Origin of the sequence: Thermus thalpophilus (assembly GCF_022760915.1) — a bacterium.
Lineage (GTDB): Bacteria > Deinococcota > Deinococci > Deinococcales > Thermaceae > Thermus > Thermus thalpophilus.
Map to the genome: position 1 here is coordinate 54,138 of NZ_JAKTNS010000002.1, position 52,634 is coordinate 106,771.

The 52,634-nt window shown below is 67.8% G+C and carries 62 protein-coding genes and 2 tRNA genes (2 of these 64 cut by a window edge); 41 read left to right on the top strand and 23 right to left on the bottom strand.

Annotation, left to right across the window (positions count from 1 at the left end; all coding sequences use genetic code 11):
• The 4 genes in view from L0D17_RS01265 to L0D17_RS01280 are tightly spaced (at most 43 nt apart) and all read right to left on the bottom strand, a layout consistent with a single transcriptional unit that may run on beyond the window.
• On the bottom strand, nt 1–856 hold the 5' portion of the coding sequence (locus L0D17_RS01265; protein WP_243093611.1) for an FAD-binding oxidoreductase. Its footprint begins 494 nt before the window's first position; only the first 856 of its 1,350 coding nucleotides appear in the window; its start codon is at nt 854–856; its stop codon lies beyond the left edge, outside the window.
• Nucleotides 857–865: 9 nt separating this feature from the next.
• Entirely contained in the window at nt 866–2,110 is a 1,245-nt protein-coding gene (locus L0D17_RS01270; protein ID WP_243093612.1) for an MFS transporter, read from the bottom strand.
• The gene (locus L0D17_RS01275) at nt 2,110–3,069 is read right to left on the bottom strand and encodes an aldo/keto reductase family protein (RefSeq protein WP_243093613.1); all 960 of its coding nucleotides are present in this window, start codon (nt 3,067–3,069) and stop codon (nt 2,110–2,112) included. Before L0D17_RS01275 ends, L0D17_RS01270 begins: the two co-directional genes overlap by 1 nt.
• A 43-nt stretch (nt 3,070–3,112) precedes the next feature.
• A complete protein-coding gene (locus tag L0D17_RS01280; RefSeq protein WP_039455160.1) occupies nt 3,113–3,322 on the bottom strand; it encodes a CDGSH iron-sulfur domain-containing protein in 210 nt (69 codons plus the stop codon).
• 53 nt (nt 3,323–3,375) lie between these two features.
• On the opposite strand from L0D17_RS01280, the gene hemQ reads away from it, so the two are divergent.
• Nucleotides 3,376–4,128: a hydrogen peroxide-dependent heme synthase gene (gene hemQ, locus L0D17_RS01285; protein ID WP_243093614.1), complete on the top strand. Its 753-nt coding sequence runs from the start codon at nt 3,376–3,378 to the stop codon at nt 4,126–4,128.
• Entirely contained in the window at nt 4,129–4,614 is a 486-nt protein-coding gene (locus L0D17_RS01290; RefSeq protein WP_243093615.1) for a chlorite dismutase family protein, read from the top strand.
• Here L0D17_RS01290 and L0D17_RS01295 read toward each other — a convergent pair.
• Genes L0D17_RS01295 through L0D17_RS01305 form a run of 3 tightly spaced genes read right to left on the bottom strand, consistent with a single transcriptional unit; the run spans nt 4,609 to nt 6,505 of the window.
• Nucleotides 4,609–5,223 (bottom strand): PepSY-associated TM helix domain-containing protein, encoded by a 615-nt coding sequence (locus tag L0D17_RS01295; RefSeq protein WP_243093616.1) that lies wholly within the window; start codon nt 5,221–5,223, stop codon nt 4,609–4,611. The two genes, L0D17_RS01290 and L0D17_RS01295, sit on opposite strands and share 6 nt — an antisense overlap.
• Nucleotides 5,201–5,740 carry a DUF2271 domain-containing protein gene (locus tag L0D17_RS01300; protein WP_243093617.1) on the bottom strand — a complete coding sequence of 180 codons (540 nt, stop codon included), beginning with the start codon at nt 5,738–5,740 and terminating at the stop codon, nt 5,201–5,203. The genes L0D17_RS01295 and L0D17_RS01300 overlap by 23 nt, the downstream gene beginning before the upstream one ends.
• Nucleotides 5,741–5,749: 9 nt before the next feature.
• Nucleotides 5,750–6,505, bottom strand: coding sequence for an FAD:protein FMN transferase (locus L0D17_RS01305; RefSeq protein WP_243093618.1), 756 nt, complete (start codon nt 6,503–6,505; stop codon nt 5,750–5,752).
• Between the two features lie 83 nt (nt 6,506–6,588).
• Between L0D17_RS01305 and L0D17_RS01310 the strand changes: the two genes are divergently transcribed.
• Both L0D17_RS01310 and L0D17_RS01315 read left to right on the top strand, forming a co-directional pair.
• On the top strand, nt 6,589–7,248 hold the full coding sequence (locus L0D17_RS01310) for a response regulator transcription factor (RefSeq protein WP_039459465.1): 660 nt from the start codon (nt 6,589–6,591) through the stop codon (nt 7,246–7,248).
• Nucleotides 7,238–8,440: an ATP-binding protein gene (locus L0D17_RS01315; protein ID WP_243093619.1), complete on the top strand. Its 1,203-nt coding sequence runs from the start codon at nt 7,238–7,240 to the stop codon at nt 8,438–8,440. Before L0D17_RS01310 ends, L0D17_RS01315 begins: the two co-directional genes overlap by 11 nt.
• Here the strand turns inward: L0D17_RS01315 and ruvA are convergent.
• Nucleotides 8,437–9,012 carry a Holliday junction branch migration protein RuvA gene (gene ruvA, locus L0D17_RS01320; protein ID WP_243093620.1) on the bottom strand — a complete coding sequence of 192 codons (576 nt, stop codon included), beginning with the start codon at nt 9,010–9,012 and terminating at the stop codon, nt 8,437–8,439. The genes L0D17_RS01315 and ruvA overlap by 4 nt on opposite strands.
• On the bottom strand, nt 9,009–9,773 hold the full coding sequence (locus L0D17_RS01325) for an enoyl-CoA hydratase (protein WP_243093621.1): 765 nt from the start codon (nt 9,771–9,773) through the stop codon (nt 9,009–9,011). Before L0D17_RS01325 ends, ruvA begins: the two co-directional genes overlap by 4 nt.
• Before the next feature lie 85 nt (nt 9,774–9,858).
• On the opposite strand from L0D17_RS01325, the gene L0D17_RS01330 reads away from it, so the two are divergent.
• The 3 genes from L0D17_RS01330 to lpdA are packed head-to-tail and all read left to right on the top strand — an operon-like array spanning nt 9,859 to nt 15,141.
• Nucleotides 9,859–12,543 carry a 2-oxoglutarate dehydrogenase E1 component gene (locus L0D17_RS01330; protein ID WP_243093622.1) on the top strand — a complete coding sequence of 895 codons (2,685 nt, stop codon included), beginning with the start codon at nt 9,859–9,861 and terminating at the stop codon, nt 12,541–12,543.
• Between the two features lie 11 nt (nt 12,544–12,554).
• The gene (gene odhB / locus L0D17_RS01335) at nt 12,555–13,766 is read left to right on the top strand and encodes a 2-oxoglutarate dehydrogenase complex dihydrolipoyllysine-residue succinyltransferase (protein WP_243093623.1); all 1,212 of its coding nucleotides are present in this window, start codon (nt 12,555–12,557) and stop codon (nt 13,764–13,766) included.
• Nucleotide 13,767: 1 nt separating this feature from the next.
• Nucleotides 13,768–15,141, top strand: coding sequence for a dihydrolipoyl dehydrogenase (gene lpdA / locus L0D17_RS01340; RefSeq protein WP_243093624.1), 1,374 nt, complete (start codon nt 13,768–13,770; stop codon nt 15,139–15,141).
• A 406-nt stretch (nt 15,142–15,547) separates the two neighbouring features.
• On the opposite strand, the gene L0D17_RS01345 is transcribed toward lpdA, so the two are convergent.
• Nucleotides 15,548–16,972 (bottom strand): S8 family peptidase, encoded by a 1,425-nt coding sequence (locus L0D17_RS01345; protein WP_279231457.1) that lies wholly within the window; start codon nt 16,970–16,972, stop codon nt 15,548–15,550.
• A gap of 11 nt (nt 16,973–16,983) precedes the next feature.
• Entirely contained in the window at nt 16,984–17,880 is an 897-nt protein-coding gene (locus tag L0D17_RS01350) for a hypothetical protein (RefSeq protein WP_243093626.1), read from the bottom strand.
• An 813-nt stretch (nt 17,881–18,693) separates the two neighbouring features.
• On the opposite strand from L0D17_RS01350, the gene L0D17_RS01355 reads away from it, so the two are divergent.
• The 4 genes from L0D17_RS01355 to carA are packed head-to-tail and all read left to right on the top strand — an operon-like array spanning nt 18,694 to nt 22,994.
• The gene (locus L0D17_RS01355) at nt 18,694–19,893 is read left to right on the top strand and encodes an argininosuccinate synthase (RefSeq protein ID WP_243093627.1); all 1,200 of its coding nucleotides are present in this window, start codon (nt 18,694–18,696) and stop codon (nt 19,891–19,893) included.
• Entirely contained in the window at nt 19,883–21,271 is a 1,389-nt protein-coding gene (gene argH / locus L0D17_RS01360) for an argininosuccinate lyase (RefSeq protein ID WP_243093628.1), read from the top strand. The genes L0D17_RS01355 and argH overlap by 11 nt, the downstream gene beginning before the upstream one ends.
• On the top strand, nt 21,264–21,797 hold the full coding sequence (locus L0D17_RS01365) for an N-acetyltransferase (protein ID WP_243093629.1): 534 nt from the start codon (nt 21,264–21,266) through the stop codon (nt 21,795–21,797). The genes argH and L0D17_RS01365 overlap by 8 nt, the downstream gene beginning before the upstream one ends.
• Nucleotides 21,798–21,818: 21 nt before the next feature.
• Nucleotides 21,819–22,994, top strand: coding sequence for a glutamine-hydrolyzing carbamoyl-phosphate synthase small subunit (gene carA / locus L0D17_RS01370; RefSeq protein WP_039459444.1), 1,176 nt, complete (start codon nt 21,819–21,821; stop codon nt 22,992–22,994).
• Here the strand turns inward: carA and L0D17_RS01375 are convergent.
• Nucleotides 22,991–24,622: a formate--tetrahydrofolate ligase gene (locus L0D17_RS01375; RefSeq protein WP_243093630.1), complete on the bottom strand. Its 1,632-nt coding sequence runs from the start codon at nt 24,620–24,622 to the stop codon at nt 22,991–22,993. The genes carA and L0D17_RS01375 overlap by 4 nt on opposite strands.
• A gap of 22 nt (nt 24,623–24,644) precedes the next feature.
• On the bottom strand, nt 24,645–25,577 hold the full coding sequence (locus L0D17_RS01380; protein ID WP_243093631.1) for a threonine/serine dehydratase family protein: 933 nt from the start codon (nt 25,575–25,577) through the stop codon (nt 24,645–24,647).
• Between the two features lie 56 nt (nt 25,578–25,633).
• Between L0D17_RS01380 and secG the strand changes: the two genes are divergently transcribed.
• The 9 genes from secG (at nt 25,634) to rsfS (ending at nt 30,421) form a co-directional block, all read left to right on the top strand.
• A complete protein-coding gene (gene secG / locus L0D17_RS01385) occupies nt 25,634–25,861 on the top strand; it encodes a preprotein translocase subunit SecG (protein ID WP_243093632.1) in 228 nt (75 codons plus the stop codon).
• Nucleotides 25,862–25,897: 36 nt separating this feature from the next.
• Nucleotides 25,898–25,973: transfer RNA gene (locus L0D17_RS01390), tRNA-Ala, on the top strand.
• A 100-nt stretch (nt 25,974–26,073) separates the two neighbouring features.
• Entirely contained in the window at nt 26,074–26,379 is a 306-nt protein-coding gene (gene rplU / locus L0D17_RS01395; RefSeq protein WP_243093633.1) for a 50S ribosomal protein L21, read from the top strand.
• 3 nt (nt 26,380–26,382) lie between these two features.
• Nucleotides 26,383–26,640: a 50S ribosomal protein L27 gene (gene rpmA / locus L0D17_RS01400; protein WP_039459437.1), complete on the top strand. Its 258-nt coding sequence runs from the start codon at nt 26,383–26,385 to the stop codon at nt 26,638–26,640.
• Between the two features lies 1 nt (nt 26,641).
• Nucleotides 26,642–27,892 carry a GTPase ObgE gene (obgE, locus tag L0D17_RS01405; protein WP_243093634.1) on the top strand — a complete coding sequence of 417 codons (1,251 nt, stop codon included), beginning with the start codon at nt 26,642–26,644 and terminating at the stop codon, nt 27,890–27,892.
• Between the two features lies 1 nt (nt 27,893).
• Nucleotides 27,894–28,454 (top strand): nicotinate-nucleotide adenylyltransferase, encoded by a 561-nt coding sequence (nadD, locus tag L0D17_RS01410; protein WP_039459435.1) that lies wholly within the window; start codon nt 27,894–27,896, stop codon nt 28,452–28,454.
• Entirely contained in the window at nt 28,429–28,986 is a 558-nt protein-coding gene (gene yqeK, locus L0D17_RS01415) for a bis(5'-nucleosyl)-tetraphosphatase (symmetrical) YqeK (protein WP_039459433.1), read from the top strand. The genes nadD and yqeK overlap by 26 nt, the downstream gene beginning before the upstream one ends.
• Nucleotides 28,976–30,073 (top strand): LCP family protein, encoded by a 1,098-nt coding sequence (locus tag L0D17_RS01420; protein WP_243093635.1) that lies wholly within the window; start codon nt 28,976–28,978, stop codon nt 30,071–30,073. Before yqeK ends, L0D17_RS01420 begins: the two co-directional genes overlap by 11 nt.
• A 6-nt stretch (nt 30,074–30,079) precedes the next feature.
• Complete coding sequence (rsfS, locus tag L0D17_RS01425; protein ID WP_039459428.1) at nt 30,080–30,421, top strand: ribosome silencing factor; 342 nt, start codon at nt 30,080–30,082, stop codon at nt 30,419–30,421.
• Here rsfS and L0D17_RS01430 read toward each other — a convergent pair whose 3' ends face one another.
• The gene (locus tag L0D17_RS01430) at nt 30,422–30,703 is read right to left on the bottom strand and encodes a hypothetical protein (protein WP_243093636.1); all 282 of its coding nucleotides are present in this window, start codon (nt 30,701–30,703) and stop codon (nt 30,422–30,424) included.
• Nucleotides 30,704–30,724: 21 nt separating this feature from the next.
• On the opposite strand from L0D17_RS01430, the gene panC reads away from it, so the two are divergent.
• The 9 genes from panC to L0D17_RS01475 all read left to right on the top strand — a co-directional run bounded on the left by panC (nt 30,725) and on the right by L0D17_RS01475 (nt 39,753).
• Nucleotides 30,725–31,555, top strand: coding sequence for a pantoate--beta-alanine ligase (gene panC / locus L0D17_RS01435; RefSeq protein WP_243093637.1), 831 nt, complete (start codon nt 30,725–30,727; stop codon nt 31,553–31,555).
• Nucleotides 31,552–32,658 carry a type IV pilus twitching motility protein PilT gene (locus tag L0D17_RS01440; RefSeq protein ID WP_243093638.1) on the top strand — a complete coding sequence of 369 codons (1,107 nt, stop codon included), beginning with the start codon at nt 31,552–31,554 and terminating at the stop codon, nt 32,656–32,658. Before panC ends, L0D17_RS01440 begins: the two co-directional genes overlap by 4 nt.
• Before the next feature lie 118 nt (nt 32,659–32,776).
• Entirely contained in the window at nt 32,777–33,694 is a 918-nt protein-coding gene (gene fba, locus L0D17_RS01445; protein ID WP_243093639.1) for a class II fructose-1,6-bisphosphate aldolase, read from the top strand.
• Nucleotides 33,695–33,724: 30 nt separating this feature from the next.
• Nucleotides 33,725–34,999, top strand: coding sequence for a thymidine phosphorylase (locus L0D17_RS01450; RefSeq protein ID WP_243093640.1), 1,275 nt, complete (start codon nt 33,725–33,727; stop codon nt 34,997–34,999).
• 15 nt (nt 35,000–35,014) lie between these two features.
• Nucleotides 35,015–35,905 (top strand): M23 family metallopeptidase, encoded by an 891-nt coding sequence (locus L0D17_RS01455; protein WP_243093641.1) that lies wholly within the window; start codon nt 35,015–35,017, stop codon nt 35,903–35,905.
• A gap of 10 nt (nt 35,906–35,915) precedes the next feature.
• Nucleotides 35,916–36,278 carry a bactofilin family protein gene (locus L0D17_RS01460; protein WP_243093642.1) on the top strand — a complete coding sequence of 121 codons (363 nt, stop codon included), beginning with the start codon at nt 35,916–35,918 and terminating at the stop codon, nt 36,276–36,278.
• A gap of 1 nt (nt 36,279) precedes the next feature.
• Nucleotides 36,280–37,137 (top strand): acetyl-CoA carboxylase, carboxyltransferase subunit beta, encoded by an 858-nt coding sequence (gene accD, locus L0D17_RS01465; protein ID WP_039457814.1) that lies wholly within the window; start codon nt 36,280–36,282, stop codon nt 37,135–37,137.
• Nucleotides 37,121–38,071: an acetyl-CoA carboxylase carboxyltransferase subunit alpha gene (locus tag L0D17_RS01470; protein WP_243093643.1), complete on the top strand. Its 951-nt coding sequence runs from the start codon at nt 37,121–37,123 to the stop codon at nt 38,069–38,071. Before accD ends, L0D17_RS01470 begins: the two co-directional genes overlap by 17 nt.
• Nucleotides 38,072–38,139: 68 nt before the next feature.
• The gene (locus tag L0D17_RS01475) at nt 38,140–39,753 is read left to right on the top strand and encodes a PEGA domain-containing protein (protein ID WP_243093644.1); all 1,614 of its coding nucleotides are present in this window, start codon (nt 38,140–38,142) and stop codon (nt 39,751–39,753) included.
• An 18-nt stretch (nt 39,754–39,771) separates the two neighbouring features.
• On the opposite strand, the gene L0D17_RS01480 is transcribed toward L0D17_RS01475, so the two are convergent.
• A complete protein-coding gene (locus tag L0D17_RS01480; protein WP_243093645.1) occupies nt 39,772–40,413 on the bottom strand; it encodes a DUF1648 domain-containing protein in 642 nt (213 codons plus the stop codon).
• A gap of 24 nt (nt 40,414–40,437) precedes the next feature.
• Here L0D17_RS01480 and L0D17_RS01485 point away from each other — a divergent pair, with 24 nt between their 5' ends.
• The 3 genes from L0D17_RS01485 to L0D17_RS01495 are packed head-to-tail and all read left to right on the top strand — an operon-like array spanning nt 40,438 to nt 41,973.
• Complete coding sequence (locus L0D17_RS01485; RefSeq protein WP_039457801.1) at nt 40,438–41,130, top strand: NTP transferase domain-containing protein; 693 nt, start codon at nt 40,438–40,440, stop codon at nt 41,128–41,130.
• Nucleotides 41,131–41,134: 4 nt separating this feature from the next.
• Entirely contained in the window at nt 41,135–41,674 is a 540-nt protein-coding gene (locus tag L0D17_RS01490) for a hypothetical protein (protein ID WP_243093646.1), read from the top strand.
• Nucleotides 41,675–41,733: 59 nt separating this feature from the next.
• Complete coding sequence (locus tag L0D17_RS01495) at nt 41,734–41,973, top strand: ferredoxin (protein WP_003043460.1); 240 nt, start codon at nt 41,734–41,736, stop codon at nt 41,971–41,973.
• Between the two features lie 7 nt (nt 41,974–41,980).
• On the opposite strand, the gene L0D17_RS01500 is transcribed toward L0D17_RS01495, so the two are convergent.
• The 3 genes from L0D17_RS01500 to L0D17_RS01510 all read right to left on the bottom strand — a co-directional run bounded on the left by L0D17_RS01500 (nt 41,981) and on the right by L0D17_RS01510 (nt 43,928).
• A complete protein-coding gene (locus L0D17_RS01500; RefSeq protein ID WP_243093647.1) occupies nt 41,981–42,466 on the bottom strand; it encodes a GNAT family N-acetyltransferase in 486 nt (161 codons plus the stop codon).
• A 73-nt stretch (nt 42,467–42,539) separates the two neighbouring features.
• Nucleotides 42,540–42,761, bottom strand: coding sequence for a cold-shock protein (locus tag L0D17_RS01505; protein WP_014516375.1), 222 nt, complete (start codon nt 42,759–42,761; stop codon nt 42,540–42,542).
• Nucleotides 42,762–42,878: 117 nt separating this feature from the next.
• Complete coding sequence (locus L0D17_RS01510; protein WP_243093648.1) at nt 42,879–43,928, bottom strand: DnaJ C-terminal domain-containing protein; 1,050 nt, start codon at nt 43,926–43,928, stop codon at nt 42,879–42,881.
• Nucleotides 43,929–44,075: 147 nt separating this feature from the next.
• Between L0D17_RS01510 and L0D17_RS01515 the strand changes: the two genes are divergently transcribed.
• The gene (locus L0D17_RS01515) at nt 44,076–45,137 is read left to right on the top strand and encodes an aminotransferase class V-fold PLP-dependent enzyme (protein ID WP_243093649.1); all 1,062 of its coding nucleotides are present in this window, start codon (nt 44,076–44,078) and stop codon (nt 45,135–45,137) included.
• Here L0D17_RS01515 and L0D17_RS01520 read toward each other — a convergent pair.
• Nucleotides 45,129–45,905 (bottom strand): undecaprenyl-diphosphate phosphatase, encoded by a 777-nt coding sequence (locus tag L0D17_RS01520; protein WP_479729394.1) that lies wholly within the window; start codon nt 45,903–45,905, stop codon nt 45,129–45,131. The two genes, L0D17_RS01515 and L0D17_RS01520, sit on opposite strands and share 9 nt — an antisense overlap.
• 23 nt (nt 45,906–45,928) lie before the next feature.
• On the opposite strand from L0D17_RS01520, the gene ispD reads away from it, so the two are divergent.
• From ispD to L0D17_RS01535, 3 genes are read left to right on the top strand one after another with little or no spacing between them, the layout of a single operon-like run.
• Nucleotides 45,929–46,570: a 2-C-methyl-D-erythritol 4-phosphate cytidylyltransferase gene (gene ispD / locus L0D17_RS01525; protein ID WP_039457774.1), complete on the top strand. Its 642-nt coding sequence runs from the start codon at nt 45,929–45,931 to the stop codon at nt 46,568–46,570.
• Nucleotides 46,558–47,376, top strand: a complete 819-nt coding sequence (gene ispE, locus L0D17_RS01530) for a 4-(cytidine 5'-diphospho)-2-C-methyl-D-erythritol kinase (protein ID WP_039457771.1) — start codon at nt 46,558–46,560, stop codon at nt 47,374–47,376. The genes ispD and ispE overlap by 13 nt, the downstream gene beginning before the upstream one ends.
• Nucleotides 47,363–47,932: a TenA family protein gene (locus tag L0D17_RS01535; RefSeq protein WP_039457768.1), complete on the top strand. Its 570-nt coding sequence runs from the start codon at nt 47,363–47,365 to the stop codon at nt 47,930–47,932. The genes ispE and L0D17_RS01535 overlap by 14 nt, the downstream gene beginning before the upstream one ends.
• Here the strand turns inward: L0D17_RS01535 and L0D17_RS01540 are convergent.
• Entirely contained in the window at nt 47,929–48,423 is a 495-nt protein-coding gene (locus L0D17_RS01540) for a CarD family transcriptional regulator (RefSeq protein ID WP_234508502.1), read from the bottom strand. The genes L0D17_RS01535 and L0D17_RS01540 overlap by 4 nt on opposite strands.
• Nucleotides 48,420–48,980 (bottom strand): TetR/AcrR family transcriptional regulator, encoded by a 561-nt coding sequence (locus tag L0D17_RS01545; RefSeq protein ID WP_039457764.1) that lies wholly within the window; start codon nt 48,978–48,980, stop codon nt 48,420–48,422. Before L0D17_RS01545 ends, L0D17_RS01540 begins: the two co-directional genes overlap by 4 nt.
• Nucleotides 48,981–49,062: 82 nt before the next feature.
• On the opposite strand from L0D17_RS01545, the gene L0D17_RS01550 reads away from it, so the two are divergent.
• Genes L0D17_RS01550 through L0D17_RS01560 form a run of 3 tightly spaced genes read left to right on the top strand, consistent with a single transcriptional unit; the run spans nt 49,063 to nt 50,821 of the window.
• Nucleotides 49,063–49,776 carry a type 1 glutamine amidotransferase family protein gene (locus L0D17_RS01550; RefSeq protein WP_039457761.1) on the top strand — a complete coding sequence of 238 codons (714 nt, stop codon included), beginning with the start codon at nt 49,063–49,065 and terminating at the stop codon, nt 49,774–49,776.
• A gap of 15 nt (nt 49,777–49,791) precedes the next feature.
• Nucleotides 49,792–50,292, top strand: coding sequence for a metal-binding protein (locus L0D17_RS01555; RefSeq protein ID WP_039457758.1), 501 nt, complete (start codon nt 49,792–49,794; stop codon nt 50,290–50,292).
• Between the two features lie 43 nt (nt 50,293–50,335).
• Complete coding sequence (locus tag L0D17_RS01560; protein ID WP_039457756.1) at nt 50,336–50,821, top strand: TlpA family protein disulfide reductase; 486 nt, start codon at nt 50,336–50,338, stop codon at nt 50,819–50,821.
• On the opposite strand, the gene tsaE is transcribed toward L0D17_RS01560, so the two are convergent.
• Both tsaE and L0D17_RS01570 read right to left on the bottom strand, forming a co-directional pair.
• Entirely contained in the window at nt 50,783–51,223 is a 441-nt protein-coding gene (gene tsaE, locus L0D17_RS01565; RefSeq protein WP_243093651.1) for a tRNA (adenosine(37)-N6)-threonylcarbamoyltransferase complex ATPase subunit type 1 TsaE, read from the bottom strand. The two genes, L0D17_RS01560 and tsaE, sit on opposite strands and share 39 nt — an antisense overlap.
• 28 nt (nt 51,224–51,251) lie before the next feature.
• Nucleotides 51,252–51,338, bottom strand: a tRNA-Leu gene (locus tag L0D17_RS01570).
• A gap of 227 nt (nt 51,339–51,565) precedes the next feature.
• On the opposite strand from L0D17_RS01570, the gene L0D17_RS01575 reads away from it, so the two are divergent.
• Both L0D17_RS01575 and L0D17_RS01580 read left to right on the top strand, forming a co-directional pair.
• Nucleotides 51,566–52,201 (top strand): cytochrome c3 family protein, encoded by a 636-nt coding sequence (locus L0D17_RS01575; protein ID WP_039457742.1) that lies wholly within the window; start codon nt 51,566–51,568, stop codon nt 52,199–52,201.
• Between the two features lie 7 nt (nt 52,202–52,208).
• Nucleotides 52,209–52,634, top strand: the beginning of a protein-coding gene (locus L0D17_RS01580) for a 4Fe-4S dicluster domain-containing protein (protein ID WP_243093652.1). It continues 2,208 nt past the right edge of the window; only the first 426 of its 2,634 coding nucleotides appear in the window; the start codon lies at nt 52,209–52,211; the stop codon falls past the right edge of the window.

Here is a 52,634-nt window from a genome sequence, read left to right on the forward strand (position 1 = left end):
CGCTTTCCGCTTCCAGGGCCTCCCGGGTGGAGGAGTGGAACTCCAGGAAGAGGGCGGGGCGCTCGGGGAAGCCCGACCCCAGGTGGCGGTTGAGGGCCTTCAGGGCGAGTTCGTCCAGAAGTTCCAGGCGGGCCACGGGAAGCCCCGCGGCCATCACCCGGTAGCTCGCCTCCGCCGCCTCCTCCACCCCGGGGAAGAAGACCCTTAAGGTGTGCACGTGCTCCGGCAGGGGGTGGAGGCGGAGGGTTAGGCGGGTGATGACCCCTAAGGTCCCCTCCGAGCCGAGGAAAAGGTCCTTGAGGTCGTAGCCCGCGGAGGTCTTGCGCACCCCCCGCCCGAGCTCCAGGACCTCGCCGCTTGCCAGGACCACCTGCAGGGCCAGGACGTTTTGCCGCATGCCCCCGTAGCGCACCGTGGTGGTGCCGCTGGCGTTGGTGGCGGCCATGCCCCCCAAGGTGGCGTCGGCCCCGGGGTCCACGGGGAAGAAGAGGCCCGTGCCCTTGAGGGCCTCGTTGAGCGCCTTGCGGGTGAGGCCGGGTTCCACCACGCAGAGGAAGTCCTCGGGGCGGACCTGAAGTATCCGGTTCATGCGGGACATGTCCAGGCTGATGGCCTCCCCCAAGGGCAGGAGGGCCCCCTCCAGGCTCGTCCCCGCCCCGAAGGGGATGACGGCCACATGGTGCTCCCGGGCCCAGGCGAGGGCCCTTTGCACGTCCTCCACCCCTTCCGGGTAGACCACGGCCAGGACCTCCCCTTCCTCGGGGTAGCCCTCGTCCTTGCCGTGGCGCCGCCTTTCCGCAAGGGAGGTTTCCACCTTCCCGGGCAGGAGGCTTTTCAGGGCTTCCACCTTGTCCATGGGGAAAGTTTAGTCCGTCTTGGCGTCGGGGAGGAGGGTTTCCACCCCCCGCACCTTGGGGAGGAGGTAGCCGGAAAGCCCCCAAAGCACCCCCAGGCCCCCGAAGAGGAGGAGCATGAGGGCGATCCCCTCCCCCTGCCCCAGGCGGGGCCCGAAGACCCGGTCGGCCAGGGGGCCGGAAAGGAGCATGGCCAAGGGGGTGGCGAGCCAGGCGATCATGCGCCGGGCGGCGAAGACCTTGCCCTGGACCGCCAGGGGCACCTTGGCTTGCCAGATGGCCTGGTTGGAGCCGTTTAGGAGGGGGATGAAAAATGCCTCCATGAAGGCCAAAAACGCCCACGCCGTGGGCCCTTCCACCACCCCCATGAGGGCCAGGGCCAGGCTGGACAGGGCCATGCCCAAGAAGACCCCGTGGACGCGCCGCTTGGGGCCGCCCCACACCGAGAGGAAAAGCCCCCCCGCCACCCCGCCCAAGCCCGAGGCGGAGCGCACCAGGGCCAAGGCGCTTTCGGAAAGCCCCGTCTTGGCCAGGACCATGGCGGGCATCACCGTGGCCGCCAGGGTGGTGAGGAAGTTGACGCCGAAGAACATGAGCTGAAGGCCCAGGAGGGAGGGCCTTTGCCAGATGAAGCGGAAGCCGAAAAGGGCTTCTTCCAGGAAGGAGGTCTTCTCCTTCGCCTCGAGGCCGGGGTTGGGGATGGGCACCCGAAGAAGGGTCGCCACCGCCGCCAGGCCCCCCAACAGGTCCAGGGCGAAGATGCCCGCCAGACCCACGGGCTTGAGGAGGGCCGCCGCCAGGACCGGGGCCCCCACCCCGGCCAGGGACTCCGCCAGGCTCATCATGCCGCTGGCCCGGGCGTAGTCCTTCTTGTCCAACATGGCGGAAAGGGCGGCGGAAAGGGCGGGCCAGTGCAGGCTGGAAAGCGCCCCGGTGAAGGCGGACACCAGGTAGAGGTGCCAGACCTCGAGGCGCCCCACGAGGAAGAGGAGCAGGAGGACTCCCGTGGCCACCCCTCCCGCCAGGTCCGAGGCCAGCATGGCCCACTTCCGGGGATACCGGTCCACCAAGGCCCCCGCCAAAGGGGAGAGGAGGATGAGGGGCAGGAAGTGGAAAAACCCCAAAAGGGAAAGGGCGGTGGCCAGGCCCGTCTTCTGGTAGGCGAAAAGGGTGAGGGCGAACCAGGTCATCTCCCGGCCCATCAGGGCCAAAGCCTGGCCCGCCCAGAGCAGGCGGAAGGCGGCGAAGCCCGCCACTAAACCTCGTCCCTTAGGATGGCTTCAATCTTCTCCAGGGCTTCCTTGGGCAGGTCCACCCCGGCCGCGCCCAGGCTCTCCCGGATTTGCTCGGGCCGCGTGGCCCCGGTGATGGCGCTGCTGATCCCGGGAAGCCTGAGGACCCAGGCCAGGGCCAGCTGGGTGCGGGTGAGGCCCAGCTCCTCCGCCACCTCCTTGAGCTTCAGCACCTTCTTGCGGTTTTCCTCCGTGAGGTAGCGGGCCCGGAACTGGTCGTAGCGGGCGAAGCGGCTGTCTTCGGGGATCCCCTCGTCGTACTTGCCCGTGAGCATCCCCTGGGCCAAGGGGCTCCACACCACAAGCCCCAGGCCGAACCGCTCCGCCTCGGGGAGGATCTCGTTTTCCACCCGTTCCCGGTAGAGCATGGAGTACTGGGGCTGCTCCACGATGGGGGGGTGGAGGCCGTTCGCCTTGGCGAAGGCCACCGCCTCGGCGATGCGGGGGGCGGGCCACTCCGAGGTGCCCCAGTAGAGGGCGTAGCCCTTCTCCACGATGGTGTGCATGGCGTAGACGATTTCCTCCATGGGCACCTCGGGGTCGTAGCGGTGGGCGAAGAAGAGGTCCACGTAGTCGGTCTTGAGCCGCTTCAGGCTTTTGGTGACGCTCTCCAGAAGGTGCTTGCGGCTCAGGCCCCGGTCGTTGGGGTCTTCGGACATGGGCCAGTAGGCCTTGGTGGAGAGGACCAGGGTGTGCCGGGGGAACTCCTTAAGCACCTCCCCCATGATCTCCTCCGCCAGGCCCCGGGCGTAAACGTCGGCGTTGTCAAAGAAGTTCACCCCGCCTTCGTAGGCGATCTTCACGATCTCCCGGACCGTCTCCTTGTCCTTGACCACGTCCCCAAAGGTCACCCAGGCCCCCAAGGAGATCTCGGAGACCTTCAGGCCCCACTTGCCGAGTTTCCGGTAGCGCATCTCACCCATGGCAAGAGGAGTCTACCCCTTGCCCCGGCAATTGACCAGCGGGTCAGTCCCCTTCCACCTCCAGCACCCCGGCTTCCGCCTGGAAGCCGATCCTCTTGTGGGTACCGTCGCAGAAGGGCTTGTTGGCCGAGCCCCCGCAGCGGCAGAGGAAGACCCGGGGCTTCTCCAGGACCTCTTCCTTCTCCCCCAGGCGCAGGACAAAGCGGGCGCCTTCCAGGCGGATGGGGCCGTTTTCCAGGAACACGAGCCGCATGCTTCCATGCTACCCAAGGTTTGGCCCAGTCTGGGACGGGTATAGTGAGAAGCATGGAAGGCCACGCACCCGAGCCCACCTTTACCCTCGAGGGCTGGCACGTCCTCCACGATTTCCGCCGCCTGGACTTTGGGGCCTGGCTCGCTGCCCCCGAGGAGGAGCGGCGCGCCGCCTGGGAGGAGCTACGGGCCATACTGGCCGAGTGGCAGGAGGCGGAGGCCAAGGGAGAGGGCTCCTTTGGCGTCTATCAGGTGGTGACCCAGAAGGCCGACCTCCTTTTCCTCAACCTCAGGGAAAGCCTAGACGCCCTTTTGGCCGTGGAGGAGCGCCTCAACAAGAGCCGCTTCGCCCGCTACCTCCGCCCCGCCTACGGCTTTTACTCCGTGGTGGAGCTGGGAAGCCAGACGGGCCCCCTGGACCCCGAGGCCCCCTACGTGAAGCCCCGCCTCACCCCCCGGGTGCCCAAGGGGGGCTACGTCTGCTTCTACCCCATGAACAAGCGCCGCCAGGGGCAGGACAACTGGTACCTGCTCCCCGCAAAGGAGAGGGCCCTCCTCATGAAGGCCCACGGGGAGACGGGGAGGAAGTACCAGGGGAAGGTGATGCAGGTCATCAGCGGGGCCCAGGGCCTGGACGACTGGGAGTGGGGGGTGGACCTCTTCAGCGAGGACCCCATCCAGTTCAAGAAGATCGTCTACGAGATGCGCTTTGACGAGGTTTCCGCCCGCTTTGGCGAGTTTGGACCCTTCTACGTGGGCAAGTACCTTTCCGAGGAGGGTTTGGCCGGCTTCCTGGAGGTGGGCTAGATGATTTTTAGCTTCGCCCTCTTCCGCCTCCTCCCCGAGTTCCGCCGCCTCGAGGCGGAGCAGCAGGAGCACCTGAAGGAGGACTTCGCCCAGTTCCTCGCTCGCTGGCAGGGGCGGGAAGGGTTCTTGGCCGTGTACAGCCTGGTGGGGTTTTCCGGGGAGGCGGACCTCCTTCTTTGGCAGGGGGTGGAAAGCCCAAAGGCCCTCCAGGCCTTCCGCCGCGAGGCGAACCGCACCCGCTTCCTGGGCTTTTTGGAGCCCGTGGCCCTCCACCTGGACCGAGGGGAGGGGACGCCGGGGGAAGGGGCCTTGGCCCTTTTCCCCTATGGCCTCGAGGCCCCCATCCCCGAGGGGCTAAGGGCCTTGCGCGGGGAGACCCTTTTGGCCCTGGAGGGGCCTTTGGAGGCCCTTTTCCCCCTCATCCTGAAGGAAGGGGGGTACCTGGGCGTGCAGCGCGCGCCCAGGGAGGTCTTGGACGAGCTATAAGGCGGCCCAAAGGGCCAGGCCCCCGAAGAGGAGGAGGCCCGAAAGGAGGGTGAGGAGGGCCGCCTTCCGCGTCTTGCGGAAGAGGAGGCTCAGGAGAAGCCCCGTGAGGCTCACCAGGGCCAGGAAGAGGGCGGAGAGGTCCAGGACCCACCGCCACCCCGAAGGGGTGTCCCGGCCCTTGTGCAGGTCGTTCAGAGCCGCCACCAGGCCCGCCTCCGTGAGGGTTAGGGTGTAGGCCCCCGTCTTGAGGTCCACCTGGGCGTCGGCCCCGTAGCCGGGGGCGCGGAAGGAAAGCCAGGCTTGGTCGCCGCTTTGCCCCCGGTCCGCCACCCGTCCCCTGAGCCCCAAGGCCCTCAGGTCCTCCGCCAAGGCGAGCCAGTCCACGCTCTCCCCCTCTAGGTAGGGCGCATGGGGGAGGGTGCCGGAGAGCTTCCCCACCTTCCCTTCCCCGAACCACTCGGGGTGGTTCAGGGTGAGGCCTGTCACGGCGAAGAAGAGGATGGAGAGAAAGGCCACCAGGGAGAGGTAAAGGTGCAGGGTCCGGGCCCAGGCGTAAAGCCTGGCCCGCAAGGGGCTCGTCCCGCCTCTAGGCCTTCCGGCCGTAGTCAAGGCGCACCTCCTGGAGTTCCCCCTTCAGGGCGTAGGTTTTTTGGAAGGGCTTTTCCCCGATTTCCACCTTCTCGCGGAAGAGCTCGTAGGGCCCGTGCTCCCGGGCGTACTCCACGCACACGTAGTAGCTCCCTTGGGCCACGGTGCGGCCCCCTTCGTCCTTGCCGTCCCAGGCCAGGGTGTAGCGCCCCGGGGGCCGGGTGGGGCCGGAGAGGGCCCGCATGCGGGCCACGTCCCCCAGGGCAAAGTAGCGCCTCAGCTCGTTCCACCACCTTTCCCCTTTCCCCGGCATGAGGAAAAGGCCCAGGGTGCGCACCAGGTTGCCCCGCTCGTCCTCCACGTACACCGCCACGTAGGGGGCGCGGTAGCGGAAGCCCCCGCCCTCATAGGCGAAGCTCACCTGGAGTTCCATCCCTTGGGGCCAGGGCTTCCCCTGGGCCCGGGCCATCCCTAAGGCCAAAACCCCGCCCAAAACCCGCCTGAAAAAGCTCCTCCGGCTGTAGTAGCGCTTGAGCATTCTCCCCTCCTATGGGCCGGCCACGGGGCCTTGGGGGGTGAAGAGCACCCCTTGGGCCCGGAAGCGGGCGAGGACTGGAAAAGCCTCCCATCCCAAGACGAAAAGGGCCTTGGTGAGGCCATCCGCCAGGCAGGCGGAAGGGGCCAGGACCGTGGCCTGGAGCCCGGGAGCGGGCCTTAGGGTGCGGGGGTCCAGGAGGTGGGCCCCCTTGTGGCGCACCCCGCTGGTGGCCACCCCCCCTTGGCCGAGGCGGAGGCGGAAGGCGGGGGGGGCGTTATCGGGACCCAGGGGGTCTTCCACCAGGACCTCCGCCTCCCCTGGGCCCTGCCGGGCCAGGTCCCCGCCCAGGTTCACCAAGGCGGCCCGGGCCCCCGCCCTTAGGGCGGCCGCCACCGCCTTGTCGGCGATGTAGCCCTTGGCCAGGCCGTCCAGGTCCAGGGGGGCGAGGATGGCCACCTCTTCCCCCTGGAAGCGCAAGGCCTCACCCCCGTGGCGGGGGGCGGGGTGGAAGGCCCCGCCCGTGGCCTCCTGGAGGCTTAGGGCCAGGCGGAGGACCTCCATAAGCTCCGGGCCTGGCCTTCCCCCGCCCTGGCGCACCAGGCGGGTGAGCTCGCTCTCCCGGTGGCGGCTGAAGACGCCCTCCAGGCGGCGCACCTCCTCCAAAGCGGCCGCGAGGGCCTTTGGCCCCCGGCCCCAGGGCGCTTCCACCTCCACCTCCAGGAAGCTTCCCAGGACGCCTTCCCACCTGGCCCCGTGCCGGCCCATGCCCTAAAGGGTAGGGTAGGGCGGTTAGGCGGGCGTTAGCGGGCCATAACCCCCGGCTAACCCGCCCGGCGCATACTGGAAGCGTGCAGGTGTTCCTCTTGGAGGACGAGCCCCGCCTGGGCCGGGCGGTGGCGGGGGCGCTGGCGGCCCAGGGGTACGGGGTGCGCTGGGCCCAGGGCCTCGAGGCGGCCCGGGAGGCCTTTTTGGAAGGGGAACCCGACCTCATGATCCTGGACGTGCGCCTGCCCGAGGATCCGGACGGGGGCTTCCGCTTCGCCCAGGAGGTGCGGGAGGCGGGCTACCAGGGGCCCATCCTCTTCCTCACCGCCCGGGACGCCTTGGAGGACCGCGTTTTGGGCCTGGACCTGGGTGGGGATGACTACCTGGTGAAGCCCTTCCACCTGGAGGAGCTCCTGGCCCGGGTGCGGGCCCTCTTGCGCCGGGCCTCCGCGGTCAAGGAAAGCCGGGTGCGCCTTGGGGCTTTGGAGGTGGACCTGGCGGCGCGGGCGGTCTATGTGGGGGGAAAGCGGGTGGACCTCTCCTTAAGGGAGTTTGCCCTTTTGGAGCTTTTCGTCCTCCACCCGGAGCGGGTTTTCTCCCCCGAGGAGGTGGCGGAGAAGGTCTTCGGGGACGGGGAGAGGGTGGGGGCGGTGAAGGTGTACGTGCACTACCTCAGGCAGAAGCTCCACCCCCAGGTGGTGCGCACCGTGCCCGGGGGGTACCGGCTTGGGGATGAGCCTTAGGACCCGCCTGGCCCTTTTTTTTGCCCTGGCCATCGGGCTTGCCCTCCTCTTCCAGGGGGCCTTGAGCTACGTGGCCCTTAAGCGCCTGGTGGAGGCGGACCTGGACCGCTCCCTTCTCTTTTACGTTCAGGCCCTGGCCGAGGGGCGGAGGCCCCCTAGGGGCGAGTTCGCCTTCCGCTTGGTGCAGGGGGAGGCGAGGCAGCAGAGCGCCAACTTCCCCGAGCTCGCTGACCTACCCCCGGGGGCCTACTGGCGGGAGGGGTGGCGGGTTTTGGTCCTGGAGGTGCCGGGGGGAACCTTGAGCGTGGCCCGGTACGACCCCGGGGCCGCCTTCGCCCTAAGCCGCTTCCGCCTGGCCCTTTTCGGGGTGGGGGGGGTGCTGACCCTCCTCTTCGCCCTCCTTGCCGGGCGCCTGGCGGGGGCCGCCCTCAGGCCCCTTTCCCGCCTCACGGAGGTGGCGCGAAGGGTGGCGGACTCCCAGGACCTGTCCCTGCGCGTGCCTCCGGAGGGCGGGGGGGAGCTTAGGGCCTTGGCCGGGGCCTTCAACCACATGCTGGAGCGCTTGGAGGCCTTTTGGGAAAGGGAGCGGCGCTTCACCCGGGACGCCGCCCACGAGCTAAGGACCCCGGTGGCCGCCGCCCTCGCCCAGGTGGAGGCGGCGGAGCGGGGCTACCTCTCCCAGGAGGAGGCCCTTTCCGCCGCCAAGGAGGAGCTTCTAAGGATGAAGCGGCTGGTGGAGGCCCTTTTGCTCCTGGCCCGGGAGGGAAGGGTGGAGCGGGCGGACCTGGACCTGGCCGCACTGGCCCAAAGGGAGGCGGCGGCCTTCGGCGTGCCCTACCAGGGGCCTCAGACCCTTCCCTTCCAGGGCGATCCCCTCCTCCTGACCCAGGCCCTGAGGAACCTCCTGCAAAACGCCCTCCTCCACGGGGAAGGGAAGGGGGTGCGGGTGGTCTTGGAGGTGGCGGGGAAGGAGGCCACCTTATCGGTCCTGGACCAGGGCCCGGGGATGCCGGAAGAAGCCTTGAAGGAGGCGGGCCGCCCCTTCTTTAGGGCCTCGAGGGCTCCCGGGGAGGGGCTTGGCCTTTCCGTGGCCAAGAAGGTGGCGGAAGCCCACGGGGGGAGGTTGGAACTCCTGCCCAACGCCCCCTCTGGCCTGGTGGCCCGGCTGGTCTTGCCCCTGGCCGAGGCTTAGCGCAGGCGCTTTAGGGCCTCCTTGATGAGCTCTTGCGCCTTGGCCTTGGGGTTTTGGGCCAGGAGGTCCAGGACCACGCTCCGCGCCTGCCCCTCCTTGAAGCCCAAGGCGGCCAGGGCCAACACCGCCTCCTCCGCCACTTCGCTTTCCACCTTTTCCCCGGTGAGGAGGCTTGGGGGGACCTTGCCCTTGAGCTCCAGGGCCAGGCGCTCGGCAAGCCGCCGCCCCACGCCGCTTGCCGCGGTGAGGAGCCTTAGGTCCCCTTCCATTAGGGCCCGGGCCAGGAGCTTGGGGGTGAGGGCGGAAAGGAGGGAGAGGGCCACCTTGGGCCCCACCCCGCTCACGGAGAGGAGGAGTTCAAAGAGGGCGAGGCTTTCCTCCTCGGGGAAGCCGAAGAGGGCGAGGCCCTCCTCCTTGAGCTGGAGGTGGGTGTGGACCGCCACCTCCTGGCCCTCCCGCAGGCTTGCCAGGAAGGGGCCTGGGGCTTGGACGAAAAACCCCACCCCGCCCACCAGGAGGAGGAAGCCCCCCTCCTCCTTCTTGAGGACCTTCCCCTGGAGGTAGCGGATCATCGGCCTTGGAAGCGAGGTGGGCGCTTTTCCCTAAAGGCCCTCACCCCTTCCTCGTGGTCCAGGGTGCGGCCCGCCTCCCCTTGCAGTATGGCCTCGAGGCCCAAGGCCTCTTCCAAGGAAAGCCGGTAGGTTTCCAGGAGGAGCTTCCGCGTGAGGACGTAGGCCCGGGTGGGGCCTTGGGCCAGTTCCCGGGCCAGGGCCAGGGCCTCCTCCATGAGCCTTTCCGCCGGCACCACCCGGTGGACGAGGCCCAGGGCCAAGGCGTCCTCGGCGGAAAGGCGCGGGGAGAGGAAGAGGAGCTCCTGGGCCTTGGCGAGGCCCACGAGCCGGGGTAGGAGGAAGCTCATCCCCGAGTCCGGCACCAGCCCGATCCGGACGAAGGCGGTGGTGAAGGTGGCCCCGGCGGCGGCCAGGCGTAAGTCCCCCCAAAGGGCGAGGCTCATCCCCGCACCCGCCGCCGGCCCGTTCACCGCCACCACCAGGGGCTTTTCCAGGCCGCTCAAGGCCTCCACCACGCGGTTGTAGCGGCGGAGGTGGGCCTCGTAGTCGGGCTTTTCCTCGCCGAACTCCGTGAGGTCCTGCCCGGCGGAGAAGGCCCGCCCCGCCCCCGTGAGGAGGACGGCCCGCACCGCGGGGTCCCGGTTCGCCTCGGCTAGGGTTCGGTGAAGCTCCTCCAGGAGAGCGCCCGTGAGGGCGTTGAGCTTTTCCGGGCGGTTGAGGGTGAGGAGGAGGACGCCTTCGCGCTTTTCTGTTAGGACCATGGCCCCATTGTAAGGGATGGCGCACCTACACCGGCTTTTGGTGTAGCGTAGATGAAGGGGGTATACCGCCCCTTGAGGAGGCAGGATGGAGCTCACGCTGGAAAGCCAAGGCTATCTGGAGGCCCTCTACCGGGCGTACCTGGAGGACCCTTTTTCCCTGCCGGAGGAGTGGCGGCGCTACTTCACCGCCCTGACCCTCGAGGACGGGCGACGAGAACGCCCTGCCCCCAGCGTCCCCGTGGCGGAGGCGGTGGACCTAGGCTTCCTCCTCAAGGTGGAGCGCCTGGTCCAGGCCTACCGGGAGCTCGGGCACCTGGCGGCCCGGATAGACCCCTTGGGCGGGGAAAGGCCTAGGCCCAAGGCCCTCACCCTCGAGGCCCAGGGCCTGTCCCAAAAAGACCTTTCCCGGCCCCTTCCCCCCCTTTTTGGCGCCCCCACCTTGGGGGCCCTCCTGGAGCGGCTAGAGGCCACTTACCTGGGCCCCGTGGGCTTTGAGGTGGCCCACGTGGAGCCCGAGGAAAGGGAGTGGCTCCTCGCCCGCATTGAGGCTCCTTGGGAAAGCCCCTCCCCCGAGGTGCGCCGCCGCATGCTGGAGGCCTTGATGCAGGCGAGCCTCTTTGAGGCCTTCTTGCAGCGGAAGTACCTGGGGGCCAAGACCTTCAGCGCCGAGGGCTTGGAAAGCCTCATCCCCCTCCTCAAGGAGGCGGTGGTGGAGGCGGCCCGGCACGGGGTCAAGGAGGTGGTCTTGGGCATGGCCCACCGGGGCCGGCTCAACGTCCTGGCCCACGTGGCGGGGAAGCCCTTTGAGCGCATCTTCCGCGAGTTTGAGGAGATCTTCCCCGAGGGCTACAGCGGGGACGTGAAGTACCACCTGGGCTTCTCCAGCGACCAGGAAACCCCTTACGGCAAGGTCCACGTTTCCTTGAACTTCAACCCAAGCCACCTGGAGTTCGTGAACCCCGTGACCCTGGGGCGGCTTCGCGCCAAGCAGGACCGCTTCGGGGACCGGGAGCGGCGGCGGGGCCTGGCCATCCTGGTCCACGGGGACTCCGCCTTCATCGGCGAGGGGATCGTGCAGGAAACCCTAAACCTTTCCCAGCTTCCCGGCTACCGGGTGGGGGGGACCCTGCACGTGGTGGCCAACAACCAACTGGGCTTCACCACCCTTCCCTCCGAGTACACCTCCTGCCGCTACCCCACGGACATCGCCAAGATGGTGGGGGCCCCCGTCTTCCACGTGAACGCCGAGGCGGTGGACGAGCTCTGGTTCGTCCTGCGCCTGGCCCTGGAGTACCGGAGCCGCTTCGGCAAGGACGTGGTCATTGACCTGGTGGGCTACCGCCGCCGGGGGCACAACGAGACGGACGAGCCCACCTTCACCCAGCCCACCCTCTACGCCCGCATCGCCCAAAGGCCCGAGCCGTGGAAGGTCTACGCCGAAAGGCTCGAGGCGGAAGGGGTGGTGCGGAAGGAGGAGCTCAAGGCCCTGGAGGCGGCCTACCTGGAGCGGCTGGAAAGCGAGTTCGCCCGGGTGAAGGCGGAGCCCGGCCCCGTGGTGCCCCATGGGCTTTCCGGCCTCTGGCAGGGATACGTGGGGGGGCCGGACCACCTGGTGCCCGAGGTGGAGACCGGGGTGGCCAAGGAGGCCTTGCGCAACCTGTTGGTGCGGCTCGCCACCCTGCCCGAGGGCTTCCAGGTGCACCCCAAGCTTAAGCGCTTCCTCGAGGCCCGCCTGGAGATGGCGGAGGAAAAGCGGCCCCTGGACTGGGCGGCGGCGGAGGCCCTGGCCTTCGCCACCTTGGCGGCGGAAGGGCACCGGGTGCGCCTCACGGGGCAAGACGCCCTAAGGGGCACCTTCACCCAGCGCCACGCTGCCCTTTACGACTACCGCACCGGGGAGCGCTACATCCCCCTGGAGCACCTGGCGGAGGGTCAGGCCCCCGTGGAGATCCACAACTCCCCCCTCTCCGAGGCCGGGGTCTTGGGCTTTGAGTACGGCTACAGCCTGGACTACCCCGAGGGGCTCATCCTCTGGGAGGCCCAGTTCGGGGACTTCGCCAACGTGGCCCAGGTCTACATTGACCAGTTCCTGGCCAGCGCCGAGGCCAAGTGGGGGCGGCTTTCCGGCCTCGTCCTCCTCCTGCCCCACGGCCTGGAGGGCCAAGGCCCCGAGCACTCCTCCGCCCGGCTGGAGCGCTTCTTGCAACTTGGGGCCAAGGACAACCTCCAGGTGGCCTACCCCACCACCCCCGCCCAGTTCTTCCACCTCCTGCGCCGCCAGGTGAAGCGCCCCATCCGCAAACCCTTGGTGGTCATGACCCCCAAAAGCCTCCTCCGCCACCCCGAGGTGGTGTCCAGCCTGGAGGAGCTCGCCCAAGGCCGCTTCCAGAAGGTGATTCCCGAGCGGGTGAAGGGGGCGAGGAAGGTCCTCCTCACCTCGGGCAAGGTCTACTACGAGCTTTTGGCCAAGAGGCGGGAGCTGGGGGCGGAGGACGTGGCCATCCTTCGCCTGGAACTTCTTTACCCCTTCCCGGAGGAGGAGCTTAAGGAAGCCCTCGCTCCTTACCCCAAGAAGACCCCCGTGGTGTACGTGCAAGAGGAACCCGTCAACCAGGGGGCCTGGTGGTACCTTTCCGCCCGCTTCTGCGGGGAGATCTTCGGCCACCCCTTCAGCGTGGTGGCCCGGCCCGAGTCCCCAAGCCCCGCCGTGGGCTCGTCCAAGGTCCACCGGCTGGAGCAGGAAGCCCTTTTGGAAGAGGCCTTCAAGTGAGGAGGTAAAAGGTGGAAGAGCTCAAGGTGCCCTCCGTGGGCGAAAGCATCGTGGAAGTGGAGATCGGCGCTTGGCTGAAGCAAGAGGGGGAAAGCTTTGCCCAGGACGAGCCTTTGGTGGAACTCATCACCGACAAGGCCACCCTGGAGCTCCCCGCCCCCTTTCCCGGGACCCTGAAGAAGGTCCTCAAGCGCACCGGGGAGACCGCCCGGGTGGGGGAGGCCATCGCCCTCCTCGAGGCGGGGGCGGCGGAGGCCAAGCCTCAGGCCCAAGCGCCCCAGGAAGCCCCCCAGGCTTCCACGCCGGAGCCCTTGGCCATGCCCGCCGCCGAGCGCCTCATGCGGGAGAAGGGGGTTTCCCCGGAAGCGGTGCAGGGCACGGGCCTGGGCGGGCGCGTCCTTAAGGAGGACGTGATGCGCCACCTGGAGGAGCGGGAAGCCCCCAGGCCCCCCGAGCCCGCGCCGCCTCCTCCGCCTTCCGGGCCGGTGCCCCCGCCCGCTCAGGCGCCCGCCGACAAGCCCTGGCGGGTGAGCGAGGCGGTGCCCATGAGCCCCTTGCGCCGCCGCATCGCGGAGAGGCTCCTCATGGCCCGGCAGACCACCGCCATGCTCACCACCTTCAACGAGGCGGATATGTCCGCCATCATCGCCTTGAGGAAGGAGCTGGGGGAGGCCTTCCAGAAGAAGCACGGGGTGAAGCTGGGCTTCATGAGCTTCTTCGTGAAGGCCGTGGTCCAGGCCCTCAAGGAGATTCCCGAGCTCAACGCCGAGATCCGGGACAACACCATCCTCTACCACCGCTACTACGACATCGGGGTGGCCGTGGGGGGTGGGGAGGGGCTGGTGGTCCCGGTCCTGAGGGACGCCGACCGGCTTTCCTTCGCCGAGATCGAGCGCCAGATCGCCGACTTCGCCGAAAGGGCTCGCAACAAAAAGCTCAAGCCCGATGAGCTCATGGGGGGCACCTTCACCATCACCAACGGAGGCGTCTACGGCTCCCTCAACTCCACTCCCCTCCTCAACCCCCCTCAGGTGGGCATCCTGGGCATGCACGCCATCCAGGAAAGGCCCGTGGCCCGGGAGGGGCAGGTGGTGGTCCGGCCCATGATGTACCTGGCCCTTTCCTACGACCACCGCATCGTGGACGGCCGGGAGGCGGTGACCTTTTTGAGGCGGGTCAAGGAACTGGTGGAAAACCCCGTGCGCCTCTTGTTGGAGGTCTAGCATGTACAGTTACGACCTTTTGGTGATCGGGGCGGGGCCTGGGGGGTATGTGGCCGCCATCCGGGCCGCCCAGCTGGGGATGAAGGTGGGGGTGGTGGAGAAGGAGAAGGCCCTGGGGGGCACCTGCCTAAGGGTGGGGTGCATTCCCTCCAAGGCCCTTTTGGAAACCACCGAGCGCATCTACGAGGTGAAAAAGGGCTTGATCGGGGCTAGGGTGCAGGGCCTCGAGGTGGACCTCCCCGCCCTTCTCGCCCACAAGGACAAGGTGGTCCAGGCCAACACCCAGGGCATTGAGTTCCTCTTCAAGAAAAACGGCATCGCCCGCCATCAGGGCACGGCCCGCTTCCTCTCCGAACGCAAGGTCTTGGTGGAGGAAACGGGGGAGGAGTTGTCCGCCCGCTACATCCTCATCGCCACCGGTTCCGCCCCCCTCATCCCCCCGTGGGCCCAGGTGGACGGCGAAAGGGTGGTGACCTCCACCGAGGCCCTTTCCTTCCCCGAGGTGCCGGGGCGCCTCGTCGTGGTGGGGGGTGGGGTGATCGGGCTGGAGCTCGGGGTGGTCTGGCACCGCCTGGGGGCGGAGGTCACCGTCTTGGAGTACATGGACCGCATCCTCCCCACCATGGATGCCGAGCTTTCCCGGGCGGCGGAGCGGGTCTTCAAAAAGGAGGGCCTGAAGATCCGCACGGGGGTGCGGGTGACCGCCGTGGTCCCCGAGGCCAAGGGGGCGCGGGTGGAGCTGGAAGGGGGGGAGGTCCTCGAGGCCGACCGGGTCCTTGTGGCCGTGGGGCGCAGGCCCTACACCGAGGGGCTCGGCCTGGAAAACGCCGGCCTGGCCCCGGATGAGCGGGGCCGCATCCCCGTGGACGAGCACCTGAGGACCCCCGTTCCCCACATCTACGCCATCGGGGACGTGGTCAGGGGCCCCATGCTGGCCCACAAGGCCAGCGAGGAGGGCATCGCCGCCGTGGAGCACATGGTCACGGGCTTCGGCCACGTGGACTACCAGGCCATTCCCAGCGTGGTCTACACCCACCCCGAGGTGGCGGGGGTGGGCTACACGGAGGAGGAGCTAAGGGAACGGGGCATTCCCTATAAGGTGGGCAAGTTCCCCTACTCCGCCAGCGGCCGCGCCCGGGCCATGGGCGAAACGGAAGGTTTTGTCAAGGTTCTGGCCCACGCCAAGACGGACCGCATCCTGGGGGTCCACGGCATCGGGGCCCGGGTGGGGGACGTGCTGGCCGAGGCCGCCTTGGCCATTTTCTTCAAGGCGAGCGCCGAGGACCTGGGCCGCGCTCCTCACGCCCACCCCTCCCTTTCGGAAATCCTCAAGGAGGCGGCCCTGGCGGCGTGGGAGAAGCCGGTTCACCTGTAAGGGCGAGGAGAAGGCGGTAAGGGCCTAGGCTCCAGGAACCCAACGGTGCGGAAAGGGGAGCCTGGAGCCTTAGGTTTTCCGTTCGGCTATAAGGAAGGATGAGGTATTTTTCCGGATTCACCATGAGGGGAACCTCTGCCCGGCCCTGCGCATCTGTTAGGCGGGGAAGGCTTTGCTCTACCGGGAGCCCACGGGGACCCAGGACCTGAAGAAGGAGGAGGACACCTGATAGGGGCTGTTCCCCCTTGAAAACCTCCACCTGGAGGAGGGTTGTGAACCTGGGCTCCTCGGGGGGCTTGGGGCGCGGGATGGGGGCTTGGGCCAGGCTTAGCCCGAGGAGGAGGGCCATTCTCTTCATGTGATCCCCACTCCAAAAGGGGGTTCCCGGCGGTTTCCCGAAAAATCCCTAGTCTCCCAGGATGACCTTCAGACTAGCCAGAGCGTCCACAAGGCCGTAGCCGTATTGGCCACCTGCGGCGTAATCGGGCTTGGCTGCCTGGGCGGTGAGCTGGGCGTTGGCCCCTTGTTCCAAGGCAAGGCGGATGGCCTCTGGGGTGGCATCGGGCCTGGCCGAGAGGAGCAGGGCTACCACTCCCGTCACGTGGGGGGCGGCCATGGAGGTTCCCTGGAGGAAAGCGTAGGGGTCGGAGAGTCCTTGCGCCACGGGAACGGTGGAAAGGATGGCAGCCCCAGGGGCCACCACGGTCACGTAGGGGCCGGCGTTGGAGAATCCAGCCCGGCGGTTGTCGTTGCTGCTAGCCCCCACGCCGATGACACCCGGAAGGAGCGTGCTGTAAAAAACCGGGTAGGAGGGGCGGTTTCCGGTGCGGTAGGAGTTCCCGGCGGCAAAGACGTAGACCACTCCCTTGGCCGTGCCGTATTGCAAGACGTCCAGGAAGGCTTTGCTTCGTCCGCCAGAGCCCCAGGAGTTGTTCACCACCTTCGCCCCGCAGTCGGCGGCGTACTTGAGAGCGCGAACGAGCATGTACGCGGTGCCCCCAAAGTAGCCGAGGCCCCTTAGGGCCATGAGCTTGGCCTCGGGGGCTACACCCACCACCCCTTGTCCGTTGGCAGCGGCGGCAATGGTTCCCGCCACGTGGGTGCCGTGGCCCCCGGAGTCCGAGGGATCTACATCCTCGTCCACAAAGTCATAGCCGTGAAGGCCAGGGCAGGTAGCGCTACCAGGGTTAGGGTTCTGCCAAAGATTGGCCGCAAGATCGGGGTGGGAAAGGTCTATCCCCTCGTCCACCACGGCAACCACCACTCCCTGGCCACGATAGCCCTGGTCCCAGACCTCAGGGGCTCGGATCCGGTGGACGCCCCAGAGATAAGGGACATTGGTGTAGGAGGTTCCGTCGGCGCCGGTGGTGGCGAAGGGGTCGCCTGGGGGTACTTGGGTGAAGTAGGGGTCAGGGATGCCTTGGCTGTAGCTTTGGGGACGAAGGCTTGAGGCTTTCTCGGGCAAGCTTAGGGTGGACAAGGCCTCCCGCGCCGGGTTGGCCACCCAGTAGTTGGGCTCGGCGTACTCTACACCGGGTAAAGCCTCATAGGCCCTAATGTAAGCTTCTTCCTGTCCCTGGGGTACGCGCACCAAGGCTAAGGTTCCCCATGAGGCTTCGGAAAGTACATGAAGGGTGGTGCTATTCCCCAGGGGCGTTAGGCCTTGCGGGCGGAGCCCGGGTTGGTACTTCACCAAGATTTCCCCCGCAATGGCCGGCTCACCGTTGATGGTGGTAAGGGTGGGTTCCTTGGAGCTCACGCTTCCTTGCGGGTTTTGGCCGCAGGCGGCGAGGATAAGAGCGAGGGTTAAAAAGCTTTTCCAGGCGCGCATTTTTACCTCCCTTACCGGACCCTGAAGGAGCGGACTTCGCTGATGCTTTCGCGGTAGCCCCGTTGGAGGAGGTTTTGGTAGGCAGCTTGGGGTAGGGGCATCTGGCCTGTGTTTTCCCGGAAGGCGCGGGCGAGTTCGCCCCGGTAGCGGTTGACTCGGTGCGTTTGGAAATGCTTTAGCCTAGGGTGGTGGGCAATGTTTAGGAAGAGCCGCGCTTGCAGGACAGCAGGGTCCATCCCTATGTAGTCCAGCATCTCGGTCTGGTCGTCGGTATAGACATCCCAGAAGTAGGTGGCCCCGCCTTGCAGGGCGAAGGGCACGGTGATGGAGGTGTTAGGGGTGAAGCCGGCCCAAAGTAGGTTTCCTTGTGCATCGTAGAGGGAGGCTACATAGACGATGGCTCCAGCGACGTTGCTCCAAGCGAGGGTGGGGGTGGTGCTCAAGTTAGCGCCGTCCCCCACCTGGAGCTTGGGGGTGTCCAGGAAGGTGGCGGTGACGGATTGGCCCAGATTGGTGCCGTCCCGCCACTGATGGACCAAGGAGAGGTCTAGGATCTGGAAAGTGTTGGGGTCTATCCGCAGGGCGATGTTTTGCAGGTAGATCTGTTGCGCTGCGGTGCCCGAAGGGATGTTGTAGACCCTTAGCTGTTTCGCGGTTGTCCCCAGGTAGTAGTACTGGCCGAGCTCTACTTCGCCCGAGTGGATGGCGTGAACGAAGTAGGGCACGGCGAAGGAAAACGCGTTCCAGTTGGGGCTTTGGAGGTCAAACTCAAAGCCTGAGAGGGCTGTGTAGTCATGGGTGACGTTGAGGAGCTTGACCTTGGAGGGGTTGGCTTGGGGGTCAAAGGCCTCGAGCGCTAGATCTTGAGGCGTAGTGGACCCGTTCAGGTATACCCGTACCTCGGGCATGTACTGGAAGGCGTTCCAGTAGTACTCCGTGGCCGTTTGGCAATCCCCTGTGTCTGTTCCCGTGTAGTTGCCTGCCCACAGGCTTCCGGATGCGGCGTAGAGGTTGTTGGTGGAGGTTACGGGAATCTGATAAGCACCGTTACCATGCGTGGTTGAGGTACGGGAACCTCCAAAGACGACCAGGCCGTCCTCACAAGGATGAGGAGGGTCAAAAAGCTGGGACGGGCCACGGGGCGTGGCGCTGATCACCGGGTTGCCATTCTGGGTTACTGTGCCAGCTATATACCCAGTGCGGGCAGGGTAGCCCGGAAGCAAGCGGGATGCCGGCGCAGGCAGGTAGATGTTCATCTCCGAAGCGGACCCATAGGGCGACCGGTAGGCCGTGAGGGGTACCGACTCATACGTTAAGGCCGCCATGCTCTGGCCAACGGGGGGGAAAACGGTGAGGGTAAAGCTTTGGGCTTGGGCTGGGATATTGAGGGAAAAGCTCCCGTCTAGCTCCGAGGTGGTCTCTACCCTTAGGCTTCCCACTTGGGCGACCACTTTGGCTCCATGGACAGGTTGCCCGCCGGCGCTGGGGCTCGTGTAGACATGGCCCTGCAGGTTTTGAGGTGGGGGTGGGGTACAACCCCAAAGAGAAAAGGTTGCAAAGCCGAATGCCAAGAACCAAACGTGTTTCATAGACCCTCCTGATATCCCACGTTACAGTTCAAAGCTTTGCGGGGCTTGCTGTCAACACCTCCCTTTAGGGAAGGGTAGGGTCATTGTGTATACTTATGCATACCCCCACCTGGGGGTAGACTGGGAGTTGGCATGAAGATCGTCTTGGCATACTCCGGCGGGCTGGACACCAGCATCATCCTCAAGTGGCTCAAGGAGACCTACGGCGCCGAGGTCATCGCCTTCACGGCGGACATCGGCCAGGGGGAGGAGGTGGAGGAGGCGCGGGAGAAGGCCCTAAGGACCGGGGCCTCCAAGGCCATCGCCTTGGACCTCAAAGAGGAGTTCGTGCGGGACTTCGTCTTCCCCATGTTCCGCGCCCTTCCCCTTTACGAGGGGTACTACCTCTTGGGCACCTCCATCGCCCGGCCTTTAATCGCCACGTACCTGGTGAAGATCGCCGAGGAAGAGGGGGCGGAGGCGGTCTCCCACGGGGCCACGGGCAAGGGCAACGACCAGGTGCGCTTTGAACTCACCGCCTACGCCCTAAAGCCTGGGATCAAGGTGATCGCCCCGTGGCGGGAGTGGAGCTTCAAGGGGCGGCAGGAGATGATCGCCTACGCCCAGGCCCACGGCATCCCCGTGCCCGTGACCCAGGAAAAGCCTTACTCCATGGACGCCAACCTCCTGCATATTTCCTACGAAGGGGGGGTCCTGGAGGACCCCTGGGCCGAGCCTCCCAAGGGCATGTTCCGCATGACCGTGGACCCCGAGGAAGCCCCCGACACCCCCGAGTACGTGGAGGTGGAGTTCTTTGAAGGCGACCCGGTGGCGGTGAACGGGGAGCGCCTTTCCCCCGCCGCCCTCCTCCAGAGGCTCAACGAGATGGGCGGCCGGCACGGGGTGGGGCGGGTGGACCTAGTGGAAAACCGCTTTGTGGGTATGAAGTCCCGGGGCGTCTACGAAACCCCGGGGGGGACCATCCTCTACCACGCCCGGCGGGCGGTGGAGAGCCTCACCCTGGACCGGGAGGTCCTGCACCAGCGGGACCAGCTTTCCCCCAAGTACGCCGAGCTCGTCTACTACGGCTTCTGGTACGCCCCTGAAAGGGAGGCCCTCCAGGCCTACTTTGACCACGTGGCCAAGAGCGTCACCGGGGTGGCCCGGCTCAAGCTCTATAAGGGGAACGTCTACGTGGTGGGGCGCAAGGCAGAAAAGAGCCTCTACCAGAAGGACCTGGTGTCCTTTGACGAGCTGGGCGGCTACGACCAGAAGGACGCCGAGGGGTTCATCAAGATCAATGCCCTGCGCCTGCGGGTGCGGGCCATGGTGGAGGGGCGGCGTGGGGCATAGGACCTGGGGAGGGCGCTTTCAAGAGGGGCCCGACGCCCTGGCCGCCCGCTTCAACGCCTCCTTGGCCTTTGACCGGGCCCTTTGGCGGGAGGATCTTTGGCAGAACCGGGTCCACGCCCGCATGCTCCAGGCCGTGGGCCTCCTTTCGGAGGCGGAGCTAAAGGCCATCCTGAAGGGACTTGACCAAATAGAGGAGGAAATAGAGGCGGGCACCTTCCCCTGGCGGGAGGACCTCGAGGACGTCCACATGAACCTCGAGGCCCGCCTCATGGAGCTCATCGGCCCCCCGGGGGGCAAGCTCCACACCGCCCGCAGCCGCAACGATCAGGTGGCCACGGACCTTAGGCTTTTCCTGCGGGCGGCCATAGACGAGCTTTTGGCCCTCCTTTTGCAGGTGCGCCGAGTCCTCGTCCAGGAGGCGGAAAAGCACCTGGAACCCCTCTTCGTTCTTCCCGGCTACACCCACCTGCAGCGGGCCCAGCCCATCCTCCTCTCCCACTGGTTTTTGGCCTACTACGAGATGCTCAGCCGGGATGCGGGAAGGCTTCAGGACGCCCGCGCCCGCCTGAACGAAAGCCCCCTGGGGGCCGCCGCCCTGGCGGGGACGGGGTTTCCCATAGACCGCCACTTCACCGCCAAGGAGCTTGGCTTCGCCCGCCCCATGCGCAACTCCCTGGACGCCGTGGGTAGCCGGGATTTCGCCTTGGAGGTCCTCTCCGCCCTAAATATCGGCATGCTCCACCTCTCCCGCCTGGCGGAGGAGCTCATCCTCTACAGCACGGAGGAGTTCGGCTTCGTGGAGGTTCCCGACGCCTTCGCCACCGGCTCCTCCATCATGCCCCAGAAGAAGAACCCGGACATCCTGGAGCTCATCCGGGCCAAGGCGGGGAGGGTCTTGGGGGCTTTGGTGGGGCTTTCCGCCGTGGTGAAGGGGCTTCCCCTGGCCTACAACAAGGACCTGCAGGAGGACAAAGAGCCCTTATTGGACGCCCTCGCCACCTACCGGGATAGCCTCAAGCTCCTCGCCGCCCTCCTGCCCGGGCTTAGGTGGCGCCGGGAGCGGATGTGGCGGGCGGCGGAGGAGGGGTTTTCCCTGGCCACGGAGCTCGCCGACTACCTGGCGGAAAAGGGCCTACCCTTCCGGGAGGCCCACCACGTGGTGGGGCGGCTGGTGCGGCGGCTCGTGGAGGAGGGCCGGAGCCTGAAGGACCTGACCCTGGGGGAGCTCAAGGCCCACCACCCCCTCTTCGCCGAGGACGTTTTGCCCCTTTTGCGCCTGGATACCGCCATCCACCGCCGCCGCTCCTTTGGAGGCACGGCCCCGGAGGCGGTGCGGGAAAGGGTCTTGGAGGCCAAGAAGGAGGTGGGTCTTGCTTGAACTGGAGCTTCCCACGGCAGCCCTGCCCGAGGTGCGCCCGCAGGTGGGGGTGGAGCTGAGAAAGGCGCGCCTGAGCGATGTGGATGCCATCTACTGGCTCATCCGCTACTGGGCGGAGAAGGGCCTGATGCTGGTGCGCAGCCACAGCCATCTCTACGAGAACATCCGCGATTTCCAGGTCCTGGAGGACGAGGACGGCCACATCGTGGGCACCGTGGCCCTCCACGTCCTCTGGCGGGACCTGGCGGAGATCCGGGGCCTCGCCGTCCACCCGGCCCGGCAAGGCCAGGGGCTTGGGCGCTGGCTCGTCCTCGGGGCGGAGCGGGAGGCCCGCGACCTGGGGCTTCCCCGGGTCTTCGCCTGGACGCTTCAGGTGAACTTCTTCCGCAACCTGGGCTACCAGGTGACGAGCCGGGAGGCGCTTCCCCCGAAGGTCTGGAGCGAGTGCAACGCCTGCCCCTTTTACGAGAACTGCCGGGAGATCGCCGTCATCAAGCACCTTTCTCCCGGAGCCTTCGGGGGCTAGAATGGCTGGGATGGAGGGGGAATGGCGGGAGTAAAGGAGCGCGCCGTTTTGGTCCTGGAAGACGGCACCGTCTACCGCGGCTACGCCTTCGGTGCCCGGGGGAAGACGGTGGGGGAGGTGGTCTTTAACACCGCCCAGACGGGCTACCAGGAGATCATGACCGACCCCAGCTACCACGGGCAGATCGTGGTCATGACCTACCCCCACCAGGGCAACTACGGGGTCAACGTCTATGACATGCAGTCCAACCGCCCCTGGGTGCGGGGCTTCGCGGCCAAGGAGTTCAGCCGGGTGGCCTCCAACCCCCGGGCCCAGCAGACCATCGGGGAGTTCATGGAGTTCTACGGGGTGGTGGGGATTGAGGGCATAGACACCCGGGCCCTGGTGCGCAAGATCCGGGAAGGGGGGGTCTTGAAGGGGGTGATCGCCCACGCAAGCCTCTACGGCACCCCCGACCACGCCTTCACCGAGGAGGAGCTGGAAGCCCTTCGCCAGGAGGCCAAGGCCTGGACGGACATTGACGGGCGGGACATGACCCCTGAGGTCTCCACCCCCCTGCCCTACGCCTGGCCCACCTTGAAGTCGGGGCGGCGCATCGTGGTCATGGACTTTGGCATCAAGCACGCCATCGTGGAGAACCTGGCCGCCTTGGGCTTTGAGGTGATCGTGGTCCCCGGCAAGACCCCGGCGAGCCAGATCATGGCCCTGGAGCCCCATGGCCTCCTCATCAGCAATGGCCCCGGCGACCCCTCCATGCCCCGCTACGCCCACGAGACCATCTGGAAGCTTATGGGGCTTCTGCCCACCTTTGGCATTTGCCTGGGGCACCAGCTTCTGGCCTTGGCGGCGGGGGGGCGCACCTACAAGATGAAGTTCGGCCACCGGGGGGCCAACCACCCGGTGAAGAACCTCCTCACGGGCAAGGTGGAGATCACCAGCCAAAACCACGGCTACGCCGTGGACATAGACTCCCTCAAGGAGTTCCGCCCCACCCACATCAACCTGAACGATGGGACCCTCGAGGGCATGGCCCACGCCCGCTACCCCGTCTTCTCCGTGCAGTACCACCCCGAGGCCGCCCCCGGGCCCCACGACGCCCTCTACCTCTTCCGCCGCTTCTTGGAGGAGGTGGAGGCCTTCCACGGGGCCACGGGCCTCCCCGTGGAGAAAAGCCGCCCCGACCGGCACGGGGTCTAGTAGTCCATGCCCCGGATGTTTCCCTCCTCGTCCACGTCAATCCGCAGGGCTTGGGGCACCTTGGGCAGGCCGGGGAGGGTTTCAATCCCGCCCATGTAGACCACCACGAAGCCCGCCCCGAAGCGGCACTTTAGGTCCGTGACCCGCACGGTGAAGCCCGTGGGCCGGCCCCGGAGCTTGGGGTTATCGGACAAGGAGGTGGCGGCCTTGGCCATGACCACGGGCAAGGCCTCGCACCCCTCCTTCTTGGCGGCCTTAAGGGCCCGCTTGGCCTCCTCGCTCCACTCCACCCCCTGGGCCCCGTAGACCTTTTGGGCGATGGCCGCCACCTTTTCCTCCAAGGGGGCTTCCAAGGGGTAGAGGGGGCGGTAGGCGTGGGGAAGGGAGAGGGCTTCCAGCACCTTCTCCGCCAGCTCCAGGCCCCCTTCGCCCCCCTTGGCGTACACCTCGCTCAAGGCGAAGGGCAGGCCCTGCTCCTGGGCGAAGTCCCGCACCAGGGCGATCTCCTCCGGGAGGTCCGTGGGGAAGCGGTTCAGGGCCAAAACCGGGGTGTAGCCGAAAAGCCGCACGTTTTCCACGTGCTTTTCCAGGTTGGCCAGGCCCGCCTTCACCGCTTTGAGGTCGGGCATCTCGTAGGCGTCCTGCCCCCCGTGGTAGCGCAGGGCCCGGATGGTGGCCACCAGGACCACCGCCTCTGGGACGAGCCCCGTGGTGCGGGCCACCACGTTCATGAACTTCTCCATGCCCAAATCCGTGGCGAAGCCCGCCTCCTGGACCACGTAGTCCGCCAGGCCCAGGGCGAAGAGGCTTGCCCGCACGGAGTTGGTGCCGTGGGCGATGTTGCCAAAGGGCCCCATGTGGACGAAGGCGGGGTTCCCCTCCGCCGTCTGCACCAGGTTGGGCCAGAAGGCCTGGCGCAGGAGGGCGGCCATGGCCCCCACCGCCCCCAGGTCCTTGGCGTAGACCGGCTTGCCCTCGAGGGTGAAGCCCAGGCGGATCTCCCCCAGACGCCGCTTCAGGTCCTTGAAGTCCCGGGCCAGGCTCATGAGGGCCATGACCTCGCTGGCCACGGTGAGCTCAAACCCCCCTTCCCGGGGCACGCCGTGGGCCTTTCCCCCTAGGCCCAAGACGATGTGGCGCAGGGCCCGGTCGTTCATGTCAATGGCCCGCTTGAGCTCCACGCGCCTCGGGTCAATCCCCAGCTCGTTCCCTTGGTGCAGGTGGTTGTCCAAGAGGGCGTTGAGCAGGTTTACCGCCGAGGTCACGGCGTGGAAATCCCCGGTGAAGTGGAGGTTGATCTCGTGCCGGGGCTCAATGCGGGCCTTCCCGCCCCCCGTGGCCCCGCCCTTCACCCCGAAGACCGGGCCCAAGGAGGGCTCCCGCAGGGCCAAGGCCGCCCGCTTGCCCAGCCGCCACAAGCCGTCCACCAGGCCGATGGCCGTGGTGGTTTTGCCTTCCCCCGCCGGGGTGGGGGTGATGGCGGTGACCAGGATGAGGCGCCCCTTGGCCTTGGGGGGGTCGCCCAGGACCTTGGCCATGTGGGGGCCGTAGAGGTAAAGCCGCTCGCGGCCTAGGCCGAGCTTGGCCGCCACCTCCTCTATGGGAAGAAGCGCTTCCTTGACAATCACGGGGTAAGCTTACTCCTCCCCCCTAGGGAGAGAAGTCCCGGTTCCCCCCCGAAAGCACCAGGGCCAGGGTCTTGGGCAGGCTCGCCCCGTGCTCCAGCACCGCCGCCAGGGGCAAGGCCCCCGTGGGCTCCACCACCTGCTTGGCGCGGGTGAAGAGGAGGCGTTCGGCCTCGAGGATGGCCTCCTCGCTCACGGCCAAGACCCCGTCCGCCTTTTCCTTCAGGATGGGGAAGGTGAACCGCCCCAGGCTTAGGGTGCGCACCCCGTCCGCCCGGGTCTTGGGGGCCTTTTCCAGGCGCACCCTCTCCCCGCGGAGGAGGCTTTGCCGGGCGTCGTCCGCCCCCACGGGCTCCACCCCGTAGACCCAGGTGGTGGGGGAGAGGGCCTTGATGGCGGTGGCCAACCCGGCGAGGAGCCCACCCCCACCCACGGGGGCCAGGACCGCCTCCGGGAAAAGCCCTTTTTTTGCCGCCTGGGCCAAAAGCTCCAGGCCCACCGTGCCCTGCCCCGCCACCACCCAGGGGTCGTCAAAGGGGTGGAGGAAGGCGTAGCCCGTTTCCTGGAGGAGGGCTTGGGCCACCTCCTCCCGGTTCTCCACCGTGACGCCCCGATCCACGATCTCGGCCCCGTAGGCTTTGGCCGCCTCCTTCTTGAAGGGGCTTGCGTCCTCGGGCATGACGATGAGGGCCTTGACCCCGAGCACCCGGGCAGCGTAGGCCACCCCTTGGGCGTGGTTGCCGCTGGAAACCGCCAGGAGGCCCTTGGGGTTTTCCAGGGTGAGGGCCTTGGAAAGGGCTCCCCGTGCCTTGAAGCTCCCCGTCTTCTGCAGGTGCTCGGCCTTGAGGAGGAGGCGCTTGCCCAAGAGGGCGTTTAGGAGCCTCGAGGTGAGGAGGGGCGTGCGGTGGGTGTAGGGGGCGATGCGGCGGAAAGCGGCGTGGAGGTCCGCAAGGTCCATGCCCCCATCATGCCAGGGTGGACACCCCCGCCCAAGGGCGCTAAAGTGGTAGGGGTATGGACTTCCTTTACACCCTCGTCATCCTCCTTTACCTGGGCGTGGCCGGGCTTTTGGTCTACTTGGTCTTGGTGCAGGAGCCCAAGCAGGGGGCCGGGGACCTCATGGGCGCTTCCACCGACCTCTTCTCCGCCCGCGGCGTCACCGGGGGCCTTTACCGCCTCACCGTGGTCCTGGGGGTGGTCTTCGCCGCCTTGGCCCTCTTGATCGGCCTCTGGCCCCGTTGACAAGTGGCCCTCCCCCCGGTACCATAGGCGTTGCCTGGGGCCGTGGCGCAGTTGGGAGCGCGCCTCAATGGCATTGAGGAGGTCAGGGGTTCGAATCCCCTCGGCTCCACCAGAAAGCCCCCCGCAAGGGGGGCTTCCGCTTGCGGGAAGCCCGTGGCTTGGGTATAGTGGAAGACCGGTGGGCCCTTTGGGGCTTCGGGAAGGGGAAGGCCATGTTCGCGATCGTCAAGACGGGTGGAAAACAGTACCGGGTGGAGCCCGGGCTTAAGCTCAAGGTGGAGAAGCTGGCCGCCGAGCCCGGCAGCCACGTGGAGCTCCCCGTCCTGCTCTTGGGGGGCGAGGGGGTGCGGGTGGGGACCCCCTTCGTGGAGGGGGCCAAGGTGGTGGCCGAGGTGCTGGCCCACGGCCGGGGCAAGAAGATCACCATCTCCAAGTTCAAGGCCAAGGTCCAGTACCGGCGCAAGAGGGGGCACCGCCAGCCCTACACCGAGATCCTCATCAAGGAGATCCAGGGGTGAGCCATGGCGCATAAAAAGGGTCTAGGTTCTACCAAAAACGGCCGCGACTCCCAGGCCAAGCGCTTGGGCGTGAAGCGTTACGGCGGCCAGGTGGTGCGGGCGGGCAACATCCTGGTCCGCCAGCGGGGCACCAAGTTCAAGCCCGGCAAGAACGTGGGCATGGGCCGGGACTTCACCCTCTTCGCCCTGGTGGACGGGGTGGTGGAGTTCCAGGACAAGGGGCGTCTGGGCCGTTTCGTGCACGTGCGCCCCTTGGCGTAAGGTGTTCCAAGACGTTCTCCTCATCACCGTCGCCGCCGGCAGGGGCGGCGACGGCGCCGTTTCCTTCCGCCGGGAAAAGTTCGTGCCCAAGGGGGGGCCGGACGGCGGGGACGGGGGGCGGGGGGGGAGCGTGTACCTGCGGGCCCGGGGGAGCGTGGACTCCCTTTCCGAGCTCCCCAAGCGCACCTACAAGGCCGAAGACGGGGAGCACGGCAAGGGAAGCGGCCAGCACGGCCGCTCCGGCAGGGACCTTTACATTGAGGTGCCCCGGGGGACCCGGGTCTACGACGCCGACACCGGGGAGCTTCTGGGCGACCTAACCCAGGAAGGGGAGGTCCTCCTGGTGGCCCGGGGCGGGGAAGGGGGGCGGGGGAACGTCCACTTCGTCACCCCCACCCGCCAGGCCCCCCGCTTCGCCGAGGCGGGGGAGGAGGGGGAAAAGCGCCGGCTCCGGCTTGAGCTCATGCTCATCGCCGACGTGGGCCTCGTGGGCTATCCCAACGCCGGAAAGTCCAGCCTGCTGGCCGCCACCACCCACGCCCACCCCAAGATCGCCCCCTATCCCTTCACCACCTTAAGCCCCAACCTGGGGGTGGTGGAGCTTTCCGAGGAGGCCCGCTTCACCCTGGCGGACATCCCCGGGATCATTGAGGGGGCGAGCCAAGGCCGGGGCTTGGGCCTGGAGTTCCTGCGCCACATCGGCCGCACCCGGGTCCTCCTTTACGTTTTGGACGCCACGGAGGAACCCAGGCGGACCCTCGCCACCTTGCGCCAGGAGGTCGGCGCCTACGACCCCGCCCTCCTCCTCCGCCCGGCCCTCATCGCCTTGAACAAGGTGGACCTCCTTACCCCCAAGGAGGTGGAGGCCAAGGTGGCGGAGCTCCTTCCCGAGGGCCTTCCCGTCCTGCCGGTGAGCGCCCTAACCGGGGAGGGGTTGGACGCCCTAAAGGAAGCCCTTTGGGGCCTGGTTCAGGCCACCCCGGCCCCCGAGCTTCCCAAGCCCGCCTTCCGCCAGGAGGTGCGGGCGGGGGTGGAGGTGGTGCCCGTGGCCGAGGGGGTCTACGAGGTGCGGGCCCCCGAGGTGGAGCGCTACCTGAAGCGGATTAAAGGCGATCTGGCCGAGGCGGCGGGGTATCTGCAGGAAGTCTTCAAGCGCCACGGGGTGGAGGCGGCCCTCCGGGCCAAGGGGGTGCGGGCGGGGGACGTGGTCCGCCTTGGGGGAATGGAGTTTGAGTACATCCCGGAGGGCTAGGGTGCGGATCGGCCTGTTCGGCGGCTCCTTTGACCCCATTCACCTGGGGCACCTCATCGCCGCCAGCGAGGCGGCGAGCGCCTTGGGCCTGGACCAGGTCCTCTTCGTGGTGGCCGCCCGTCCTCCCCACAAGACCCCGGTGGCCCCCCCGGAGGCCCGCTACGAGATGGTCCTCCTGGCCACGGCGGGGGACCGGCGGTTTTTGGCCTCGAGGCTGGAACTGGACCGCCCGGGGCCGAGCTACACCGTGGACACCCTGGAGGAGGCCCGGAGGCTCTTCCCTGAGGACGAGCTCTTCTTCATCACCGGGGCCGACGCCTACCGGGACGTCCTCACCTGGAAGGAGGGGCACCGCCTTCCCGAGCTCGCCACCCTGGTGGCCGTGGCCCGCCCGGGGTATCCTTTGGAGGCCATGCCCGTGCCCGTGGTGCCCCTTTGGGTGCCGGAGGTGGGCATCTCCAGCACCGAGATCCGGCGGCGCATCCGCCAGGGGCTTTCCGTGCGCTACTGGGTGCCCCGGGCCGTGGAGGTGTACCTTGAAAAGCACGCCCTTTACCGCTGAGCTGGTGGAGAAGGTAAAGCCCTTGGTGCGTCCCGAGCGGTGGGCGCACATCCTGCGGGTGGCGGAGCTCGCCCGGGCCATCGCCGAGCGAAACGGCTTAGACCCCGAGCGGGCCTACCTGGCGGGGCTTCTCCACGACGCCGCCCGGGACCTTCCCTTGGAGGAGCTTGTGCGCCTGGCCCCCCCGGAGAACGAGGTGGAAAAGGCCCACCCCTTGGCCCTCCACGGCCGGGCGGCACGGAGGCTTGCGGAGGCGTGGGGGGTGGAGGACCTCGAGGTCCTGGAGGCCATAGAAGGGCACGTGTACGGGGTATTCCCTGAAAACGCCCTGGGCATGGCCCTCTACGTGGCCGACGTTTCCGAGCCGGGGAGGGGGGTGAACGGGGAGATCCGGGAGCTCGCCCTTTCGGGGAAGCTTCTGGAGGCCTACCGGAAGGCGGTGGTGAACAAGGTGAACTACCTCCAGAGCAAGGGCATCCCCGTCCACCCCAAGACCCTAGCGGTGTACGAGCGGCTCCAGTATGCGCCCTAGGGTTTCCTTCCTCCTCTTGGCCCTCTCCCTCTTTGCCCTAGGGGCGGTGCTTTCCCTGCCGCGGCTGGGGAAGGAGGAGGCGGTGCGCCCCGTGCGGGCGGGGGCCTTGCCGGAGATGGGGGTGGTGGTGGCGGCCCGGGACATAGACTACTGCGGCTACCACACCCCTTGCGGCCCCGGCTCCCGCACCGACACCATCTTCTACCTGCGCCTAAAGGGGCAGGAGGCCAAGGGGGTGGCCATCCCCCGCGACCTCTATAGCCCCGTGGTGGGGGGCAAGGTGAACGCCGCCTACGGCCGGGGCGGGGCGGAGCTCTTGAAGCGGGCGGTGGCCGAGGCCACGGGGATGGTGGCGGAAAGGCACCTTATCCTCACCCTGGAGAGCGTGGCCCGGGTGGTGGACGCGGTGGGGGGGGTGGAGGTCTATTTGGAAAGGCCCATGCGCTACACCGACCGGGCGGCCAAGCTCTTCATAGACTTCCCCGCAGGCCGCCTCCATCTAAACGGGGAAGAGGCGGTGAAGTACATGCGCTTCCGGCACGACGCCCTGGGGGACTACGCCCGGCTGGACCGCATCAAGGAGGTGGTGGTCCAGGTCCTGCGCAAGGCGCAAGACCCCCGCACCTGGCCCGCCCTGGTCCTGGCCTTGCGGGAGGCTTGGGCGGAGCTGGACACCGACCTCTCCTTGGAGGAGGTCCTGGGCTACCTGCCCGCCCTTCGGGGGCTAAAGGTTTCCCTGGCCACCCTGCCCACCCGGGAAGGCCCAGGCACCTTCCTCTACGTGGACGAGGAGGCCCGGGCCCGCTTCCTCGCCGCCTTCTTCGGCGCAAGCCCTCCCGCGGCACCCCCAGAGGCCCCGGTGGTCCTGCGGGGGGAGGGGGCGCTTTTGCGCTGGGGGCAGGCCCTTTTGGAAAAGGAGGGGGTGAGGCCGGTGTTGGAGGAGGCGGAGGTGGCCAAAAGCGCCGTTTACACCCAAGACCCCCTGGCCGGGCTCTACTACGCCGAGCTCTTCCACCTGCCCCTCCTCGCCCCCCATCGGCCCCTGGCGGGCGTGCTGGTGGAGCTGGGGAAGGACCTGCTACAATGAGGCTAGATGGTGAAGACCAAGGAGGCGGTGGAGCTCGTCGGACGCATCAAGGATCTCCTTTGGGAAAAGAAGGCGGAGAACGTGGTGGCCCTGGACCTCAGGGCCGTTTCTGAGAGCCTGGACTACTTTGTGGTGGCCAGCGCCACCAGCGCCCCCCACCTGGAGGCCTTGGGGCGGCACGTGCAGGAGAAGCTGGAGGAGGAGGGCCTGTTCCCCCGGCCCACGGAGGGGCAGAGCCCCCGCTGGGTGGTGCTGGACTACGGGGAGGTGGTGGTCCACCTCATGACCCCCGAGGCCCGGGAGTACTACGACCTCGAGGGCTTCTGGGCCGACGCTGAGCGGCTCTAGCTACTTGATCCTGGGCGGGGCCAAGGGCCCCATGATGAACCGCTGAAAGGCCAGGTAGAAGCCCAGGTAAACCAGGAGCTGGAACCAGAAGCTCTCCGCCACCTTGAGCCCCAAGGCCGCGGCCAAGAGGATCAAGGCCACCGCCCCCAGCATCACCAGGGTGGTGCGGAGGAAGATCCCGGGGAAATACTTTAGGGCTTCGCGGAAGGTCTTGGGCCGGCGCGCCTCCCACTCCTTCAGGGCCTTTTTCTTGAGCTTCTCTTCCCGTTTTTTCCTGCCCACGGGCAAAGTATACTGGGCCCCGTGAACGTGGTTCGCACCGTGGCGGAACTCCGGGCGGCCTTGCCCCGGGAGGGGGTGGGCTTCGTGCCCACCATGGGCTACCTCCACGCCGGCCATCTGGCCTTGGTGCGAAGGGCCCGGGCGGAAAATCCCTTTACGGTGGTCTCCATCTTCGTCAACCCCTTGCAGTTCGGGCCGGGGGAGGACTACCACCGCTACCCCCGGGACCTGGAGCGGGACCGGGCGCTTCTGGAGGAAGCGGGGGTGGACCTCCTCTTCGCCCCCAGCGTGGAGGAGATGTACCCCCCAGGCTTCGCTACCCGGGTGTCGGTGGAAGGCCCCCTCACCGCCCTTTGGGAAGGAGCGGTGCGCCCCGGCCACTTCCAAGGGGTGGCCACGGTGGTGGCCCGGCTTTTCCTCCTGGTGGGGCCTAGCCGGGCCTACTTCGGCGAGAAGGACTACCAGCAGCTTCTCTTGATCCGCAAGATGGTGCGGGACCTGGGCTTTCCCCTGGAGGTGGTGGGGGTGCCCACGGTGCGGGAGGAGGACGGCTTAGCCCTTTCCAGCCGCAACGTGTACCTCTCCCCCGAAACGCGGAAGAGGGCCAACGTGCTCTACCGGGCCCTTGCGGCCATGCGGGAGGTGGCGGGGAAAGGGGGCAGGGTGGCGGAGGCCCTGAGGGCGGGGGAAGCGGTGTTGGCGGAGGTCCCCGAGTTTAGGAAGGACTACTTGGCCCTGGTGCACCCGGAAACCCTCCTGCCCCTTTCCGACTGGGTGGAGGGGGCCAGGGGCATCGTGGCCGGGCGCTTTCCCGAAGCCAGGCTCATTGACAACCTGGAGGTCTACCCATGAGCGAGGCCCTGCAAGAGGGAAAGCAAAGCCTCCTGGAGATGCTCAAGGCCATGGTCCAGGCCCGGGCCTCGGATATCCACCTGCAGGCGGGGGCCCCTCCGGTGGTGCGGGTGGACGGGAAGCTTAGGCCTTTTGGCAACCGGCCCCTGACCCCGAAGGACACCGAGGCCATCGTGCGGGCCCTCCTCACCCCGGAACAGCTGGAGGAGCTGGAGTACCGCAAGGAGATGGACTTCGCCTACACCATCCCCGGGGTGGCCCGCTTCCGCTGCAACCTCCTCCGGCAACGGGGAAGCTTTGGCCTGGTGATGCGGGTGGTGGCGGAGGTCATCCCCAGCTTTGAGGCCCTGGGCCTCCCCCGGGAGGTGATGGAAAGCCTCGCCGCCAAGGAGCGGGGCCTCATCCTGGTCACGGGGCCCACGGGGAGCGGCAAGAGCACCACCCTGGCGGCCCTCATTGACCACATCAACCTTCACTACGCCAAGAACATCATCACCATTGAGGACCCCATTGAGTTCCTGCACAAGCACAAGAAGAGCCTCGTGGTCCAGCGGGAGGTGGGGCTGGACACGGACAGCTTCTACACCGGCCTCAAGTACGCCCTCCGCCAGGACCCCGACGTGATCATGGTGGGGGAGATGCGGGACCGGGAGACGGTGGAGGCCGCCCTCATGGCGGCGCAGACGGGCCACCTGGTCCTCTCCACCCTCCACACCCTGGACGCCTGGCGGACCATCAACCGGATCATTGACTTCTTTCCCCTGCACGAGCACCGTCAGGTGCGCATCCTCCTCGCCGAGTCCCTCCTCGGCATCCTCTCCCAGCGCCTCCTCCCCAAGGCCGACGGCCAGGGCCGGGTCCTCGCCTTGGAGATCCTCATCGCCACCCCCTACGTGCGGGAGCTTCTCAAGGACGAGGAGAAGACGCCCCAGATCAAGGAGGCCATGATGGAGGGGGCCCTCTACGGGATGCGCACCTTTGACCAGCACCTGGTGGAGCTCTACACCGAGGGGCTCATCTCCCTGGAGGACGCCCTCTCCGCCGCCACCAGCCCCCACGAGTTCCGGCTCCTCCTCACCAAGGCCACGGGGCAGACCTACTGATGCCCTTTCCCTCGCCCGCCTGGCCCAAAAGAAGCCCCGTGGGAACCCTTTTCCGGGCCCCCAGGGGGTGGGGCCGTTCCACGCTTCCAGAGGGGGTATAATCGGGCGGGAGGCGTTTATGCTGGTAACGGGTCTAGAGATCTTGCGCAAGGCGCGGGCGGAAGGCTACGGGGTCGGGGCCTTCAACACCAACAACATGGAGTTCACCCAGGCCATCCTCGAGGCCGCCGAGGAAATGAAAAGCCCCGTGATCCTCGCCCTCTCCGAGGGGGCGATGAAGTACGGGGGCCGGGCCCTCACCCAGATGGCGGTGGCCCTGGCCAAGGAGGCGCGGGTGCCCGTGGCCATCCACCTGGACCACGGCTCCAGCTACGAGAGCGTCCTCAAGGCCCTCCGGGAAGGCTTCACCAGCGTCATGATTGACAAGTCCCACGAGGACTTTGAAACCAACGTCCGGGAGACCAAGCGGGTGGTGGAGGCGGCCCACGCCGTGGGGGTCACGGTGGAGGCGGAACTGGGCCGCCTGGCGGGGATTGAGGAGCACGTGGCGGTGGACGAGAAGGACGCCCTCCTCACCAACCCCGAGGAGGCCCGGATCTTCATGGAGCGCACCGGGGCCGACTACCTGGCGGTGGCCATCGGCACCAGCCACGGGGCCTACAAGGGGAAGGGCCGCCCCTTCATTGACCACCCCCGCCTGGAGCGCATCGCAGGGTTCGTTCCCGCCCCCCTGGTCCTCCACGGGGCGAGCGCCGTGCCGCCCGAGCTCGTGGAGCGCTTCCGCGCCGCCGGGGGGGAGATCGGGGAGGCGGCGGGCATCCACCCCGAGGACATCAAGAAGGCCATCGCCCTGGGCGTGGCCAAGATCAACACCGACACCGACCTGCGCCTGGCCTTCACCGCCCTCATCCGGGAAAGCCTGGGCAAAAGCCCCAAGGAGTTTGACCCCAGGAAGTACCTGGGCCCGGCCCGGGAGGCGGTGAAGGAGGTGGTGAAAAGCCGCATGGAGCTCTTTGGCTCCGTGGGCAAGGCCTAAAGGCCCGGGCCTTTGGCGTAGCATGGGCCCATGAACCCCGTGCACTTCATCCGCGAGAAGCGGGAAGGAGGCAAGCACCGGAAAGAGGACCTAAAGGCCTTCCTCCTCGGCTCCCTAAGGGAGGAGGTCCCGGACTACCAGGTGGCCGCCTGGCTCATGGCCGCTTTTCTCCGGGGTCTGGACCGGGAGGAGACCCTTTGGCTCACCGAAACCATGGCCTACTCGGGCAAGGTCCTGGACCTCTCGGGCCTGCCCCACCCCGTGGACAAGCACTCCTCGGGCGGGGTGGGGGACAAGGTGAGCCTGGTGGTGGGGCCCATCCTGGCGGCCAGCGGGTGCACCTTCGCCAAGATGTCCGGCCGGGGCCTGGCCCACACCGGGGGGACCATTGACAAACTGGAGTCCGTGCCCGGCTGGCGGGGGGAGATGACAGAGGCGGAGTTTTTGGAAAGGGCCAGGAGGGTTGGCCTGGTCATCGCCGCGCAAAGCTCCGACCTCGCCCCCCTGGACGGGAAGCTTTACGCTCTAAGGGACGCCACCGCCACCGTGGAGAGCATTCCCCTCATCGCCAGCTCCATCATGAGCAAAAAGCTCGCCGCCGGCGCGCGGAGCATCGTCTTGGACGTGAAGGTGGGCAAGGGGGCCTTCATGAAGACCCTGGAGGAGGCCCGGCTCCTGGCGAGGACCATGGTGGAGATCGGCCAAGGGGCAAAAAGGCGGGTGAAGGCCCTCCTCACCAGCATGGAGGCCCCCTTGGGCCGGGCGGTGGGGAACGCCATAGAGGTGCGGGAGGCCATCTTGGCCCTTAAGGGGGAAGGCCCCGAGGACCTCGTGGAGGTAGCCTTGCGGCTTGCGGAGGAGACGCTTCTTCTGGAGGGCTTAGACCCAGGCCTTGCCCGGAAGTCCTTGGAAAGCGGGGCCGCCTTGGAGAAGTTCCGCGCCTTCCTCGAGGCCCAAGGAGGCGACCCCAAGGTGGTGGAGGACTTCTCCCTCCTTCCCCTGGGGGAGGAGCTTCCCCTAAGGAGCGAGGAGGCCGGGGTGGTGCGGGAGGTGGACGCCTACCGGGTGGGCCTGGCGGTGCTGGCCTTAGGGGGTGGGCGGCGCAAGAAGGGTGAGCCCATTGACCACGGGGTGGGGGTCTACCTCCTCAAGAAGCCCGGGGAGCGGGTGGAGCGGGGCGAGGCCCTGGCCATCCTCCACCACCGGGGCCGGGGGGTTGAGGAGGCCTTGGCGCACCTGCGGGAGGCCTTCGTCCTGGGTGAGGCGGCAAGCCCCAGCCCCTTGGTCCTCGAGGCGGTAGGGTAGGGTATACTCTTCCGGATGAAAAGGCGGCCCGTGCGCTACACCCTCCTCCTGGCCAGAAGCGGCGGGGGAAGCCGCGCCTTAAGCCTTCCCGGGTGGGCGGCCCTCCTCCTCTTGGCCCTTTTGGCCCTCTGGAGCGGGGCCAACCTTTACTTCTGGCACCGGGCCAAGGAGGCCCGGGACCTGGAGGCGAGAATGCGGGCCCTCTCCCTGGAGGCCCGGAGGCTTTCCTTGGCCTTGGAGGCGGAAAAGGCCAAAAACGGGGCGCTTTCGGAGGAAGCGGAGCGCACCAAGAAGGAGCTGGAGGCCTTAAAAAAGGCCATAGACGAGCTCCGCCGCCGCGCCGGGCTTTCCCCGATAAACGCCCTCCCCGTGCGCTACCAGGCGGGGGGCCAGGGCGGGGGGGCCATGGCGGGGTGGGCGGAGGTGCGGACCACGGTGCTGGACCTGCAAAACCAGGTGCGGGAGCTGGTCCCAGCCCTGGAGCGGACCTTGGAGGTGGAGGCGAGCCTACCCCAGGGGCTTCCCTTGCGGAGCTATGGGGGCATCACCTCCTTTTTCGGCACCCGCAAGAACCCCTTCGGCCCCGGCCTGGAGTTCCACGACGGCCTGGATTTCTCCGCCCCTTACGGGGCTCCCGTGTACGCCACGGGGGGCGGGGTGGTGGCCCGGGTGGGCTGGATGGGGCCCTATGGCCTCGCCGTCCTCCTGGACCACGCGGAGGGGTACCAGACCCTTTACGGCCACCTCTCCCGCGTGCTGGTGCGGCCTGGGGAAAGGGTGGAAAAGGGGCAGGTGCTGGGCCTGGTGGGCTCCACCGGCCGCTCCACCGGGCCCCACCTCCACTACAGCGTCTACCGCCAGGGGGTGGCCCTGGACCCCAGGCCCTACCTCCAGGCCCACCGGTAAAATGGGGCGGATGCTGGCAAGGAGGCAGAACACCCTCACCTACCTGGGCCCCGAGACCGAGGTCCTGGGGGACCTCAAGGCCAAGGGCCAGGTGCGCATTGACGGCCTGGTGCGGGGCTCGGTCTACGTGGAGGGGGAGCTGGAGGTGGGGCGGACGGGCCGCATAGAGGGGGAGCGGGTGGAGGCCCAGGCCGTCCAGATCCACGGGGAGGTGAAGGCGGACATCACCGCCGCCAAGGTGGCCCTTTCCAAGACCGCCCGCTTCACGGGAAGCGTGCGGGCCCAGGCCCTGGACGTGGAGGCGGGGGCGGTCTTCATCGGCCAGAGCCTAGCGGGGGAGAGCCGGGCCCTCGAGGCCCCCAAGGAGGCGTAGCGTGGCCCTGGAGAGGCTTTTTCGCCGCAAGCGCCCAAGCGGAGAAAACCGGGACGTCCCCGAGCTTTGGACCAAGTGCGAGGCCTGCGGGGCCCAGCTTTACAAGAAGGAGTTTAGGGAAAACCTCTACGTCTGCCCCAAGTGCGGCCACCACCACCGCATGTCCGCCGCGGAGCGGGTGGCCATGCTGGCGGATGAGGGAACCTTCCAGGAAACCACCCGCCTCGCCCCCTTGGACCCCTTGGGCTTCGTGGACACCAAACCCTACGCCGAGCGCCTCCAAGCCTACCAGAAGGAAACGGGGCGCAAAGACGCCATCCTGGGCGGCACCTGCGCCATCGGGGGGGTTCCGAGCGTCCTCTTGGTCATGGACTATGCCTTCGCCGGCGGGTCCATGGGGAGCGTGGTGGGGGAGGAGATCGCCCGGGGGGTGGAGCGGGCGGCGGCGGAGGAAAGGGCCTTGGTCATCGTGGCCGCCTCGGGGGGGGCGAGGATGCAGGAGGCGGCCCTTTCCCTCATGCAGATGGCCAAAACGGTGATGAGCCTGGACCTCCTTTGGGCCAAACGCCTTCCCTACGTTTCCATCCTCACCGACCCCACCACGGGCGGGGTCACGGCCAGCTTCGCCGCCCTCGCCGACGTGATCTTCGCCGAGCCCGGGGCCCTCATCGGCTTCGCCGGCCCCCGGGTCATCCGCCAGACCATCCGCCAGGAGCTTCCCGAGGGCTTCCAGCGCGCGGAGTTCCTCCTGAAGCACGGCATGGTGGACCGGGTCACGGACCGGCGCCAGCTCAAGGGCGAACTGGTCCGGGCCCTGCGCCACCTGCACCCCGGAGTCCCGTATGCCCCTGGAGTTTGAAAAGCCCATCCTGGAACTGGAAAAGCGCATCCAGGAGCTCAAGGAGACCGCCCGCACCACGGGCGTGGACCTGGAGGCGGAGATCCGCCTCCTGGAGGAGCGCTTGGCCCGGCTCAAGCAGGAGATCTACGGCCACCTCTCCCCCTGGCAGCGGGTGCAGCTCGCCCGCGCCCCGGGGCGGCCCACCACCCTGGACGTCCTGGAGAAGGCCTTTCGGGACTTTTTGGAGCTCCACGGGGACCGGGCCTTCGCCGACGACCCCGCCATCGTGGGGGGGCTCGCCTACCTGGAGGGGGAAAAGGTGGTGGTGGTGGGCCACCAGAAGGGGCGGGATACCAAGGAAAACCTCAGGCGCAACTTCGGCATGCCCCACCCCGAGGGCTACCGCAAGGCCATGCGCCTCATGGACCTGGCGGACCGCTTCGGCTACCCCCTCATCAGCTTCATTGACACCCCGGGGGCCTACCCCGGGGTTTCCGCCGAGGAGCGGGGCCAGGCCTGGGTCATCGCCCAGAGCATCCAGCGCATGGGGCGCCTGAAGGTGCCCGCCATCGCCGTGATCCTGGGGGAGGGGGGAAGCGGGGGGGCTTTGGCCATCGGGGTGGCCAACCGGGTCCTCATCCTGGAAAACGCCTGGTACTCGGTGATCAGCCCCGAGTCCTGCGCCGCCATCCTCTGGCGGGACGCCAAGGAGGCCCCCAAGGCGGCGGAGGCCCTGAAGCTCACGGCCCAGGACCTCTTGGCCTTGAAGGTGGTGGATGCCATCATCCCCGAGCCCGAGGGCGGGGCCCACAAGGATCCGGACCGGGCCATACAGAACGTGAAGGAAGCCCTCTTGCGGACCCTGGAGGAGCTGAAGGCCCTTTCCCCGGAGGCGCTTTACCAAGACCGCTACCGCCGCTTCCGCGCCCTGGGGGCTTACGCCGAGTCTTAAGGAGCCTTGGCCTCCTTCCCTCAGGATTTTCACAGGAAGCCTTTAGCCTGAGGGCGGAGGTGAGGGATATGCGGAAGCTCCTTTTGGCGGTCCTGGGTTTGGGGGCAGCCTTGGCCCAGCAGCTTAGCCCCCAGGGCATCCTCATCAACCCGGTGCCCACGGATCTGGCGGTGAAGGTCTGGGTGGACAAGGACCCAGCCAAGCGCGGGAATGCCGTTTATCAGGTGGGCGAGCCCATCTACATCTACGTGAACGTCAACCAAGACGCTTACGTTTACCTCTTCAACATCAACGCCGACGGCAGGATTGACCCCATCCTGCCCAACGCTTACGAGCGGGACAACTTCCTGAGGGCGGGGGAGACCCGGCGCTTCCCTTCGGAAGGGGCCCGCTACCGCTACACCGTGACGGGCCCCGAGGGGGAGGACCGCATCCTGGCGGTGGCGAGCCGCAGGCCCCTTTCCCTGCAGGAGATTTTGGACGTGGAGGGGAACCGGGTTAAGGTCCAGGGGGCGGAGGGCTTGGCGCGGGCCCTTTCCATCGTCATTGAGCCCATCCCCGCCCGGGACTGGGTCACGGACGTGGCCCGCTATTACGTGGGCCGGGTGAGCGCGCCCCCCACCACCCCGGCCACGGCCACCCTGGCGGTGGACTCGAGGCCCCAAGGGGCCGAGGTCTACCTGGATGGGCGCTTCCAAGGGCGCACGCCCCTTTCCCTTTCCGTGAACCCGGGGCGGCAGGAGGTGGAGGTGCGGCTACCCGGCTTTCAGCCCTACCGGGTGGCGGTGAACCCCAGGCCCGGGGAGAGGGTGCAAATCTTCGCCCAGCTCGTGCCCGAGCCCCGGCAGGGCACCTTGGCGGTCTCCTCCACCCCCTCGGGAGCGGAGGTCTACGTGGGGGGAAGCCTGCGGGGCCGCACCCCCTTGAGCCTCGCCTTGCCCGAGGGGCGGTACGAGGTGGAGCTCAGGCTTTCCGGCTATGAGCCTTACCGCGCCCGGGTGGAGGTGCGCCGGGGGGAGACCACGCGGCTGGAGGTGCGCCTGAACCCCATTCGCACCGGCACCCTGTTCCTGGAGTCCAGCCCCGCGGGGGCCGAGGTGTACCTGAACGGGCAGCTTAAGGGGCGCACCCCCTTGCGGCTTGCCCTGGAGGAGGGGACCTACCGGGTGGAGCTCAGGCTTCCCGGCTACGAGCCCTACACCGCAAGCCTGCGGGTGGAGCGGGGCCGGGAGACGCGGCTTGCCGCGAGCCTCGTTCCCATCCGCACCGGGGAGCTTTGGCTGGAGGTGAGGCCCCAAGGGGCCGAGGTCTACGTGGATGGCCGCCTGGCGGGGCGGGGCTCCGTGCGCCTTAGCCTCGAGGCCGGCCTGCACGAGGTGCGGGTGGTGGCCCCTGGGTACGCGGAGTACCGGGCCCAGGTGGAGGTGCGCCCTGGGGAAAGCCTGAGGCTTTCCGTGGAGCTCGTGCCCCTGCGGGCGGTCTTGGAGCTTTACCTCAACGTGGAGGCCCGGGTCTTCCTGGACGGGGAAGAGGTGGGGGTGGCCCGGGGTGGCTACCTGCGCCTGGAGGTGCCCTTCGGCGAGCACGAGCTCACCTTGGTGGCCAAGGGCTACCGCACCTTAGTGCAGCCCCTCCGGGTAGGGGGCAACCAGGTCCTCCGCCTGGAGCTTAGGCCCCTTTAGGCCAAGGGGACCCCGGCCCTAAGGGCCGGGGTTTTCCCTGCGCCAGGCCAGGTAGGAGAAGACCACCAGGTACCCGCTTCCCAAGAGGAGCCCCAAAAGCCACAGCCAAACCCCAAGGCCCCCCAAGAAGGCGGCGGCCCAGGCAAGAAGCCCCAAGAGGGCGAAGACGAGGCCCGCCCGCCGGTGGGTCTTCCGCCACACCAGGGGGCTTTCCAGGGTCCAAGGGGTGCGCACCCCGGCCAGGTAGTTGGGGGGGAGCTTGGGCAGGAGGAGGCCGAGGGTCAAAAAGAGGAGGCCCGCCGCCAAGAGGATGGCCTGCTCGACGGGAAAAGGGTTTCCCCGCGCCCTTTGCCAGGTGGCGTAGAGGATGGCCCCTTGCAGGAGGAAGGAGGACCAAACCACCCCCGCCGTGAGCCAGGGCCAGATGGGGGGCGCCTTTCCCCGCATCTTGGGGTTCCACCGGGGCGCCCAGGCCAAAAGGGGGTAAAGGAGGAAGGTGAGGACCAGGGGCAAGAGGAAGATCTCCAGACGGCTTCCGTAGCGGTCCACCTCCCCCTGGAGGTTCCAGTGGGCGGGGATCCTTTCCGGCAGGTGGAGGTAGGCGTAAAGGGTGAGGCTCCAGGTGAGGAGAAGCCCCAAGGGGGCGAGGAGGCGCTCCACGCCCCAAGCCTATACCATGGGGGCATGGAGGCCATCGTCCTGGGGGGCGGGGAGGAGGCTTGGGCCAGGAAGTACGGGGTGCGGAGCAAGGCTTTGGTGCCCTACCGGGGGAGGCCCTTGGCGGAGTGGGTCCTCGAGGCCCTGGCCCAGGCGGGGCTTTCCGCCCTCTACGTGGGGGAAAACCCCGGGCTGACCCCTTCGCCCCGTTTGACGCTTCCCGACCGGGGAACCCTTCTGGATAACCTGGAAGCGGCCTTGGCCCACGTGGAAGGCCGGGTCCTGGTGGCCACCGCCGACATCCCCCACCTGACCCCGGAGGCGGTGCGGTTCGTCCTGGAAAGGGCCCCGGAGGCGGCCTTGGTCTACCCCATCGTGCCCAAGGAGGCGGTGGAGGCCCGCTTTCCCAACACCAAGCGCACCTACGCCCGGCTCAAGGAAGGGACCTTCACCGGGGGAAACCTCCTCCTCCTGGACAAGGCCCTCTTCTTCCAGGCCCTGCCCCTGGCCAAACAGGTGGTGGCCCTGCGCAAAAGGCCCCTGGCCCTGGCCCGCCTGGTGGGGCTGGACATCCTCCTCAAGCTTCTCTTGGGGCGGCTTTCCCTGGCCGAGGTGGAGGCCCGGGCCCGCCGCATCCTGGGGGTGGAGGCCCGGGCCCTCCTCACCCCCTACCCCGAGGTGGGGGTGGACGTGGACCGGGAGGAGGAGCTGGTAAGCTAAACCCATGCGCACGGTGAAGGAGCTACGCCTGGCGGGGCTTTTCGCCTACCTGGCGGCCTTGGTGCTGGGCCTACTTTTCTCCTACCTCCTCCACGTCCTCTTGGGGGAGGGGGGCCGGCTTGGTTGGGGAAGCTTTAACCTGCCGGGGCTTTTAGAGGGCCTGGGGTTTGTCCTCGCCTTTACCTTCGCCCTTTACCTGGCCAAGAAGGCGGTGCGGGTGCCCTGCACCACCTTGCTCACCGCCGGGCTTTTCGGCCCCACCCCGGCCCGCCGCCTGGCCCGGCCCCTGCCCCGGGTGGAGGGCCTCGAGGCCTATGAAGGCCGGGGGGCGGCCCTCTTGCTCCAGGAGGGGCGGCCCGTGGGCCTCTTGGGCCTTTCCGACCGCATCCTGCCCTTGGAGGAGGTGCCGAGCGTGGAGGCGGAGGTGGCCGTGAGCGAACTCGCCCCCTTGTTTTTCCAAAGCCCTTTGGTTTTGGTGGTGCGGGGCGAGGAGGTCCTGGGGGCCATCCCACGGGAGGCCTTTTTCCGCCACCTGGGTTTTTGAGCTTGACAAAGGGGCTCCTGCCCTAAAATAGGGGGGAGCGGTTGCTCAGGAGGTGAAGGATGCCGCACGTGATCTGTGAGCCCTGCATCGGAGTCAAGGACCAGTCCTGCGTGGAGGTGTGCCCCGTGGAGTGCATCTACGACGGGGGCGACCAGTTCTACATCCACCCCGAGGAGTGCATTGACTGCGGGGCCTGTGTGCCCGCCTGCCCCGTGAACGCCATCTTCCCCGAGGAGGACGTTCCCGAGCAGTGGAAGTCCTACATTGAGAAGAACCGGAAGCTGGCGGGGCTAGAGTAAACCCCTTTCAGGGGCCGGCCCCGAGCTCGCGCACGTACCAGCTCAGGGCCGGCCCCCCATCCTTCACGTGGCGGAAGCCCTGGGCCCGGAAGAAGGCGATGGCGCGGGGGTTGTTGCCGTAGACCACGGCGTAAAGCCGCGCCACCCCGGCCAGGTGGTCCACCAGGTGGGCCAGGGCCCGCCGCCCCAGGCCAAGGCCCTGGCGGTCTTCCCGGATGAGGAGGAGGCTCAAGGTGGCGTCCTCCGCCTCGGGGTAGTGGAGCTTGTAGTCCACATAACCCACGGCCTCCGCCTCCTGGAAGAGCAGGAAGGCGCGGCGGCGGGGGTCTTTTTCCAAGGTGGCGAGGTCGCGGGCCACGTCCTCGAGGGTGGGCATCTCCATCCCGATCAAGGCGAAGTACCCGGGGCTTTGCTGATAGACGCGGTGGAGAAGAGGGGCGTCCTCCGGGGCCGCCGGGCGGAAGGCGAGGCTTAGGGTCCGCATCCCCCCCATGCTACCCCGCTCCGCCTAAGGGGCGTGTGAAAGAAAACCGCCCCGGGCAACCCGGGGCGGCCCTTTGCCCTTTTTACCTGCGGGCCGGCTCCACCACGGTGACGTTCACCGCCTGGGGGCCCTTGCCGTTCTTGCCCGGCTCCACGTCAAAGGTGACGATGTCGCCCTCGTTCAGGGTGCGGAACCCCTTGGCGTTGATGGCGCTGAAGTGGACGAACACATCCGTGTCCCCCTCGCGCTCAATGAAGCCGTAGCCCTTCTCCGCGTTGAACCACTTGACCCGACCCTTCTGCATACCGCTCCTTCGCTTCCGGGCCCTTGCCGGGCCCGTATCCGGGGCCTTAGGGGTTGCTTTAGACCCAAGGGGCCACCCTGAAGCGACCCGGAATACCTCACTTTACCACAGACCGGGCTACTTGCGGAAGAACCCCTTAAGCCGTTCCCAAAACCCCTCGGGGGCCACCTCCTCCCCCACCTCCTCGGCGTAGGCCCTAAGGAGCTTTTGCGCCTTGGGGGAAAGCCTTTTGGGGACGGCGAGTTCCACCACCACCCTTAGCGCCCCCCGTCCCCGGCCCCCGGGGTGGGGGAGGCCTTCACCCGGTAGCTCAAACACCTCCCCGTGCCCCGTGCCCGGGGGGATTTCCAGGGGGATGGGGCCGGAAAGCCCCGGCACCTCCACCCGGGCGCCCAAGGCCGCCTGGGCCAGGCCCAGGCGCAGGCGGTAGACCAGGTCCACCCCTTGGCGCTCCAGGTGGGGATGGGGGCGCACCCGCAGGCGCACGTAGAGGTCCCCCGGCCCCCCGGGGCCCAGGTTGCCGTAGCCGGGAACCCGGAGAAGGTGCCCCTCGTCTATGCCCGGCGGGATGCGCACGGTGAGCCTTTCCTCCCGGGGGATGCGCCCCCGTCCCCGGCAGGTGGGGCAGGCCTCCGCCAGGAGGTGGCCTTGGCCCTTGCAGTGGGGGCAGGTGGAGCGGGTTACGAACCCGCCGAAGAGGCCCTGGCGGACGCTTTCCACCACGCCCCGCCCCCCACAGGTGGGGCAGGCCACCCGCCTCCCCCCCTGGCCCCCGCAGGCCTCGCAGGGCACGAGCCGGGCGTAGACCACCTCCGCCTCCTTGCCCAGGAGGAGGTCTTGGAGCTCCACCTCCACTTCCGCCTCCAGGTCCTCCCCCCTGGGGGCGGCTCGGGGGGAGCGGAAGCCGAAGACCTGGGCGAAGAGGTCAAAGAGGTCCTCCGCCGAGAACTCCGTTTGTCCCAAAAGGCCTCGGTCGTACTGGGCCCGCTTCTCGGGGTCCGAGAGGACGGCGTAGGCCTCGTTGATCTCCTTAAAGCGCTCCTCCGCCGCCTTGTCCCCGGGGTTGCGGTCGGGGTGGTACTGCAGGGCGAGCTTGCGGTAGGCCCGTTTAATTTCCTCCTGGGTGGCCTCGCGGCCCACCCCCAGGATGGCGTAGTAGTCCTTCATCCACTTAGCACTTTACAGGGAGGGCGCCCTTCTGCTAAAGTGCCAGGCAATGAGGCTCCTGCGAGCTATCCGGTAGGGGGCCCCTTCCTTCGGGAAGGGCCCCCCCGGTTTGGCCGCGGGGGCCTCGCTTTATCTAGGAGGAAGCCCATGTTGCTCCTGACCCCCGGACCCACCCCCATTCCCGAACGCGTGCAAAAGGCCCTCTTGCGCCCCATGCGGGGGCACCTGGACCCCGAGGTCTTGGCGGTGAACCGGGCCATCCAAGATCGGCTCTTGAGGCTCTTTGACCCCGGGGAAGGGGCGCTGGTGGCCGCTTTGGCCGGCTCGGGGAGCCTGGGCATGGAGGCGGGCCTGGCCAACCTGGACCAAGGCCCGGTGCTCGTCCTGGTGAACGGGGCCTTTTCCGCCCGGGTGGCGGAGATGGCGGCCCTGCACGGCCTGGACCCTGTGGTCTTGGAGTTCCCCCCGGGGGAGGCGGTGGACCCCGAGCGGGTGGCCCAGGCCCTAAAGCGGCGCCGCTTCCGCATGGTGGCCCTGGTGCACGGGGAGACCTCCACCGGGGTCCTGAACCCGGCGGAGGCTATCGGGGCCCTGGCCAAGGAGGCCGGGGCCCTTTTCTTTGTGGACGCCGTGACCACCTTGGGGATGCTTCCCTTTTCCATGCGGGCCCTGGGGGCCGACTACGCCTTCACGGGAAGCCAGAAGTGCCTTTCGGCACCCCCTGGGCTAGCCCCGGTGGCGGTTTCGGCGGAGGCCAGGAAGGCCTTTTCCGCCAAGCGGGGATGGTACCTGGACCTCACCCGGGTGGCGGAGCACTGGGAGCGGGGGGGGTACCACCACACCACTCCTGTCCTTCTCCACTACGCCCTCCTCGAGGCCCTGGACCTGGCCCTGGAGGAGGGCGTGGAGGCGAGGGAAAAGAGGGCGCGGGAGGTCTACGCCTGGCTTCTGGAGGAGCTAAAGGCCCGGGGCTTTAGCCCCTATCCCAAGGAAAGCCCCTTGCCCACGGTCTTGGTGGTCCGCCCCCCCGAGGGGGTGGAGGCGGACCGCCTGGTCAAGGCGCTGTACGCCCAAGGGGTAGCGGTGGCGGGGGGGATCGGCCCCACCCGGGGAGAGGTCCTGCGGCTCGGCCTCATGGGGGAAGGGGCCCGGAAGGAGCTTTACCAGGCTTTCCTGGAGGCCTTGGACCGGGTCTTGGCCCTAGCGTAGGAAGAAGTAGGCGTAGACCAGGGCCAGGGCCATGCGGTAGAGGGCGAAGGGGCGGAAACCATAGCGCTCCACGAAGCCGAGGGCCCAGCGCACGGTGAGGAGGGCGGTGAGGAGGGCCGAAAGGAAGCCCAGGAGGAGAAGGCCATACCCCCCCTCGGGCACCGCCTGGGCGCTTTTGAAGAGGTCGTAGCCCACCGCCGCCAGCATGGTGGGAAGGGCCAGGAGGAAGCTGAACTCCGCTGCCCCTTTGCGGGAAAGCCCCAACAAGAGCCCCCCCAGGATGGTGGCCCCGCTTCGGCTCGTGCCTGGGAAAAGGGCGGCGAGGCCCTGGAAGACGCCGATGAGGGCCACCCGCCCCAAGGGGAGCTCGGTGGCGTCCTGGAAGCGGGCCCTTTCCGCCAGGCGGTCGGCGAAGAGGAGGACGAGGCCCACGAAGAAGAGGAAAAAGACCACCACGTCGTCCCGCCCCAGGACCACCCCCTTGATGAAGGGATAGAGGAGGAAGCCCATGGCCGCCGTGGGCAGGAAGGCCACCCCAACGCGCCACCAAAGGGCCCGGTCCACCAGGAAGCGCCTCCCGTAAAGGAGGAGGATGGCCAGGATGGCCCCGAGCTGGATGGCGATGAGGAAGGTCTTCAAAAAGGCGTCGCTTTCCACCGGCAGGCCCAGGAGATGGAAAAGTAGCGTCAGGTGGCCGGTGGAGGAGACGGGCAGGAACTCCGTGAGCCCCTCCACCACCCCCAAGAGAAGGGCTTCCCAAGCGCTCATGCGGCCCATGCTACCATGGGGGCGTGGAGGTGTCCGTCCTCATCCCCGCCGCCGGGAGGGGCGAGCGGCTCGGCCTGGGGCCCAAGGCCTTCTTGGAGGTGGGGGGAAAGACCCTCCTGGAGTGGGCCTTGGGCCCCTTCGCCCAGGCGGCGGAGGTCCTGGTGGCTCTGCCCCCGGGGGTGGAGGCGCCCAAAGGCCTCAGGGCCACGTTTCTGCCGGGTGGAGCCACCCGCCAGGCCTCCGTGGCCCGGCTTTTGGAGGCGGCAAGCCTTCCCTTGGTCCTGGTGCACGACGTGGCCCGGCCCTTCGTGAGCCGGGGCTTAGTGGAAAGGGTCCTAAAGGCCACCCAGGCCACGGGGGCCGCGGTGCCGGTTTTGCCCGTGCCCGACACCCTGGTGCGGCCGGAAGGGGAGGGCTACGGGGAGGTGGTGCCCCGGGAGGCCCTCCGCCTGGTGCAGACCCCCCAGGGGTTCTTCACCGCCCTTCTGCGGGAGGCCCACGCCCACGCCCGGAAGCGGGGGCTTTCCGCCACGGACGACGCCCAGCTGGTGCGGGCTTTGGGCTACCCCGTGGCCTTGGTGGAAGGGGAACGCACGGCCTTTAAGATCACCTATCCGGAGGACCTCCTCCTGGCGGAGGCCCTGGCGCGGGCATGGAACGGCTAGCGGTGGCCAAGGTCAACCTGGGCCTTTCCCTTTTGGGGAGGCGGCCCGATGGGTACCACGAGCTCCACACCCTCTTCGCCGCCCTCACCTTTGGGGACCGCCTCTATCTGGAGCCCATCCCCGAGGGGATTGAGTTCAGGGGCCGCTACGGCAAGCGGAACCTCGCCTACCGGGCGGCGGCTTTGTACCTGGAGGTGGCGGGCTTTCCGGGAGGAGTGCGGATCGTGCTGGAAAAGGCCTTGCCCGAGGGGGCGGGCCTGGGTGGGGGAAGCTCGGACGCCGCCCAGGTGCTTTTGGGCCTGAAGGAGCTCTACCCAGCGGAGGTGGACCTCTTTGCCCTGGCCCTTTCTTTGGGAGCGGACGTGCCCTTTTTCCTCCGGGGCGGGGGAGCGGAGGCGCGGGGGATTGGGGAGAAGCTTCGCCCCGTGGCCCTTCCTCCCCTGCCCGTGGTGGTCTTCGCCCCCGGCTTGCGCCTTCCCACCCCCCGGGTCTACGGGGAGGTGAAGCCCCACGACTTCGCCCCGGAGCTTCCCGTGGAGGAGATCCTGGCGGCTTTGGCGAAGGGGGAGGAGCCCCCCTATTGGAACAGCCTCGAGGGCCCCGCTTTCCGCCTCTATCCGGAGCTTAAGGAGGTGAAGGCCCGCCTGAAGGCCTTGGGGCTCAAGGGGGTGCTCATGTCGGGGTCGGGGAGCGCCTTCTTCGGCCTGGCGGAAAGCGAAGGCCAGGCCAAGGAGGCGGTGGCCGTCTTGCGGCACCAGGGGTTCGCCCGTTTTGGGGTTTTAGGAGGTGGCCATGTCTCCACTTGAGGAGGTGCTCGCCGCCCTCCCCGGGGCTCTAGGGGCCCTGAAGACCCTTCCCATCCGCTGGGACGAGGAGCGGTTTCTCTTTTGGCTCAAGCAGGACTACCCTTTCGTGGAGGCCCTTTACCACTACCAGGTGGGGCTTCTCCTGGAAGCCCCGCAACCCCACCGCCCCCCTTTGGTTCAGGCCCTCATGGCCACCGTGGAGGAGCTGGACTGGCTCCTTTCCCAGGGGGCGGACCCCAAGGAGCCCGTTCACCCGGTGCGCCGGGAGTACGTGGCCCTCTTGCAGGAGATGGCCGGGCTCCCTTACCCCTACCGCCTCGTCCTCTTCTACTTCCTAAACCGCCTTTTCCTCGAGGCCTGGAACGCCCACGTGGAAGGGGAAGGCCCCTGGCAGGAGCTCGCCGAGCACTGGTCGGCCCCGGAGTTCCAGGCGGTGCTCTACGACCTGGAAGTCATGGCCCAGGGCCAGCTTGCCGGCCTGGACCCGGGCCTTCTCCACCACTACTTGGGGCGCATCCTGGAGATGGAAAAGAAGACCTGGAGCCTCCTCCTCTAGTTGAGCTCCTCGCCCCAGGCCTCCTCAAAGAGGCGCTTAGCCTCCTGGACGGAAATCTCCAGGGTCTGGGAAACCTCTTCGGCCAGGAGGTAGATGGCCCGCCTCAGGGCCTGGCGGTCCAGGTCGGCGAGGCCCCGCTCCAGCTCCCAGGCCCGAAGCTGCCCCGCCATCTGGGCGATGCGGTAGGGGTTCCCGTCCGCCAGGATCTCGCTCGTCTTCCGGTGCCTCGCCGCCCACTGCTTGGGCAGGGGCATGCGCCCGTTTTTCAGGAGGTCCAGGATGACGGGAACCTCGTCCGGGCTTAAGGCCTTGCGCATCCCCACGCTATGGGGGGCTTCCACGGGTACGTAGGCCTTGGAGCGGGAGCCGGGGAAATCCACCTGGTAGTAGGCCCGGCTTACGCCGCTAACGCTCCTTTGGGCTATGCCCGCCACCACACCGACCCCATAAGGGGGTAGGACCACCTTGTCGCCGGGACGAAACTCTTTCACGGCGCGACTCCTTTCCGGAGCACCAAAAGGAGGTGCTCCATGTAGGCCTCCACCTCTAGCTGGGGGGTACACCCTAAGGCCGCAAGGACGGCGGCGGTGGCCTTAGGGGAAAGTTCGGGCCGCACGGCCCCTTCCGCCTGGCCGCTTCGCACCAGCTCCTCCAGGAGATCCAGGTAGTGCTGGTGCAGGCCCTTCAGCCAAGGGGTGGGGTCCTCCATGGCCTCCCGGGCCACGGCGGCCCAAAGGCCCCGCCACTCCTCTATCCAGGCCAGGCGCTTGCGCAAGAGGGCCTCCAGGCGCACAAAAAAGGGCGCCCGCAGGCGCACCACCTCCTCCACCTCCCGGTAGAAGGCCCAGGTCCTTTCCTCCACCAAGGAGCGCAGGAGGTCCTTCTTGTCGCGGAAGTAGAGGTAGATGGTGCCCTTGCCCACCTCCGCTCTCCGGGCCACCTCCTCCATCTTCAGCCCGGAAAGCCCCATCTCCCGGAGGATTTCCAAGGTGGCCTCGAGGATGGCCCGCTTCTTGTCCTTGGAAATCGCCCCCGGGGGGGATACCATCGCGGCCACGTCCTTGAGTCTACCACACCGCCCTTTTCCTTTCATGAGGAAGGCGCTACCCTAAAGGGCAAGGAGGCAGGGTATGCGTCAGGGCTTTTTCGCCTTGCTCACCGCGGACCCCTTGCGGGGGGCCTTGCGCCCTGTGGAGGAGAGGCTTTTGGCGGAGGCCCGGGGGGAGGCGCTCTTCCTCGTGCCTTACCCTTTGCGGGACCTGGCGGAGGCCTGGCGCCTGGCCTACCGCCACCTGGGGCTTAGGCGGGGGAAGGTGGTCTACCTGAGGCGAAGGGAGGAGGCCTTTGACCCCGAGGTGGCGCATAAGGTGGCGGAAAGCCCCTTGGTGCTGTTGGCCGCCGAGGGTCTCCCGGAGTTTTTGGACCTCATCCGGGGAAGCCTCCTCCTTCAGGCCCTCCTGGAGGTGTACCGCCAAGGCGGGGGCGTGGTGGCCTTGGGGGAGGCGGCGGGGATACTGGGGGAGGCCGCCTTCTACTCCCTGGAGGGAGAGGTGCGGGCGGCCTTGGGCTTAGCCCTTCTCCGGGGCCTCGCCCTTTTGCCGCGGGTGGAGGAGCGGGGGCGGTTTTTGGCCCTTTCCCGCCTGGTGGCGGATAACCCCGACCTGGTGGGCCTGGGGCTTTTGGAAAACACCGCCTTGCGCCTCCTCAAGGGCCTAGGGGAGGTCTGGGCGGGCGGAGTGACCCTGGTGGACGCCGGGGGGGCGGAGTTCACCGCCAGGGGGGTGAAGGGGCTTAAGGTGGACGTGCTTTCGGCGGGGGAGCGCTTCCCCTTGCCCGCCCTTTAGCCTTACCATGGCCCCATGCCCTCGGGGCGCGTGCACGAGGCCATCAACCTGACCTTTTTGGGGACCGGGGCCTTCGCCTACCTGGCCCAAGGGGGCTCCCCCGAGGAGCCTCGGGCCCTGGCCTTCGCCTTGGCCTATTTGGCCGGCACCTACCTGCTCTCCCCCGACCTGGATCTGGCGGAAAAGGGGGTGCGCTCCGGGCGGCGCTGGGGGGTCTTGGGCTTCCTTTGGCGCCCTTACGGGTGGCTTTTCCGCCACCGGGGGCTTTCCCACACCTGGGTCCTGGGACCCTTGACCCGGCTCGCCTACCTGGGTGGGGTGGCGTGGGCCTTGGCCTCCCTGGCCCAGGCCCTTTTGGCCCATCTGGGGGCACCCCTGGACCTTAGACCCCCTTCCTGGCCCAAGGAGGCCCTTTGGTGGGGGCTTTTGGGTTACTACCTTTCCCAGTGGCTTCACCTGGTGGCGGACGGCATCTGGCCCGACCACGACCTCAAGCGGCTGCGACGGCCAAGGTAAGGCGGTGCACATACCGAGCCGGGGCAGGGTAGAGAATGGGGATATGGGCAAACGGGTTCTTCTGGTTTTGGGGGCGCTCCTTGGTTTGGCCTGGGCCGTGCAACCGGGGGAGCGCGTCCCCGATTTCGCCCTTTTGGACCCCAAGGGCAACCTGGTTACCCCCGCCACCATGAAAAAGCCCGCGGTCTTGGTGTTTTGGGCCAGCTGGTGCCCGGTGTGCCGGGCGGAGTTCCCGGGCCTCCACAAGGTGGCGGAGGAAACCGGGGTGCCCTTTTACGTCATCAGCCGCGAGCCCAAAGACACCAAGGAGGTGGTCCTGGCCTACATGAAGGCCTACCCCCGCTTCATCCCCCTCCTGGCCTCGGACCGGGACAAACCCCACGAGGTGGCCAACCGCTTCAAGGTTTTGGGCCAGCCCTGGACCTTCGTGCTGGACGGGGAGGGGAAGGTGGTGGCCCTCTTCGCCGGGCGGGCCGGGCGGGAGGCCTTGCTAGACGCCCTCCTCCTCGCCGGGGTGGAGGTGCCATAGCTCCGCCCGCCGCGCCTCTTCCTCTGGTGTGAGGCGGAGGAGGAAGTCCGCCTCTAAGGCCCTCGAGTCCCCCCACTCCACCAAGACGAGCCTCGCCCCTTCCCGGGCCGCCTCCAGCTGGGGGAGGAGGGCGGTGGGGTCCTTCAGGCGGTAGAGGTCGGCGTGGACCAGGAGGCCTTGGGGCGTGGGGTAGGTGTGGATCAAGGTGTAGGTGGGGCTCGTCACCCGGCCCCGAAAGCCCATGGCCTCCGCCAGGAAGCGGACGAAGGTGGTCTTGCCCGCCCCCAAGGGGCCCTCGAGGACCACCAGGGCCCCCTCGGGGAGGAGGGGAAGGGCCTCTAGGGCCAGGGCCTGGGTGTCTTCCAGGCTTCGGAGCTCGCGGGCGAGGAGAAGGGTTCCCATACGAAGAAAAGGCCCCGAAGGGCCTCTTTGGTGCCGGGAGCGGGACTTGAACCCGCACGCCCTTGCGGGCACCACCCCCTCAAGATGGCGTGTCTACCAGTTCCACCATCCCGGCAGGGCGCGCCTCACGCGCAAGGCTCAGTTTAGCAGAACCCCTTGCCTTGTCAAGGTTGGCGCTTTTGGGACATTTGTCCCTATATCCCTTGGGTAGATTACCCCTGAAACGCCCTTGCGAAGGGGTGGGCGTGGGCGCAGCCGGCTCCCCTTATGGAAGCGCCGGTGGCCCCTGATGGAACCCCAGGCGGCGCGCCCGTAGCCTAAGGCCCCAAGGCCGGAGGTGGCATGCGGAGACGCAACCGTTGGGTACGTACCCTCTTTTGGGGCTCGGTTTTGGGGATTTTCGCCCTCTTGGGGGTGATTTTCTCGGGGGTGGCGGTGGGGGCTTTTGAGCAGCGCACCTTCCCCGTGGAGCAACCCATTCCCTTCAGCCACGCCTTTCACGCCGGGGGGCTTGGGCTTTCCTGCCGCTACTGCCACGCTGCGGTGGAGCACGCCCCTTACGCTGGCCTCCCCCCGACGGAAACCTGCATGACCTGCCACACCTACGTGAAGCCCGATAGCCCCAACCTGGCCCTGGTGCGGGAAAGCTGGGAAACGGGGAAGCCCATAGAGTGGAACCGGGTCATCAACCTCCCCGACTTCGTCTACTTCAACCACGCCGCCCACGTGGCCAAGGGGGTGGGGTGCGCCGAGTGCCACGGGCGGGTGGACCAGATGGCCGTGGTCTACCAGCCCCAGGCCTTCACCATGAAGTTCTGCCTCTCCTGCCACCGCAACCCTGAGGCCCATCTGAGGCCCAAGGAGCAGGTCTTCAACATGGCCTACACCCCCGACCCCGAGCTCGGCAAGAAGCTCAAGGAGGTGTACGGGATCCGTTCCCCCGAGGCCCTGACAAGCTGCAACACCTGCCACCGCTAGGAGGCGTATGAAGAAGACGCGCGGCTTTCCCGAGTCCTTGGAAAAGGAGCTTTACCGCGAGGAGTTTCCCTTTGGCCCCGTGAGCCGGCGGGGGTTTTTGGCCTTGGGCCTCCTAAGCCTTGCCGCCTGCACCCCGGTGGTGCGGCGCAAGGGGGTGCCCTATGTGCGCCAGCCCGAGTGGGTGGTGGAGGGAGGGCGGGCGGAGTTCGTCACCGCCTTCCCCCATGCGGGCTTCGCCGAGGCGGTGCGGGTGCGCCACTACCAGGAGCGGCCCCTCTTTCTCGCCCCCCATGAAGGGGCCATGAGCCCCTATCCCTTGGCCTCCCTCTACGCGCTTTACGACCCGGTCCGCAAGGGCAAGGCGCCCGACTGGGAGGGCTTTTTCGCCGCCTGGCGCAGGGCGCTGGGGGAAGGGGAAACCCTCCTCGTCCTC

Coding starts and splice junctions, on each gene's coding strand:
- L0D17_RS01545 (WP_039457764.1), bottom strand. CDS start 48,980: ATGGTATCCCCCCCGGGGGCGATTTCCAAGGACAAGAAGCGGGCCATC.
- L0D17_RS01455 (WP_243093641.1), top strand. CDS start 35,015: ATGAAAAGGCGGCCCGTGCGCTACACCCTCCTCCTGGCCAGAAGCGGC.
- L0D17_RS01485 (WP_039457801.1), top strand. CDS start 40,438: ATGGAGGCCATCGTCCTGGGGGGCGGGGAGGAGGCTTGGGCCAGGAAG.
- L0D17_RS01555 (WP_039457758.1), top strand. CDS start 49,792: ATGCCCTCGGGGCGCGTGCACGAGGCCATCAACCTGACCTTTTTGGGG.
- L0D17_RS01450 (WP_243093640.1), top strand. CDS start 33,725: ATGAACCCCGTGCACTTCATCCGCGAGAAGCGGGAAGGAGGCAAGCAC.
- L0D17_RS01300 (WP_243093617.1), bottom strand. CDS start 5,740: ATGCTCAAGCGCTACTACAGCCGGAGGAGCTTTTTCAGGCGGGTTTTG.
- L0D17_RS01500 (WP_243093647.1), bottom strand. CDS start 42,466: ATGGGGGGGATGCGGACCCTAAGCCTCGCCTTCCGCCCGGCGGCCCCG.
- L0D17_RS01575 (WP_039457742.1), top strand. CDS start 51,566: ATGCGGAGACGCAACCGTTGGGTACGTACCCTCTTTTGGGGCTCGGTT.
- L0D17_RS01505 (WP_014516375.1), bottom strand. CDS start 42,761: ATGCAGAAGGGTCGGGTCAAGTGGTTCAACGCGGAGAAGGGCTACGGC.
- L0D17_RS01280 (WP_039455160.1), bottom strand. CDS start 3,322: ATGCGGCTCGTGTTCCTGGAAAACGGCCCCATCCGCCTGGAAGGCGCC.
- carA (WP_039459444.1), top strand. CDS start 21,819: ATGGCGGGAGTAAAGGAGCGCGCCGTTTTGGTCCTGGAAGACGGCACC.
- tsaE (WP_243093651.1), bottom strand. CDS start 51,223: ATGGGAACCCTTCTCCTCGCCCGCGAGCTCCGAAGCCTGGAAGACACC.
- L0D17_RS01470 (WP_243093643.1), top strand. CDS start 37,121: ATGCCCCTGGAGTTTGAAAAGCCCATCCTGGAACTGGAAAAGCGCATC.
- L0D17_RS01515 (WP_243093649.1), top strand. CDS start 44,076: ATGTTGCTCCTGACCCCCGGACCCACCCCCATTCCCGAACGCGTGCAA.
- L0D17_RS01325 (WP_243093621.1), bottom strand. CDS start 9,773: ATGGTCCTAACAGAAAAGCGCGAAGGCGTCCTCCTCCTCACCCTCAAC.
- L0D17_RS01535 (WP_039457768.1), top strand. CDS start 47,363: ATGTCTCCACTTGAGGAGGTGCTCGCCGCCCTCCCCGGGGCTCTAGGG.
- L0D17_RS01315 (WP_243093619.1), top strand. CDS start 7,238: ATGAGCCTTAGGACCCGCCTGGCCCTTTTTTTTGCCCTGGCCATCGGG.
- rpmA (WP_039459437.1), top strand. CDS start 26,383: ATGGCGCATAAAAAGGGTCTAGGTTCTACCAAAAACGGCCGCGACTCC.
- secG (WP_243093632.1), top strand. CDS start 25,634: ATGGACTTCCTTTACACCCTCGTCATCCTCCTTTACCTGGGCGTGGCC.
- L0D17_RS01510 (WP_243093648.1), bottom strand. CDS start 43,928: ATGAAGGACTACTACGCCATCCTGGGGGTGGGCCGCGAGGCCACCCAG.
- L0D17_RS01380 (WP_243093631.1), bottom strand. CDS start 25,577: ATGGACCTTGCGGACCTCCACGCCGCTTTCCGCCGCATCGCCCCCTAC.
- L0D17_RS01520 (WP_479729394.1), bottom strand. CDS start 45,905: ATGAGCGCTTGGGAAGCCCTTCTCTTGGGGGTGGTGGAGGGGCTCACG.
- rsfS (WP_039459428.1), top strand. CDS start 30,080: ATGGTGAAGACCAAGGAGGCGGTGGAGCTCGTCGGACGCATCAAGGAT.
- hemQ (WP_243093614.1), top strand. CDS start 3,376: ATGGAAGGCCACGCACCCGAGCCCACCTTTACCCTCGAGGGCTGGCAC.
- L0D17_RS01460 (WP_243093642.1), top strand. CDS start 35,916: ATGCTGGCAAGGAGGCAGAACACCCTCACCTACCTGGGCCCCGAGACC.
- rplU (WP_243093633.1), top strand. CDS start 26,074: ATGTTCGCGATCGTCAAGACGGGTGGAAAACAGTACCGGGTGGAGCCC.
- L0D17_RS01550 (WP_039457761.1), top strand. CDS start 49,063: ATGCGTCAGGGCTTTTTCGCCTTGCTCACCGCGGACCCCTTGCGGGGG.
- ispE (WP_039457771.1), top strand. CDS start 46,558: ATGGAACGGCTAGCGGTGGCCAAGGTCAACCTGGGCCTTTCCCTTTTG.
- L0D17_RS01420 (WP_243093635.1), top strand. CDS start 28,976: ATGCGCCCTAGGGTTTCCTTCCTCCTCTTGGCCCTCTCCCTCTTTGCC.
- L0D17_RS01440 (WP_243093638.1), top strand. CDS start 31,552: ATGAGCGAGGCCCTGCAAGAGGGAAAGCAAAGCCTCCTGGAGATGCTC.
- ruvA (WP_243093620.1), bottom strand. CDS start 9,012: ATGATCCGCTACCTCCAGGGGAAGGTCCTCAAGAAGGAGGAGGGGGGC.
- L0D17_RS01495 (WP_003043460.1), top strand. CDS start 41,734: ATGCCGCACGTGATCTGTGAGCCCTGCATCGGAGTCAAGGACCAGTCC.
- L0D17_RS01475 (WP_243093644.1), top strand. CDS start 38,140: ATGCGGAAGCTCCTTTTGGCGGTCCTGGGTTTGGGGGCAGCCTTGGCC.
- L0D17_RS01490 (WP_243093646.1), top strand. CDS start 41,135: ATGCGCACGGTGAAGGAGCTACGCCTGGCGGGGCTTTTCGCCTACCTG.
- L0D17_RS01305 (WP_243093618.1), bottom strand. CDS start 6,505: ATGGGCCGGCACGGGGCCAGGTGGGAAGGCGTCCTGGGAAGCTTCCTG.
- L0D17_RS01560 (WP_039457756.1), top strand. CDS start 50,336: ATGGGCAAACGGGTTCTTCTGGTTTTGGGGGCGCTCCTTGGTTTGGCC.
- fba (WP_243093639.1), top strand. CDS start 32,777: ATGCTGGTAACGGGTCTAGAGATCTTGCGCAAGGCGCGGGCGGAAGGC.
- L0D17_RS01290 (WP_243093615.1), top strand. CDS start 4,129: ATGATTTTTAGCTTCGCCCTCTTCCGCCTCCTCCCCGAGTTCCGCCGC.
- L0D17_RS01355 (WP_243093627.1), top strand. CDS start 18,694: ATGAAGATCGTCTTGGCATACTCCGGCGGGCTGGACACCAGCATCATC.
- L0D17_RS01275 (WP_243093613.1), bottom strand. CDS start 3,069: ATGGGTGAGATGCGCTACCGGAAACTCGGCAAGTGGGGCCTGAAGGTC.
- L0D17_RS01345 (WP_279231457.1), bottom strand. CDS start 16,972: ATGCGCGCCTGGAAAAGCTTTTTAACCCTCGCTCTTATCCTCGCCGCC.
- L0D17_RS01350 (WP_243093626.1), bottom strand. CDS start 17,880: ATGCCCGAGGTACGGGTATACCTGAACGGGTCCACTACGCCTCAAGAT.
- lpdA (WP_243093624.1), top strand. CDS start 13,768: ATGTACAGTTACGACCTTTTGGTGATCGGGGCGGGGCCTGGGGGGTAT.
- L0D17_RS01330 (WP_243093622.1), top strand. CDS start 9,859: ATGGAGCTCACGCTGGAAAGCCAAGGCTATCTGGAGGCCCTCTACCGG.